This window comes from Vibrio sp. 1-1(7), assembly GCF_013048485.1.
Classification (GTDB): Bacteria; Pseudomonadota; Gammaproteobacteria; order Enterobacterales; family Vibrionaceae; genus Vibrio; species Vibrio fujianensis.
The window spans coordinates 57,672-114,185 of sequence record NZ_VHSP01000002.1 but is presented as its reverse complement, the minus strand read 5'-3'; the positions used below and the strand labels follow the sequence as shown (position 1 = coordinate 114,185).

The window sequence follows — 56,514 nt, the reverse complement described above, 5'->3', positions numbered from 1 at the left end:
CCCGATCAGACTCTTTCTTGTTCGATTCCTTTAACCACTTCCCGTAAACTTTTGCCACCATTGTAATGTCGGCATGTCCCATCTGTTGAGCCAAGTAACTTATGTTCACATTGGCGTGGGTGATCATCCAGCTAGCGTAAGTATGGCGTAGCTGATATTGGTTACGATGAGGAATGTCAGCCTTTTTGCACAGTTCTGTCCAGACTCTTCCAAGGGCTCGCTTACCATAGTAGTCATAGTCACTGTTTTTCTGTTCTCTTACGGCTTTGGGGTTGAATACAAAGCGCAGTTTTTCAGTTCTAAATGTTTTGCCCGGTAGTTCTACACTGTGTTCTTTGGCTGGATATAAATAAGTTAGGTGACGCTGAGCTTTTAGTGCTTCAACGGCTGGTGGCAGTAAATCGACAAATCTTTCTTTATCTGTTTTTGTCGTTTTCAGCCCACGATGATCGTAGGTCGAGCGGCGAATTTGAATGGTCTTGTTTTCAAAGTCAACATCTTCCCAAGCTAGTGCGCAAAGCTCACCACTGCGTATTCCAGAGTAAACGAGCAAGGTAATCATATTACGATGTTGCAGTTGGCGGCATACAGAAAGAGCTTTGGTGATTTCTTCCATTGAGAAAGGCTGAATATCCGATTCCCCTTGTTTCACTCGCTTTAGAGCATTCGAAAGATCTCTACTGACATACTCCATTTTGTGTAACCAGGATAAAAAGGCGTTGATCGTCACTAGGTTATTATTCACTGTTCTGCTACTTCGCCCCTTTACCAGTTCTTGCCGAAACTGAGTAAGCGAACGAGGGGATAATGTGTCACAACTTCGGTTTGCACCGTAAGTTTCAGCAAAGTCTTTCAGCACCCACTTGTATCGGTTGTAAGTAGAAGTTCGAATATCGTGCTCTTTTGATGCAAGAAATAGTTCCGAAAGATGCTTAATATCTAATGCCTTGGGTTTTCCTGAGGCATGTTTGGAGTTTGGAAAGTGAAAAGCATAATTGAATGTACCGATCTTGATCTCGTACTGGATAGCTTCACGCTTTTGCCTCGCAAAGTTGATGTTCTGTTTGGTAGGGGGGAGCCCTAAAGATTCGCGGTGGCGTTTGCCATTGTAGTAGAACGAAATACGTAGGGAGTTACCACGTACTTCAATACCGGATGGGAGGTTATCTACTATTGCATTCTGTGCCATCTATTCCACTCTTCAATATCAACCATCCAAGTGCCGTGAATTTTTCTCATGACAGTGGATGGGTATTGACCGTCAAGAGCCTTTTCTCTCAATGTCTTTGTGCTTAGGCCAATTTCTTCCGCAGCCTTTTTAAGCGTGACAATAGCAATTTGAGATCTACTCATTGTTCAGACCTATATAGCTTGTTATGTCTTTGGGCGTAACCACCAAAAAGATTTGATTTTGGTGGTTGATAGCGTCATTTCTTCCCTTGACCAACGTAGGGATTGAAATTTATATTTTTGCGCCCGCCTTTACTGGCATCACTGTTATTGAAGAAATAAACCGAGGTCGCACACTCTTCATCGCGCATAATGGCGGCGAGTTCTTGCTGGAACTGCATATCACTCATGCGTTTTAGTTGATTAGGCCGTTTAGGTTCGGTGGTTCGTGGTTTAGTGCCAACTGGTCGCAGAGCCATAATACCTTCCACGGCTTTTTGGATTTGTTCTTGGCTCATCATGTCAACTCCTTATATGACAGCACAGCATCTGCATCACGAGCAAACATAGTGAGAAACTCAGGAGATAAGGAGATGTTGGCTGGGCATTCACGACTTACCCCCCAGCCATGCTGTATATTTTCTGCTTTCACCAGAGTGAGATTGCGCACCAAGCATTTCAGCTGGTGGCTGTAATAGGGTTCCGAAGTGGTGACCTTTCCGTACTGGGTATCAATGGTTGCCGCCATGGATAATTTCCTCGCAAGATGCGCCCCCCGAAGAGAGGGCGCTGATGGTTAATTAAGAAGAGAACGAGCCGATAAACGTTGCGATAGCTATGCTTTCATCAACAAAATGCTTACAGAGTTTCTCTTTAAACTCTTCACTCATTTCTTCTTCGTGCTGTTCTAGCTTTTTGATACGTAGAACTAAGGTTTCATTGCCGATGGTGCTCATTCGTAGTTCGAACGTGCGATCATCTAAGCCCACATAAGGTTCACAAGTGAATTTAAAGACAGCAGGCATTGGAAACTCGTCTTTAGTGCGAACAGCAATAGATTCATATTCTGATTGGTGGTGACTAAAATCATCTACGTTTGACTCTCGCCCTGCTTTCGCTTCAAATTTCATATTACGTACTGCTGCGGAAGCCACAGGATTACTAATAAGCTCGCCGTCAGTTGCAAACACTTGAATAAAATCGCTATAATCTTCGATCCATTCTGCGAGTTTTTTCTGAGGTAAGCGGTCACCGTTAATTTCTAGTAACGCTCGGTAAGCGGCTGTTTTACGTAGTGTTAGTTTTGCTTGGTGTTTGCAATGCCCGGGTAACGCCATAGTTCCCACATCAAAAATGGTTACTGCTGCCATACGATCTGCATTAATGAAGCATTGATTGCCTTCGATTTGGTACTCCTCATGGTAACGAACAAATTCATCAATATTGCTGGTTTCCATCACACCACGAAACTGATTGCGGGTAGGCATATATTTTTCTAAGTCGTGTACGTTGAACGACTCGGGCAGCGCAGCAATAGGAAACGAAGCCTTGAGTAATTGGCCCAAAAACTCTTTTGCGTTTCCGGATTCTTGGATCTGTTGAATGGCTGATTTATCCATAGTCATAGCTATCTCTCTTGAGTTTGTTTGATAAATGAATTAACGAATTTCGCGCAGTTTGGAATCTTCTATGATCAACTGACCGCGTATATCTTCTTTAGGGCGGTCGTAGGTAAGTTTGCCGCCTTTGCCTACGTACGCGATTGAGGTGTATTGAAAGTCTTCAGATTTGGTACCAAAGCCAGTTTTGGGTTCTTTCACTGACATATTGACGGTAATTTCAACCATCTCATTGTTAGTTCCCATTGGCTTGAGCTTTAGATCCATCTTAACGTTGCCTTGTTTGTCGCTGTAAGAAACAGCACGAGCTACGTTCGATAGGGCTAAACCAACCACGTTGGAGATCACTCCGCCGTCAAGGTCTTGCATCAGTTTGGGGAAGTTGGTGGTACGGTCCTCAAGGCTGAGGTTTCCCGCTTCTGGTTTGGACATGTGTTTTCCTCGCTGGTGGGTAAGTTCTGATGAACCAAATGTACCACAAGTTCATTTGTTGTAAAGAACTAAAAGTACATTTTGTTGCGAGGGGTATAAAAAAACCGCTATTAAAGCGGCTAAGACATAGTCGTGAATTTTTATTAGTTTGCCTTGCTTGAAAGCATTTCTTTAAGGCTATCAATATTTTTATTGTGTTTGTAGGTGCAGTGATCACCAATAGCGATTGCGAGAATCCAGCATACAACGGGACCAATGAAAGTTGGCGCACTTACCAGTGCTATCAGGGTTAAAACAATACCTCCCGCGATAGTGGAGTAGAACGCGCCTAACGGACCAAAAAGTATCGTTAGTACTAAGGATGTAATTCTTGATTTTGGTGTGATATTCATGCGTAAATCCCTTTAATAACCGAGCCTAAGTGAAGTGTTATAACATGATGATTTTAACCCTGAGTACATGAGCTTTTTCATTTAAAACTGCCAGAAAGTCGATTTTGGAAGTGATAACTTAATTTAACTTAAACTCGTCACGTAGTAATTCCGTATCAAACTTAGCAAAATCAATTAGTTGGTTTTTATCATTAAATTGATGGACATGAACGCCGAGATTTCTCATTGCGTTTTCTACTCCCTCATAGGCCTTGCGGTATACCGTTTTGTTGCTAGTAGGAGCTTCAACAGCGAACATAAAGTTATTTGGCAGTAAGGAGTTAGCATTTATGATATAACGAACTCTTGCTACCCACTTCTCACCGTGGTCTACAAGCTGCAATGGAGTTGATTGGTTAAATGCAATCGGCTTAATTCCTTTGACCGTAGAACCCACAGACGCCACAAGAGGAAGCTTCACTGCTCCAAAATTAGTATCGAGTGCTTTCTCTTTATATTTTAATTTGAAAGGTAAAGCATCGAGCCTTGCTTTAAGCTCGTGAACCATTGCTCGTTCGCGTTGTTCTTTGCTTGGAACCGCGTCTCTACCAATGAAGGTTTGATAAAGCTGGTTTAAGGTATCTTTAGGGTGTTCCGTTAAAATAGCTCCGTGAGCACCAAAAATCATCACACCTTCTCTGGGGCGAGTGACTTCAGTAACTATGTTGTCAAGTTGTCTTGGGTTGCTTCTAACAAATTCAGCAACCCTAGCAAGCTCTTCATTGATGTAGCGATGAGCATGCTTAAATAGAGATCCATCTAAATCATCAAAGAAATGATTGATACGAGGAAATGCATCAGGAACAAGTTTATAGCTAAACCAATTTGAATTAGGTGTCCAAGTTACTACGCCTATGTTGGCAAACTCTTCGGTTTCTGCGAACGGCATAAAGCGAACGATTGCATATTTCATCAACGTTTTCATATTATGTCCTCCCAGAATTTATCTTGTTTATATCTTTGAAGTATAGTTAGTAGACTATCCTTCAACTCTTCTCTTGTTGTCATAATCAGCCAGTCATCAGGAATTTCTTCCATAATTGAATCGAATAGAGACAAAGCTTTTTCAAACCTTACAGTGTAAGTTTGTTGATCAACTGCAATAAGTGATGTCCATTCTTGTCGACAATGACAAACGTGTAAAGCTTTATGTTGTTCCACACAGAATGTTTCATCAAATGCGAGATTATGATCTAACACGTAAACTGCACCATTGCGTTGATCTACAAAAAGATTAGGGTTGCCGCCGCACTCAGTTAGATTTCTGTCTGCATTTTGAATCCAATAATCGAAAATGTAGAGGTCATTTACAATATTTTGAGGAACCTGCTTCAAGGTTACTAGTGTGATATCTTGAATTCCTGAAATAAATTTTGAGGCAAAATTGTATTCGTATAATCCATAGCCTGATTCTAAAAATGGGGAGTCTACCCAAGCTATGGTATATGGTGGGATAGGTAAACCAAACGCCTCGCCCAAGCGAGCGCACACCCATTCTTTGGCCAGCCCTAATCCGGTAGTTCTTGAGCCTTTAACAATATAGGTTTCACTATTGTCATCCTTACAGAGATAGGGTGATGTTTGACCTTGATTGGTTTCTCTTATTATTTGTTCTATATAGATTTCTTTAGGCTGTCCATTTTTTTTCATAATAACACCGAATACCAGAACACACGGCCAACAATCGTGATTTGCTGTTCTAATACTTGTGCTTCAGTATATTCCCTTGGTGGATATTCTAGCTCGTTGAAGCTGTAAATTCTGAGGCCACCGCCAGGTAACCGGTACAGTTTCTTGATAAAAAGCTCACCATTGTGGTTGATAGCAAAAAGCTTTCCGTCCACCAGCGTTTTATTACCGCAGTCAATACCCACAGTTGAATTATCTGGTAGTACGGGCTCCATGCTGTCGCCTTTTACCGAAACACATTTAGCATTTGCGGGGTCTACGTTATATCGGCGCAGCGTCGATTTAGCAAAACGTAGGCGGTAACCCTTGTCTTGCTCGGTATCACAAATAAATCCATTACCTGCTGACAGCCGCACATCTGATAAAAACGGAATGGCGACCTCATCATCGCCCAGCGGCGTTTTGCTGTCCCAAACTTGCATATTTCCAATTAGTTCAGCGTTTCCTTTTGCTTCGAGTTTTTCTTCTCCAAGTTGGAGCCATGATAAGCTCACACCAAGGGTATGAGCTAGCTCTGTCATTTTATCAGGGCGAGGCATCGACTCAGCATTTAGCCACTTGCTAACAGCTTTAGGTGTAATGCCAAGCTTTCTAGCGAGTATGACGCCTCTTCCGTGTTCTTCTATCCCAGCGTTTGAACAGGCCTGTGCAAGCCGACGGGAGAATTCTAATCGCACATTATCAATATGAACCATAGGTTCAATCATAATACCTCTTGCCTGTACTTTCAGTTCTGTTGTAACATGTACTTAAAGTTCATTTTTGAGTTGAGACATATGTTGAGAGAAGCCATTACATCTATTGGTGTACAGAAAATTTCCGAAGAGTGTCACGTCAGCGTTCGTGCTGTTTATAAATGGTGCGAGAAAGGCGTTCTGCCTCGCACCGAGTACACAGGTGAAACCAATTATGCAGAGACAATCGAAGCTCTATCAAACGGTGACTACAAAAAGGAACAACTTCTGGGCATCCCTAGATAAGTTGATTGTTGCAAAACCTAGAGCTTTAAGTAACTACCAACATAAGGAGTAAATGGTGAATAAGAAAGAAATGGTTAACCGAACCATTGCAGGCATCACCGGAGGAAAAGAAGCAGTTGCAGCGATGCTGGGTATGTCCGTCGATAGTTTCAATAACCACCTGTACGAAAAGAAAGGCTCACGTTTCTTCAGTGTTGATGAGCTGGTGGAAATGGCGGATTTAACTAATACCCCATACGTTGCTGAGTATTTTGCTCGCCGTGTCCATTGCCTTGTTGTCGAGTGCCCTAGCGCTGCTGAGCTAGATAGCGTGGATATGTTTGATTGTCATTTACACCTCAATGCGGTGAAAGGTTTGTTAGACCAAACCATTGAAGAAGCAAAAGCAGATGGAGTATTTGATGCTAAGGAACGTAAAGCGATAGCGAAGCTAAAAGGGGAATACCAAGCGGCTTTTGAAGCTTTTATGTTGAAGATGGATGCCTTGTATTCAAAAGGTAACGGTAATTGATGGAAGTGATGCTCAATTAAAAATGCATGGGTATTTGCGCGGTATAACACTGAGGAAACTTACATGAGAACAGGGACATTTTGGGAAACGGTAAAACAGATGGCAATGATGACGACAAATACTTGTCGAGTTGCAGCGCATCAAGGGCAAAACACAACGATGTTTGAGCGTGAACAGATTCAATTATTAAAAGAGAAATGTGAGCGCCATTTGCGTGTTTTAGATGATGAAAGAGAGTTGGCTTTAAACCGCGGCAACGGTCTAAAGCCGAGTGAAAAACCTTGCGAGGAAATTTCACATACCACTTCGGAGAAGCAGTAATGATAAGCATAGCACTAAGAGCACGGATAGAGAACCACCAGTACCGCTGGTTTAAGGTGGAGAATGGGCTATTTATCGAAATCACTCATGATGAGCTGGCTGATCTGTATGAAGCGAAGCGTCTTTATGTCAAAGCGGTTTATGAGGGCGGAGCGATCTAATGTCGAATAGTGAATTGATTTTAGATAAACCCCTTACGGCTGATCAGTTAGTTAACCAAAGCTCTGGCTGTACTGAGTGGTACACCCCGTCGTGGCTAACATCGCTTTGCTCTGAATTGATGGGCGGAATTGATTTAGATCCTGCCTCTTGTGAAGTTGCTAATAAAACGGTTGGTGCAACGCGTTATTACACAAAAGCAGATGACGGGCTTAGTCGTGATTGGTTTGGCAATGTGTTTATGAATCATCCTTTCGGTAAGCCGGAACAGGCTTGCGTGAGAAGCAAAACCGATCGTTCACGTTTTCTTTGCAACAAAAAAAGATGCAAAGAAAGAGGCTACCACACGGAGCATTATGTTCCTGGCAATTCAGACTGGATCAACCGGTTTATTGAGCAGTATGAGGCGGATAAATTTCGTCGTGGCGTCGCACTCACTTTTGCAAGTACTTCGGAAGATTGGTTTAAGCCCTTGTATCAATTCCCAAGATGCTGGCTGTACAAGCGAGTTCATTTCCTTGATGCCAACGGTAATGAGGTGAAGGGAGCAACCAAAGGCTGCGTTCTAACTTTTGCGGGCATGGAGTTCGGAAAGATTGAGCGGATATTTTCTAAGTACGGCAAAGTTGATCGGGGGTAGATGATGGCTAAAGACAGAGAACTTATTGAAAAGTTAGAAGAAGCTGAAAATTTTATCAAAGCAATAAAACACGGTCTTGAGCGTAAAGTGAGAGACGAAACTCAGCTTGAAGTTATCAACATGGATGCAAAGGCGCTTGTTGATGTGAGCCAAGAGATTGAAATGATCACTCAGTATCTAGAGTCGATTGGGGTGGTGGCATGAGCGAACTGGAGAAAAATTTCAAAGCATCAGCAGTAATGGAATTTGTTGACATGATACGCGGTGCTTATGATTCAGGCTTTATCGACAATCATCCCACCATTTACGACATCTACCGCTCAGCTCAAATGCACGTCAAGGATCGCTACGGTGTTGACACTGATAATTGGGATGACGAGTTAGCTAAAGAAAGCCGCACTGATAATTTTGAAAATGCACTTAAGGCAATGAAGGGGGGGGGCAGAGTGATGTCTTTAGTTCATAACTATCAAGGTATTAAAGGGCTTCGTGCTATTGCTGAAAAGTTTGGTATTAATCCTTCCACGCTTCGTCATCGCGTTAACAAAAGAGGAATGGATATTGAACAGGCGTTGGGAATAAAACCCTACGTTAAACCGAAAAATACCATGGGTTTCCGTAAGCCGGACTTGTTATCCGATTTGTGGTGTTTGGCATTGAGTATTAACAGGGGAGCGAATCATGACTAGGTTATTTGAGGTGGTGCGTGAGCTTTCAGGCCACTCATCATCAATCAGCATTCCCCGACCATATATTAAGTTTTGCGAGGGTAATCATACCCACGCCGCTGTACTTTCTCAGCTTGTTTTCTGGTCTGGTACTAAATCAGATGGGGAATGGTTTTATAAATCTAATGACGAGTTAGGTGAGGAGCTTTGTCTTTCTTGTGATCAAGTTCGCTATGCTATTCGTCAGCTTAAAAAGCGTTTAGACGGCGTGATCATCAGTCGAGTCAAAAAAGCAAATGGAGTTCCGACTACTCATTATCAAATAGATGGCAATAAGCTGGTAGAACTTATGTTCCCCAGAAATGAGCAAGATTCCCAAATGGATTTGGGAAAATTACCAGAACCGAATCCAGTGGAAGAAAGTGAACACAATTCCCAAATGGAAACGGTAATTTTACCAGATGGAAGTGGAAATATTACCGAATCCAAACGGGAAAATTACCAGAACCTTGGAAGTGGTAATTTTACCGATTCCATTAACAGATCCAAACCAGATACTAACAAACAGATCATCCCCCTAAGCCCCCCTGAAGGGGAAGGCCAACAAGATATTAATTCTGTGGTTATGGATTCTTACAATGAAATCCTTGGGCAGCGGTTTGTATTTTGTAAAACACTCAACGACAAACGAAAGCGTTCGATTAAGAAGTTTGTATCTGAGTTGGAGTCGCTAGGTGTTGACTCTGTTGCTGATTACTTTCAAGCCTTTAACGCTTCTGCTGGTGATTTTTATGCTGGTGTGAACGATCGTGGTTGGCGAGCCAGTTTTGATTATGTTTTGCGTTCGGATGTGGTGGTTCGCGTGGTGGAGGGATCGCTGGGTGGCCAAGTTACCAGAAGCCTTTCTGATATCAACGATAGCACCGATTGGATTTATGACATGGACATGCCAGAGGGGTCACTATGAAAAGTGTTAGTCAACTTGCGACGGTTACCAATCTTCAGCGCTCAATGAATCAGCCTAAGAATCCTAATGTGGGCGTGAAATCTGATGAGACCGCTCGTCATGTGAATTTTATTTTTCGTGAATTATTGAGCGCATGTCCTGCGTGGAATGCTCGTTTTGAACGTAATCCCGCTGAGTTGAATGCCCTTAAACAATCGTATTTGAAAGGGCTGGTGGAGAATGGCTTATCTAGCATGGATGCTATTCAGAAAGGGATCCGCAACGCTCGTATGAGTGAAAGTGATTTTTTCCCTAGTGTGGGTAAGTTCATTAACTGGTGTCGTAATGATGATTTTATCCAGTGTTTTGAACGATTCATGCAAAACAACAAACCACAAAATCAATTTGAAAAACTGGTTTTTACTGATGCGGTGCATGCCAATGTGAAACGTAAAGCGATTGGCGATGACGAAAAAACCTTTAAGCGAATTTTTGATAAGTGGATTAAACGGTTTTCTGCTGGAGACATTCCACAGGATGTGCCCGCTCTTCCTCCACGTTCAGTTGTCATGCCTACGGACATAGCAAGAGAGCGTTGTGGTGTACCTAAACCAGAGCAGTTTCGTAAGGGGTCAGTGTTTGCTCGTATTGCTGAGCGGGCCCAAGGGGGAGTGCATGGTGAGTGAAAAAGATCTTATTGTGTTGATGAAAGCTCGCCGTAAGTTGTGGAGCCCTAGTGAACTTTGCGACGCGCTAGGAATGCATGTTTGTGAGCTTATTAGTTTGATAAAGAGAGCTCAGGTTAAAGGAGCGCCGCTTAAACATGTAAACAGTGCAGAAACAGCATATACCAGTAAATTTTGGTTGATAGAGGGATGAGTATGTTAGCGCAGTTTGAGTATCTTAAAGCGGTGGCGTCATGATCAGTCATTTAGAACAATTACTTTTAACCCATATTAAAGCGGTAAAACTCCAATTGCCCGAGGCTGAGTATCGGTTTCACCACAAGCGTAAATGGCGTTTTGACTTTGCTTATCCTGATTATCAATTAGCGATTGAAGTTGAAGGCGGTACGTGGACAACGGGGCGACATAACCGCGCAAAAGGCTATGAGTCGGATTGTGAAAAGTACAATACAGCAGCATTGATGGGATGGCGAGTTTTACGATTTACGGGAGACATGATAAAGCGAGGGGAGGCAATCAAAATGATAGAGGAGGCATTGGGTTGAAGAAAATTTATATTGCAGGGCCAATGACTGGGTTGCCTGAATTTAATAAACCTCAATTTTTTAAAGCAGAGTTTAAGTTGAAGTGCGAGAACTATACCGTCCTTAATCCCGCCATTCTCCCTGATGGGTTGGAGCATCATGAATATATGGAGATTTGCCTTCCGATGGTACGTGTTTCTGATGCTGTTTATATGCTGAAAGGATGGGAGAGATCGAGAGGGGCAAATATGGAACATGATTACGCAATGGATATAGGGCTAGAGGTCATTTACGAATGTTAGTGCTACAGCCTTTTTTGCAAGCCGATCTTGGTATTGTGATGTTTAAGCCCGGTAAAACGTTACTTTCTGAGTTAGTAAAAATGAGCCAAGGTAACCGGCTGGTAGTTATGCCATTACCGGACGAGCTTGTTAACGTACCAAGCGGAAAACTCAATAAGCCATTGTTATCATCTGGTGATAAGTCATTAGTAAAAGATCACCGACTTGCCGAATTTTTCATACATCAAGAAGTGCAAAAGCGACTAGGGGGATTCAATTACTGGCTTGAGCGTATCCCTCACTGTCAGCTTTCGGATGATGGTTATTGTGATAAGAACCTGACCACGCTTAATCTTGACGTTGGAGGCGTTCGTCTCTGCTGGCACCACGACAATCATGAGAGAGCTATACCAACAGAACGATGCCAAGAAATAGCAAAGAGAAACGTAATGCTATGGGCAATGGAGAGGATTTGCTATCAACTTAAATTAGAGCAAGGGCATATCCTGACGCTAGCAGAAGTTTGCTGGTGGAGTGTTGTTAATGCTGTGTATGAGTATTTACCACAGTCCATAGTTGATGAAATCTTTGGTGTTAAACCAAAAAAGACAACTGGTGAGTTAATTCGACGAGAAAGTGATGATCGCTACTATGTTGATAGCAAAGATCTACTGCGTGACAGAGTAAAGAAAGTCGAGCTAATCGTTGATGACGAACCACCAGCTCTGTATATGGCTAGACCAAAGGAATTGACTTGGCACTGTGAAAAATACCTTAAGTTTGTTCGATCACTACCTTGCGTTATCACAGGCAAAACAGTGGATGTTGTCGCTCATCATCTAATAGGACATGGCGAGGGAAAGGCAGGAGCGAAGGCTCATGATTTATTCACTATACCCCTGCATATTGATGAACACCGCCGCTTTCATGATGATCCTAAAAAATGGGAAGCTCAACATGGATCACAGTTGTTCTATGTAAAGCAGACGATAAAGAAAGCGTTGGATTTGGGGGCGCTATTGTGAGAGATAATTCCACAGTTTAGTGATGAGGATCGTGCTATATAAAAGCACATAGAATTAGCTTATACTGTTTTTTTATACAGCTTTGTAGTTAAGGTGGGTAAAACAATGGGGTTGGTTATTAATGTTGAGCGATGGGATATGGCTGCGGCTATCAGCATAGCTACCGAGGGTATTAGAGCTAAATACAATGCTGGTTCCGGTGGGGGTGGCTTTGGTGCTGCAGATAGAGAAATCGGTGCTAAGTTAGATGGAGCTAAAATTCTTGCTGTAATCGATCAGATGGAAATAACCGCGCAGCATTTAGCAGATTGGTGCTTGTTTGCTTATGCATCGCCCCTGTGGAATTCAACTGATAATAAAATCCGATTTCTGAAAACACTAATGAATGATTGGGCTGTACTCTCTTTGGAACAAGGCACAGTTATTCAGAAAAAAACTTTTGAGAGAATGGCTTGTCTTGCCTCTGTTGTTGCTGGTGCATTTGCTTTAGAGCAGATACAAGGAGTTTCAGTTATAAATACCGATAGGGGGCTAAGTTACCAGCCTAAGCTTACTCGTTCTTACCTGATACATTTGCTTGTTGAGCATGACCTCAAAAACGCTTCCGAGAGTGTTAGAAACTCGGAATTTGAAAGTAAGCGTAGACGATATTACCAGACGCATTGGGATGTTTGGCATTCAAATATTGAGGAGATGAGAAGTCTCTTGATGAATTATGATAAGTCCGCCCGTTTTCTTTTTAAGAAAACACTTGAAAAACAAAATGGGTCATATTAGTGTATGTATATCTAGTATGGATAAGTATACAGTTAACTAAGTAACCGCTTTAAAGGCGGTTTTTTTGTGCCTACTATTTCTCGTTTAGCTCAGCATTTTTGCTGGGCTTTTTTATTGTCAAAACAAAATCCAAGGGCACTCCGGCAGGGGGTGAATATGCGTATGAATGAAAAAATCTCCAGTTCTCTGTCGTATGCGTGGGCGTGGTTCTGCGGTTTATTCGCATGGGTTCCTGGTATTTCGCCGGACTGGTGGACGGTAATTATTGGTGCTATTGGCATGGTGATAACCGCTGCGATTAACTGGTATTGGCAAGAAAAGCGGTTCAAAGAGGATTATAGCGACGAGCAAGCTAAATAATATAACGGATCCACTAATCGCGGAGGAGTCATGATCGATGCAAAGCACTTAACCACCTTAGTTGTGCGACCGACGTTGAAACAGTTGGGATTGCACAGCCGCGCAGCTGAACAGCTTATCGTTGGTACGATCTACCAAGAAAGCCACGCCAAATACTTAAAGCAGCTGGGCAATGGTCCGGCACTGGGTGTTATCCAAATGGAGCCGGCAACATACAAAGATATCTGGGACAACTACCTGACATATAAACGCAAGCTGGCGAATCAAATCACTGAACTGTCCAGTATGGCAAGCTTAGATGAAGATATGCGCCCGGATGTTACCCAATTGATCACCAACTTAGCGTTTGCGGTGGCCATGTGTCGTGTTCACTATCTTCGAAAAAAGCCCGCGTTACCGAAAGCCGGTGATATTGATGGCTTGGCCCAGTACTGGAAAGACCACTACAACACCCATTTGGGTGCGGGTACCGTTGACGAGTTCAAGAAGAATTTCCCGCTTGAGGTACTGAATTGTTAAGCAGGAACAGCAGCGCACCCGAACGGTGCATTAACAGGGCGGTCATGATGGCTGCCTTTTCTATATATAGAGGAGTAAAGCCGACATGAAATATCTGTTTATGGTGGCGTTCTTTCTGATCGCCCCCACAGTCCTAGCTAATGGAGTTTCTCCGGAAGTTCCGCCGATTGATTGGGTAACGTTGCTTGCTGTTCTGTTTGGTGAGCATGGTAAAACGATAGCGGCCTGGGTGTCTGTTGCCCTTGTTGTCTGGTCCCAAGTCCGCCAGCTTATCCCGCCACAGTGGATGGCTAAGTTACCAAACTGGTTGATCGATGTTCTTGAGTTCTTAGCCGCGAACAAAGGTAAGGCGGGCAATGAAGCATGGAACGACCCCAAACATATTAAGCGGGCAAAAACGACATGAATTTACCTGGCTGGTTAACCGTAATTCCCGCCCTGGTTAAACGGTTCATTAACGAGCTAGACCGCCGCCGCGTGGAAGCAAAACGAATACGCCGAGAGGATCGACTTAATGAGATTAAAGAGGACCCAACGGCTAGTCATGCTGATCGGTTCGGCCCTAGTGCTGGCCGCGTGTCAATCAACCCCGATGATAGCAACACCTGATTATGTGGATTGTAAGCCAACGCCCCCACAGCTTGAGTGGTACGAAGTGGACGGTGGCGGTATCTACTATCCGCAAAGGTCAGTAATCAATATGCAGTTGTATATCGAGGACTTAAATAGCTGCATTGACTATCACCAAGCTAATCCTGGCTAGGTTTCAACTATCCGGTAATTCCAGATAGTTGCCGAGTGTTGTTACTGGCTGCACTTGTTATCAGTTAAGTCAGCATGTGATCGCAACGAATCCCGCATGTGTCCAATAGGAAGGGATAAGGATCGGTTAGCGCCCGATAGTGCATAAGTTAGCTACAAGAAAAGTGACCCAAGGCTACTGGCTGCCTTAAAGCCAGTTCTAACACCGCCAAAGACAAAGAATGCTAGTGACTTGCGACGTCGTCGAGCGTTGCCAGGCTTCGGCCATTAAACAGCAGTGCCTACGGCGGTGACCCTTTTTAAATATCCTTTGTGTATTTAGTGAGTATTCAAAGGATATTTTGTTATGCCTCCACGAACCCCTAAGCCTTGTCGCCATCCCCATTGTGGTGGCCTGACTAATGACAAGAGTGGTTACTGTGACAAGCATCGTCACACCGGTTGGGAAATGCACCAAGCAGGACGCAGCCGCCATCAGCGTGGCTATGGCAGTGATTGGGATAAGCTCCGAACCAGAATACTGAGACGAGATAAGTACCTATGCCAATGCTGCTTACGTGGTGGTCGCGCTGTTCCGGCTTGTGATGTGGACCATATCATAGCCAAGGAACATGGCGGAACGGATGAAGATAGCAACTTGGAGGCGTTATGTCGGCCATGCCACAAAGCGAAAACTGCACGAGAAAGAACGAAAACACCCATTCGAAACAGCAAATAATGATCGTTTTGCAGATCAAATGGGCGTTTTGGGTACCAATTTACTTAAAAACTTTGGTGTTGTTTTGCCGAACCTTTGGCACACAACCAGACCCTCTCAAGGTCGCACAGACAGCACGAAAAGGTATCAAGGTGATGCTACCTCAATCCTATAATCAAAAAGGCTTCAAGGCGGTTTTAGTTCGCTTGTTGTTCCCGTTCTCAGACCATGGGGGGTGGGGTAAATCTCTACGACCTTTTCGATAGGTACCGCAGCCCCAAGTAAATTTTTATGTGCAATAAATAAGGATCTTTTTTTTACAGCTAGATCCTTGTTGTGACACGTCACTAAAGATGAGGTTTTAAAATGACGAGAGCAGCAGGCGGTGGCCGAAAAAGCGGCAAATCTACGCTGCCATCAGCCCCCGCTCACGAAGCTATGACTAAAGCACCGCCTCCCGATGAGTTACGAGATGATAACGCGGTGGCTATCTGGAAAACGCAAGCCAAAGTCTTAATCGAGCGACGCATTTTAACTGTCGACCATCTGCCGCTTCTCATGGCGTATTGCAATAGTTTTTCTTTATATCTTGAAGCTGAGAAAGCCATTAGTGAAGCCGGTATGACCGTTAACAGTGCCCTAGGTGGTCCTAAAAAAAATCCCGTGGTCAATGTTCGTCAAGATGCGCTTTCTGCTCTCGTGCGCATTGGTAGCTTGCTTGGTTTAGATCCGCTGTCCATGCGTCGAATGGCCGGAGGGGGTGGTGGAGATAAGAGCGACGAAAACGAATTCGCTGAATTCTTACCATCGAGGTGATTTATGTCGAGATGATTTATGGCTAAGTATCCGAACGTAAGTGCCGCAGCGAAGTACGCACGGGACATTGTTAGCGGTCGGATCATTGCTTGTAAATACGCTATCCAAGCGTGTCAACGCCATTTGGACGACCTCGAAAAGAGCAAAGACAAAGCGTATCCGTATCGCTTCAACAAAGACAAAGCTGAGGGCGTTTGTAGATTTATACAGCTCTTACCGCACACCAAAGGTAAATGGGCAAAAAAGCCATTAAAAGACCGGCGCATTAAGTTAGAGCCCTGGCAATTGTTCATTCATGCCGTTCTCTATGGTTGGGAACGAAAGAGGGATAAGCGTCGCCGCTTCAGAGTGGCTTACGTCGAAGTGCCACGAAAGAACGGAAAAAGCATCATCGCCGCGGGCAATGGTCTCTGGATGTTTGCGGCAGATAACGAATACGGCGCAGAGGTTTACTGTGGCGCAACCACAGAGAAACAGGCTTGGGAGGTATTTAAACCAGCGAAGAAGATGGCCGAAGCACTGCCAAACCTTCGTCGTTCGTTCATGATTGACGTCATGGCCAAGAAAATGGAACGGCCAGACGGCAGCATTTTCGAACCGGTGATCGGTGACCCTGGCGACGGTTCAAGCCCACATTGCGCAATCGTCGATGAGTATCACGAGCATGATGGTCCCGAACTGTATGACACCATGTCAACAGGTATGGGGGCACGTGAACAACCGCTCATCTTTGTGATCACCACTTCGGGCTACAACATAGCTGGCCCTTGTAAAGACTTGCACGACGATGTCGTAAAAATCTTAGAAGGCACGACCGATGACGACGAGATCTTTGGCATCATCTACACCATTGATGAAGACGACGATTGGACAGACCCCGCCGTTCTGGCCAAAGCTAACCCTAACCTGGGCGTATCCGTGGATGAAGATTGGCTGCGCAGTCAACAAATGCGCGCTATTCGTAACCCGCGCTATGCCAATACGTTCAAAACAAAACACCTTAATCGATGGGTGTCCGCATCACTTGCTTTCTTCAATATGGAAGATTGGAAAGCTGCCGAAGATACCAGCCTATTGATAGAGGATTTCAAAGACAGCTCATGTTGGTTGTCGCTAGACTTGGCATCAAAGATTGATATATGTAGCCAGATCATGCTGTTTACTCGGAAGGATGACAAAGGACAGCTTCATTTTTACATCTTCTCCAAGCATTATCTGCCGGAAGATACGGTATTCGACCCCGACACTAAGAATCGCAAGGTTTACCAAAAGTGGGTAAGTACGCCTTGGCCAAACAGTGGCGGCAGTGCGCTGATCTCCACTGACGGGGCCGAGGTGGATTTCAACGAGATTGGGGAAGATATTCAGAACTTTTCTGATGAGTTTGAAGTGCGCGAAGTACCCCACGATCCGTGGGGTTCCACCCAGCTTGCGCAAGAGCTTACGGCGGCGGGAATTACCGCCGTCAAAGTACCGCAAACCACGGCACACCTATCACCGGGCATGATTGAACTTGAAGCCGCCTTAAAAGCAGGGCGTGTTCACCATGACGGAAATCCAGTGCTCACCTGGATGATGAGCAACGTTGTCAGCAAGCCAGATGCCAATGAAAACCACTTTCCACGCAAAGACAAACCAGACCAGAAAATTGATGGTGCGGTGGCGTTGATTATGGCGGTTTATCGCGCGCACTTGGCAACGGAAACCTTTGACCCATACGACGATCTAGATGATGAGGATTTATACCTGTGACATACATACTCAACCTGATCGGCCTCGCAGGTTTTGCCGCGTTGCTGAGTGGGGTTTATCTCAAATTCGGGTTGTCGGCTACCTTAATGTTTGGCGGATCCATGCTGTTGATTTTTGCCTTATTGGCATTAAGAAAACTAGGGAGTCGCCATGCTTGATTTGTTGTTTGAAAGCCGCTCAAATCCAGAAGACCCATCCGTCCCGTTGTCTGAGCTCGATCCAGCTGATTGGGGAGTGGGCTCAGGTGTTAGTGTGGAATCCGCGATGGGCTTGTCTGCGGTCTATTCCTGTATTGGTGTTCTTGGTCGCTCTATGGGCCAGTTGCCATTGCATGTGATGCGCCGTAATGAAAATGGCTTCGTTTCTCGTGCCACGGATCACCCTGTTTACTATCTGCTACATGATGAGCCAAATCCCTTTCAAACTAGTTATGACTGGCGAGAATCAGGTATGGTTCATGTGAGCGGCTGGGGTAATCATTACACCGAAATCGTGCGTCATCCTCGTTCGGGGGAAGTGCGCGAACTTGGTTTGATTAGACCTTGGGAATCCAACTTAGTCAAAACCCATTCAGGACGTTACACCTATGCCGTTACTGGTGACGACGCACGTGGGCGAGCAGTCAGTCCTGAAGATATGATCCACATAAAAGCGATTGGTTCAGATGGCAAAGTAGGGAAAAGTCCAATCACCCAGTGTCGGGAATCCTTTGCGCTAGGCCTAGAAACCCAAGGTTATGGCAACCAATTCTTTCGAAGCGGGGGCAAGCCAACGGGTATTGTCTCTGTCAAATCGCAACTAGAGAAATCGAGCTGGGATCGATTGCTCGACCGCTGGCGAAAGTCGAAAGCAGAGATGCAAAGTAACGACAATAAAACGTTGTTCTTACCATCTGAGCTCGCATATCAGTCGATCACCATTCCGCCAGAAGATGCACAGTTCTTAGAAACTCGCAAATTCAGTCGTTCTGAAGTAGCGGGTATTTACAACGTGCCGGCACACATGATTAACGACCTGGAAAAAGCCACCTTTTCCAACATTTCAGAGCAAGCCATTCAGTTCGTTCGTCACACTATGATCCCGTGGGTCGTGAAGTGGGAGCAGGAGCTCAACCGGAAACTATTCACTGAGCAAGAACGACGGGCTGGGTATTACGTCAAGTTCAACCTAAACGGTCTATTACGCGGTACCGCCCAAGAACGCGCTGAATTCTATTCGAAAGCCATTCGTGATGGCTGGATGACCCGCAACCAAGTACGAGAACTGGAAGATATGAACCAAGCCGATGGTTTGGATACTTATCTGCTCAGCGCCGATCTTCAAACAAAAGAGGCCAAACCTAATGAGTAAAAACCTCAATGAGATTTTTATCCGCAGTGATGAAATCAAAGTTGAAAAACGGGAGGACGGAGAGGGGCCACGTATCGTCGGGTACGCGGCCAAGTTCAACACTCGCAGTAACAACCTCGGCGGTTTTGTCGAAGTGATCGCCCCTGGTGCGTTTGATGACGTTTTGGACGATGACGTTCGCGCCCTGTTTAACCATGACCGAAATTTTGTCCTAGGCCGAACCAAAGCGGGTACGCTCACACTGACCGTTGATGAGGTTGGTTTGCGTTACGAGATCACCCCGCCAGACACCCAAACGGTGCGAGACATGGTGATCGAACCAATGGACCGTGGCGACGTCAGCCAAAGCTCGTTTGCGTTTCGTTTACCTTCAGACGGATATCGATGGGATGAGGATGATGATGGGGTATATGTCCGCACCATCACTCGCGTTTCAAAACTGTTGGATGTCAGCCCAGTGACCTATCCAGCTTACAACGACACCGAAGCCAGTACCCGAGCCCTTGAAGAAGCGCGCGCGGCTTGTACTGACGACAGTGAAGAACAGCGCCAATTGGCGCAGCATCAAGAGCAGCAGTACCGCGATCGGTTGTTGCAAACCCTGTAAAACCTTTCATTACTCAAACCGGAGAAAGTTGAATGAAATACCATGAAATGAAGAAAAAACGTGACACGATCGCGCGTCAAATGCGTGAGTTAAACGATAAGGCGAAAGATGAAAAACGCGCGTTCACGGATGATGAAACCACTCAATGGCGAGACATGACGTCAGAGCTGGAAAGCTTAGATTCACAAATTGAACGTGAAGACCAGCTTCGAGAACAAGATGAGCGATTTGTTCGTGATGATAACAATAATACGCCAAACAACCCTGAAGAATCACCAACCGAGCTGCGCCAAGCCGAAGCTTTTACCAATTATTTGCGCCATGGTTTTGCTGAGCTATCGCAAGAAGACAAGGCCCAGCTTCGTGCTCTAGGTACGACAGCTGGTACGACTGGCGGCTTTACCGTACCAAAAACCTTTGTAAATAGAGTGGTTGAAAGTATGGCGGTGTACGGTGGCATTGCTAACGTTTGTCAGGTCATTACAACTCAAGATGGTCGTTCTATGCCTTGGGCTGTGTCCGATGGTCGAACTGAAATTGGTGAAATGCTGGCAGAAAACCAAGAAGCAGGAAAAGGGGATCCGACATTCAGTCAAGTTGAGATTGGCGCAAAGAAAGGCAGCTCTAAAATCGTATTGGTATCGAATGAGCTATTGCAAGACAGCATGATTGATGTCGATGCGTTTGTGGCGCGTCGTATCGGTCAGCGCTTAGGTCGTCTGGAAGCGAGCCAAATCATTACTGGGGATGGTCTTGGCAATAACTTAAATGGCTTGAACAAACAGGTGCAATTAAAACATGAAGCGGCGGCACTCTCTGGCGTATCCTACGCTGATTTGATTAACCTCAAGCACAAAGTGGATCCAGCTTATCGTAACGGCCCAAATACGCGTTGGGCATTCAACGACGACACATTCAAAGGCTTCAAGCTGATGAATGATTCCAATGGCCGTCCGCTATGGTTGCCAGCGATTGCCGGTGTTGCACCAGCCACCATTGATGGCGATCAATACGTGATCGACCAAGGCATCGCTAAAGCGGGCGCAAGCAATAAGTCCGTGTTCTATGGTGATTGGTTATCGGTCGTGCTACGCCGTGTGGCGTACATGAACCTGCGCCGCTTGACCGAGCGTTACGCTGAATTCGATCAGATGGGCTTCATTGGCTTCCACCGCTTTGATGTACTGTTGGAAGACGTTGCAGCTATTGCCGCGCTAGAACACGCTGCGGCTTAATTATCACCCTCAGAATGAGCCCACCAAACGGTGGGCTTTTTCATGCAAGAAGGAATAGCCCATGACAACCACCAAAGCCAAAACGCCCGCTGCAAAAGCGAAAGAGAACACCAAAGATTCAGCAACAATCTCAGAAGTGAAAGCTCCAAGTGACGCCACCGCGCAAGAGGGAGCGACGTCAGAACCTTCTGTTCAACAAACTCAAACGCAAGGTGACGCTAAATCACCGAAAGATCCGGAACCAGAGTCTCAAGTTCAGCAGAGCCAAGAATCACCAACGCCGCCTGAAGCATCAACCGACGAAGTTCAAGTAAAGCTGAAAATGCCACTTTGGGATTCTCTAAAACAGCGTTCTTTCACGATTAACGATCTGTATCCGTGCTCAGAGAAAGAGGCGCAGCGCCTTATTGAGAATGGTACGGCGGTAAAAGCCGATGCTTGATCTGGTTAAGGTAAAAAACCAGTGCAGTATCGATGACGACATCACCGAGCATGATCAGCAGCTTACTCTCTACTTGTCGGCGGCTAAGCGAGCCGTTGAGAACTACCTCAATCGTCCCGTCTACTGGACCCAAGAGGAAGTGCCGCAAGACCCAGAGTTAGTGCCAGAAAATGCTTTTGTGGCCAGAGAGGACACAGAACTGGCGGTGTTATTGTTAATTGGCCACTGGTTTGCGCATCGAGAAGCAGTGACAGAAAACAGCGTTAAAACCCTTCCTCTCGGCGTTAGTTTTCTGTTGGATTTTGATCGAGATATTAATCTGTGAGGGTGTATGCAAGCAGGCAAACTCAATCAACGAATCACCCTGTATCGCACTGCAACCGGCAAAAGCCCAAGCGGTGCACCCACGGTTGAACTCGTTAAGTCAGCCTCTCCTTGGGCAGAACTCATCGCAAACGCCAGCGGCCAAAACGCTGGCAACGACCGAGAGCGGCCCGAGAACACTTATCAATGGCGGTTGCGCTGGCGTGAAAATATCGAGCAAGACCACTGGCTGCACTGGCGTGGTCGCTGGATGAAAATCACTGGCGTCAACGATTCCGATCCTCGCCGCCAAGAGCTTATCCTTGACGCCGTTGCCAATCCAAAATCAAAACCGCCACCGATAAAGGGGGAGGAATAACGATGATAGAGAGTTGGGATGTATCTGGTTTGCAAGAGCTTGAAAAAGCCCTGACTGACATCGGCGAAAAGGCTGGCTTGCGCACCTTACGCAAGGCTAGTCGTGAAGCCATGGGCGGGGTGCAGTTCGCTATGGCCATGGGTGCTGGTTACGATAATGAATCGATGGAAGGTGAACACATGCGCGACAGCATCAAGATCACCACCAAAAAACTAGACAGCAAGTATGGCGGCAAAGATAACGCTCTGACTACTCGTGTCGGCCCGTCGAAAAAACATAGCCAAAAAGCCATCGCACAAGAATACGGAACAGCAAAACAAACCGCTGTGCCGTTTATGCGCCCAGCGCTATTTGAAAACCGTCACCGTGTAGTCAGTACATTCCGCACCGTACTGGCTATCGAAATTCAAAAAGCCATTAAGAAACAAGTAAAATGAATCTAGAGCAAGCCTTAAATGCCTGGTTAAGTGAATTAACTGGGCTGAAATGCTATTGGTTAAAGCGGCCAGATCACGCAGATAACGCCGTCGTCTATCGATGCATTTCGCCCGGCATCGTTGAAGCCAATCTAGCGAGCACGGGCATTCGTGAAGATAGCTATAGCATCACGATTTATCACCGCGATCCAGAAAAAGGAAAAGCACTCGCTGATGCTGTTTTTAAGCGTCTAGACAACTTCAATGGCGCGTTAAACCCCTTGACCGAAAATGAATATTACATCCAACTCATTACTTTTAGCGGCGGCTTTGATCAGTGGCTAAGCGGCGATGAGTACCAATTTAACCGAGACTTTGTCCTTTACCATTAAGGAATCGACATGACTGATATTAAAGACCCCGTTAAGTACGCCAGACTTCCTGCAGGAACCAAGGTTTATTGTGCCGAAATTGACACTCCTGAATCACGAAAGCTGCTTAAAGACATGAACGCTATTGGCACAACAGGCAAGAAATCCGGCTTTGTTGAACTTGATCGGCTTATTGATGTCGAACCAAAGTTCATGGCGGACACTCCCGAAGCACCTGATAAAGAGTGGGTTCTGATTGACGATCCAACCGATGAGAATACAGCTTGGTTGCTTGAAAAAGCAGATCGAAACGAAGCGGTAATTATTTATGTTGAATTTCCAAATCGGCGCTGGGCTGAAATGGTCATTGCGCTTGGCGGATGGGAACTCAAAGAGTTGGAGAAAGGTAAGCCGATGATGCTGTCAGTTGCAGGCAAACAGAACAGCATTAAGCGCGGAATCATTGCAGAAAGTGGAGAATAACGACCCATGTCAATCAAACAAAAATTACTTACCCCAGCGCCAAAGCCTCCTGTTGAGCTTCAACTGTTACGCGAAACATTTCTTGCCCGCCGTCTGAGTGCTCATTTACTTGCGCATTACAATCAAGCGTTTGTTAAAGCGCGAACCTCAGACGATTCCGATGCCGCTGTGCAAGCGTCAGCATCATTAGTGCTTGATTCCATCATCGATGAAGATGGCCGACCACTCAGTGATTCGGTTTCACCGGACGAAATTATCAAGGTTTACGATCACGAAGATTTGAAAGATGCGGTCGACAAACTCATGAGCTTTAACTTCATGGGTGTTACGTCGGAAGCTGACGCAAAAAAAGATTAAAAGATGACCCTCTCCTGTTATTTTGCTTTGAGCTCGCCGAGCATATCGGCGGTGTCATTGACCCTTTTGTTATCTACAAAACGTTAGATAGCGAAACCTTGGCGCTTTGGCGCGCTTATTTGCAAATCAAATACGGACAAGACGATGATAGTTCACTGCTTGAACTGTCAGATCTTGACGCCCAAATAGCCGAGTGTGAAAGGATGATGATGTAATGTCCGATATAGCAAAACTAACCGTTGCGCTTTACGCAAACTCTGCGCAATTTGTCAGCGAATTAGAGAAATCGAAAAAGAAATCAAAAGACTGGTCTAGTTATGTTAGCAACTCTTTTGCTAGTGCTGCCAAAGCATCCGCCGGAGCAGCCACGGCAACCGTTGCGGCGCTAGGGCTCATCTATAAACAACAATCATCACTTATCGATCAAACCGCTAAGTTTGCTGACCGCATCGGTATTAGTACGGAAGCGCTCACGCAGTATCGTTATGCTAGCGAACTGACTGGCGTCGGCCAGCAGAAATTTGATACCGCGATGCAACGTATGACGCGCCGTATGTCTGAAGCTGCCCAAGGAACGGGGGCTGCTGCGGGGGCTATCAAAGAGCTAAATCTAACGGCTGCGGAGTTAAATCAGCTTACACCGGACCAGCAGCTCAAGCGCGTGGCTGATGCGATGCAAAACGTTGAGAGTCAGTCAGATCGTTTGCGACTCTCTGTTCAGCTTTTTGATACCGAAGGTGCAGCGATGGTTAACATGCTGGCGAACGGTTCCCAAGGCTTAAATGACATGGCCGCCGAAGCTGATCGGCTCGGCGTTACGCTGTCGCGTATCGATGCGGCAAAAATCGAGATGGCGAACGACTCGTTATTTAGAGTCAACTCTCTTACTAAAGCGCTAAAGCAAAATATTGCGATTGAGCTAGCGCCAGTAATGGCAGGGCTTGCTGATGAGTTCTTGGCAATGTCGACTCGATACGGCGGCATGAACAAGATGATCACCGATGGTCTTGGTATTATGGTAACGGGCGTTGGCTATCTTGCCGATGGCTGGCGAGGCGTAGAGCTTATCGTTAAGTCGCTCGAAGTTGCTGTGACTGGTTTTAAAATTGGTGCAATGATCAGTCTGCAAGCTGTTACTGATGGCGTTATCTCTCTTGGCGAGATGATCGTCAAAACTGTGATTTGGCCGCTGCAAGAGTCGCTCAACATAGCCGCAAGATTTAGCGATACAGCGGCAGAGATGGCGACCAGTTTGTATCAAATGACCAGCTTTCAAGCGCCGGAACTCTTCGACGCTGCCAGTGCAAACCAAGCCAAGTTAGATTTAAACCAAGCCATTTGGGAGCTGAAAACCCTTGCGAGCCAGCCATTGCCGTCGGAGGGTATCGAGGCCTGGTACCAAAACGCAAAACTCAAATTTGATCAGCTTGCGAAAGGCTACGCGGCAAGTGTTAACCAAAACTCGGGCATGCAATTACCAAGCATTGACGGAGAAGAGAAAGAAGATCGAGCTGTCCTCGCCTTTAAAAAAGCCAATGAGGAATTTGCACAGGACTGGCAACGTCGCATCGCAATTAATGCCGCTGGCGAGCAAGCTGACACTTTGCGCGAAGAGTTTGCTTATGAAGACAGAATGGCCAAGCTCGCCGATCACTTTACTGACGCTTACGCTGCGGCGAAAAACAATCATGTGCTGCAACAAGAGCTTGAAGAGCAATATTTCATGGGTCGTGAGGTGCTCTGGCAAGACCATCAAGATCGACTAAGTGAAATCGAAAAAGAATCAGCAAAAAAGCGCGCAGAGCATCAACAGCGTGTCGGCATGGAGCTGCTTGGTTTCACTCAGCAGCAAATGTCAATGACAACAGATATGCTAAAGAATGGTGGCCAAGAGTCAAGCAAGCTCTATAAAACTCTCTTTTTTGCACAAAAGGCAGCGGCTATCCCATCGATGATCGTTGCAACTAACGAGGCTTACACTAAAGCGCTAGCTGCTTTCCCCCTTACTCCTTACTACGCTGAATCGGTGCGCGCAATGGGGTACGCCAGTGTGGGCATTGCAGCAGGAACCGCGCTTGCTGGCATGTCTCACGACGGTTCGAGCGGCTTTGCCAATGGTCGAATCCCCAAAGAGGGAACGTGGTTGCTTGATCAAGGCCAGCGCGTACAAACCAGACCTGAAGCCGATAGAACGGATGCGCTTCACGCTGCAGTCATTCAGTTGGCGCAAAAAATCCAAGGTTCAGGAAGTTCGTCGGCGTCTAATTCTGGCGATATCCATCAACACTTTCAATTTAGCGCGTTGGATGCGCGGGGCATGGATGAGTTGATCCTCAACCACCGTTCAACCATCTATAACGCTGTGAAAATGGTGAAAAACGACATGGGAGAAAAATTCTAATGGGCTGGACTGATTACTGCAAAGAAGCCACGCTCGCGACGCACTATCCAACTCACAGCAATCAGTCCCCAAACCTGCATGTCAACATTGTTGATATGCAGAGCCATCGGTTTGAGCTGACTTATCGCTCAGTGAAGCTGGACCGCAACACAGAGCTAAACGATTTTTGGCTGCTGGTTGAAGAGTTGCGCGGCGGCGCGGTACCGTTTAAGTGGAAGCCGCCGATTATCAGCAAAATCGCTGGCGTTGGCGGCGTTGCAAACTGCACAGAAACGGCTGCTGGAAGCTATGAAGTGGTTATCTACAGCGCGCCGGCTAATGCGCTTTTTTTGCAGCGGGGCGATCTTATTACGTTTGCGAATCACACAAAAGTGTATCGCGTGATGAACAACGTCAACACCAACAACGCTGGCATGGCCACTGTTAAACTTAATTGCCCGTTGAAAAGGGCGGTTAATAACACAGTATTAAACGGGCAGGGTGCTGAGTTCACTTTGATCTTAAAGCCCGGCTCAAGACCGCAAGAGTTTGGCTTGAAGGCCGGCACTCGCTTTGTTGAATCTATTGAACTGTCATTTATCGAGCTGCTATGAAAACTTATCCCAAAGCTGTATTGGATATGCTCGAATCGGGCATTATCCGCCGCGCTCACTTGCTCAGTTTTGAGCTAGATACCCCGTTTTATTTCACTGATGTCGGCTTTGATATCGAGAATCAGGGGAAAAACTATCGCTCATCGGGCGAGTTCATCGGGTTAGATTCATTAAGCCGGCACGCAGAAATGCGCGTCGGCGAGGTGACGTTCTCGTTTGCTATGTCCAACGCTGCGATCACAGCAACCATCCTCGGCACTGACGTGTATAAGCGCCGCGTGAGCATTCATCGCGCTTACTTGTCGGAAAGCAATGAAATATTGCATTTAGAGTCAGTATGGCGCGGCTCAGTCACGGGCCGCTCAGATAACGACAAAGACGCAACAATCCAGCTCAAAGCCGCATCGCGCTGGGCTGAATTTGAGCGGGCCAACGCGTGGCGCACAACGCCAAAATCCCATCATCGCCGCTATCCAGATGATGATGCATTCAAACATGCGGCCAAGGCCGCAGAGACTATCTATTGGGCTGGTAAAGCAGGGGCTAATTGATGTTCGGTATTATTGTCGGTGTTATTTCTCTAATCGGTACTGCATATTCTTATCGAATGGCCAAAAAAGCGGCCAAGCAGCAGAACCAATCTCGCGCAGGCATCGGCGTTAATCGTTTTGGTACCGATGAGCCACTTGATATCATCTACGGTACGCGCCGTGTCGCGCCATGCATCGTGTACCAAAGTGTTAAAGATGTCGTTGAAAAAGACATCCCCAACGAAACGTTTTACGCAATTTTAGTATGGGGCGTTGGCCCTGTCGATTCGATAAGCAATCTTCATTTTGACGATCTGCCTTACACGCAGTTTGGTTCTTTTGGCGGCAGCGGCAATGGCCAGCGCATCGAACACTGCCTTGGTCATAAAGACCAAACCATGCCAGCGTGGTTTCGCGCTGAAGCGCCAGACGATATGAAAGACATGCGCTTTTGTGGCGTTGCCGTGACTTACGTCAAGCTCGTCATGGATAAAGAGTTCAAACGCTATCCGCAGGGCCGTCCTGAGTTTAAAGCAACAATCACTGCGCGCAGCGCGAACCCGATCGAAGCGCTCAAGGATTATTTCTGCAACGCTGATTACGGGTGCAGCTTTAGCGAGCAAGACTGGGACGATGGCTTTAACGCGACGATGCGCAATCTTTGCAACACTGTCGTTGATGAACAACGCTTGTTTGAATGCAACATCGTGCTAAGCACAGATGCGCCATTAATGGACAACGTCCGCGACCTACTTCAAACTTGTCGAGGCTACTTAATCGAAGGTCAAAACGGCCTGCGCGTTGAAATCGACAGACAAAAAGACGCGGTGATGCACATTGCAGAGAGCATGCTAACCTCTGGCATGAGCACTAGCTCAGTTAATATCAATGAGCGTTACAACTCAGTCACAATCCGCTATCCCGATAAAGAAAATAACTATCAAATCAACGAGATCACCTTCCCTGCCCAGGGAGGCGAATTACATGACAAGTGGCTAGCAGAAGACAACTACGTCCCACTGACCAAAGAGGAAACGGTCGAAGGCATCGACAACTACAAATCAGCGCATCAATACGCTGAGGTGCTCGCCCGTCAAAGCCGAAATGGCATGACGCTCAATGTGTCAGTAAACTTTTTCGTCGGCGAACAACTTGAAGAGATGGACGTTGTCACGTTCGAGTCAAAGCTGCGCGGATGGGAAGCAAAGCCTTTCTCTGTGCGCGAAATTGAGTACACAGAGCGCGACGTAAAGCTAAAGCTTGTCGAGTACCAAGACAGCAATTATTTGTGGCACCCTAAGCCGCCGAAGCCAGATTACCCAAACACTCAACTGCCGAACCCAAACCAAGTGGCCGCTCCTAGCGGCCTTTCTTTTGCGCGCTCGGAAAGCACGCAAAGCGTCGGTCGCTTGAGCTGGTCTTCGCCAGCGGGATTCATTGAGTCCTACGATGTACGAATCACGGGCAATGATGAAGTGATTTGGCAGCAAAACACCAAATTGAACTTCATTGATGTACCAGTTCTGCTCAGCGGTCGCTACACGTTTGCGGTCCGCGCGATTGGGGCCGTGGCCGCATCGGGCTGGTCTGTGCTTGACGCTGACATTACTGCGCCGAGCGCGGAATTCACTTTCGAAGTGGATACAGGTAACACTTACGTTATTTTGCGGCCACGGTCGCAAAGCCTCGCGTGGGGTACTGAGTATGAGTTTTGGTTTGATGGCGAACTTCGAGGCCGTGGCGTTGCATGGCAACTTGAAGGGCTTTCACCAGACACGGAGTACCAGTTTCTTGTGCGCGCAGTCAACGCCGTTGGCCAAAGCCGCTTTAAGACCGTCACCGCTACAACAACCAATGATGCCAGTGTGATTTTGGACATCATTGGCGACTCGCTTGACGAAAAGCTCAATCAGTCGTTTGAAAGCGCGGTTAATCAGATAACTGAGCGTGCCGATGCTTTAAATGATCGTCAAGACGAAGGCTTTGAGGCGCTACTTAGCGAACTCGAACAAACTCGGCAAAAAGTGGAGATTGAAAAAGAGAGCATTGCTAGCGCCTACGCAAAAAAAACGCTCAAACAGCATACTGATGAGCTTCACGCTCATGCCGAGAGTTTGCTTACGCTATACGCGGGGTTTGAAGGTAACGAAGCATATATCAAGTCGATTGAACGAGCGCTGTCTGATACTGATAAAGCGCTAGCAGAAGCGAAGCGAGAGCTGTACTCGGCAGTGGGAGAGAATGAATCGTATATTAAAGCAGTTGAAAAATCACTATCTGAGAGTGATCTCGCATTTGCTGAGATAGCGGAAGACTTGCTTGCAAAAACGGAAGAAAACAGCGGTCATATTTCAGAACTCAGTCGTGCTATTTCTGACACTGAAAACGCGTTAGCGGAAACGGCAACTTTGCTTCGCGCAGAAATAAAAAAAGGAGATGAGCAAACCCTTTCTCGCGCTAATGAATACACTAGAGCAGCCGTGGGCTACTGCATTGATAAAGACGGCAACATCACATCGCACACCAATGCTGTCGCTTGTGTCGCCGCCGGGCACTCTTGGCTAGACGGCCCACTTGCTGAGTTTATTAGAAATCTGCAAGTGAGCACAGGCTCAGGTACAGCAAGCGTGTCACAGATGGGTCAAGCCTTTGTTGATGCCGACGGCAATCTCGTTGCAAAGGGCTCAATCCTTACCGACGTTAACGGAAAAGTCTCTGGTTTTGTTAATACAAACAACGGAGAGCAATCGTCGCTCGATATTATCGCCGATCATCACCGCATAGGCATCATGGATGATGGGCAATTTACACCGCTGCTATCGCTTGATAGTCAGCTAAGAGAGCTTATCTTACGCGGACGGATGATACTTAGCGACGGTTATGAGCTGGACTCAAAAGAAGCAATTCAATCTCAAGCTGGCGCAGGTTTTTATACGCTAACGCTGCGCAACGGTGTGTTTCCGAGTGACGCAGTCGCTACTCAAGATTTCATCACCACGTATAAGCGCAAGCCGGTGCTTGATGATCACTTAACATATCGCAACACGGACGGCAGCGCGTCGTCAATGAAGCGTTTTACAGGCTCCGGCTGGACAGCGCCAACGATGATCATTCACGGCGATCAAGTGACACTTGGCACTATGCACGGTAACCGGCTGGTCGCTGGAACGGAAGTTGTTGCTCCGCACTTGCGCGGTGGAACTGGTGATTTCACGGGCGAGGTGACAGCTAAAGATGGCTCGTTTATTGATAAAGTCGAAATAGGCTCTGTCGGCGGTTATCGAGCGTTTATCAAGAGTGTTGCTAATGCTGGTCACAATATGATTGTGATTGAAAATCCCAGCGGTGACGTTGTTTTCTCTATCCAAGGCAATGGTAATTTGTACTCAATCGGCGGTGGGTATTTAAATAATCTGACAATCGGTGAGAACTGCAATGTGCTCGGGCGTTTTCAAGCAAGTCAAATTGTTGGAGAAATCGTTGTCACTAAGATGAAAGTGAATACTCCCGTGTCTAGAGATCACGCCGGAACTTCCGGTGGATACACGCCGGTTTTTGGTAGCGTGACAGTTGAAAGATCGGCACCATTCGATCGTACTTTAGTTGTAACCCTATCACTAAAATTATCAACAGGAAGCCCCGCATGGCTAACTGGTCATTTAAACACATATGGATCGTTTGGTACAAAAAGTTCTCTTACATATCGGGTAGAAGCTAATGAGGAAAAAATAGTCAATCAAACTTTGGCGTTATTAGTACCTGCCAATACAGTTGGAACTCAGCACTTTCGAGGTTATTCAAAGGGAGGAGGATCTGGCAATAAAATACTGACTATTTCAGGAGTGACAACGTCAAACGAGTGGTTTCCACAGCTCTTTGCTAACAACAGCGACTTGTCTTAGTTAATTCTAAACATTTACTTCATTCACGATGCCAGCATTTTTGCTGGTTTTTTTATGGTTGCTATATATGTGGTCAAAACTTGGTATAAAACTGAAAAACAATAGCAATATTGCTGATGTCATGTCTGGCTCAACATTAACTGTCAAAGCCGGTGACGCTCTACTCGTGTCTAACAGTTTGTTAGAGATTGTAGAAGTACACGCTAACCAGTTAATTTTACGAACAAAGTGGGAGCAAGCAGATGATGAGTTAACGTGTTCTGTCATCCCAACATACGGCGATTTCAATCAAGCAGTGCGCGAGATTCGGCTGTTACGCGAAAATACCGCGAATAATATCAGTGCGCTAGAAGCATGGGGCACCCAAACTGGCACTGTCACGTTTAAAGGTGAAGACGGCGAAGAGCATACAGCAAGAACATTGCAGCAAATGGATGCGGATGTAGTAGAAATTGAAGAGCGGGCCAATCAACTATTTACTGATATTTCTGCATTTGGCTATGCAAGATCTCAAGCTGACATGGAAGCAGAGCGAGCAGCAAATAAAGCGCTATATGCGGCAGCTGGTTTTGTGCATATGGGTAAGCACGCTACGGTTTCCCCTGCTGCGCCAGTTAATGAAGGGATGTTTAGCGTTGTAGGTTCAGGGTGGCAAAATAAATTTGGATTGGGTAGAAACAGTGGGGAAATAGTTGGTACATCTGAAACGAATCATGCAGTTTTTCATACGGCAGGAATTACGTTTGATTTAGTTGGTGTGTCAGATATTGCATCTACTCCGTTCGTTGTGAAACTACCTGAAGCTCCCAAAGGCACTGAAGTATACGACTCGGCTACAGGTACACTGGTTAACTATGAAACCGCAGCAGAGGCATTTGATGCTGCTGATAATGAGGTTACTAAAGAAGTCGTCACACATCCAGTTGACTTAGTTGGGTTTGAAGTGTTTCTGCGGGAAATCAACGAATCAGACCCAATTATATATCCTTACGGAATGCAGCAATCCAAGCTTACTACTGTAGATGGTATTCCTACTGTAGAAAATACATTTAGACCAATCACTCATTTCGAAGTTTTTAAAGGAGATGAGACTAGTCGTGGTCGAGGTTGGAATGTATTAGATAATAGTTTGACTGATGCTCAATTAACCAAAATATTTCAAACCCTTAAGCATAATATATTCAGACTGAGTGATGGTCGTTTAGCACAATGGACGTTATCACAACGTACTATTCGTGGTGTGGGTAATGGGGATTTTAGGTATAACCCTGCTACTCCTGCCTCAACGATTCCATTATGGTTTGATACGGCAGGTAATCGCTGTGTATCAGTGCGCGGAGCGTTAGATTCGGTAGAACCTTTCGTTGCATCAAACGAAAACTGGTATCAAGGATGGAATGCGGCTGATAGTGTAAAAAGTATTCCTGCATTATCTCACTTGGGTGCTTTTATCCCGCGCCGAAGCACTACAAACGTAGCTGTAAACGGAGAGTCTTACTTCTACGTAGTAGCGACAATACCACGACTAAACCAAGGCGCGTATCACCCAAGTTTTAATCCATTTGGAACTGGTCGTATTCGCAATCTAGCTAATAATGCTTGGATTAGTTGGCATGAAGATTCAACGTTACTACTAAATAAACACTCATGTTTTGATTTTAAGACAGGTATAGGAGGTAAACCAAATTCTAAATTGTCAGGTAAATTAGGTACTAATTCAGGTCGCCCAGATGGTAGGTACTATGATGCAATTTACGATGGCGGGTTAAACGGTATCATTGATTGGCGTACTAGTGCTTGGGATGTCGGAAGCAAAGAAGAAGCTGCTAAAGTAACCCAAAAAGTTGTAAGTGGTGAGTACCGTGGGTTAGAGAAATTGATGTGGACTGTAGTTGATGTAGTTGATACGTCTACTGCTATTAGCTCTTCTCAGGTTCCTGACAATATAGCTCTTACTGATGCTTCGCCCAGATTTAAATACGATAAAACCGCGCTATTAGGTGTTCCCTACTTTGTAGTAAATGCGAGCACAGGAGAAGTTTACAAGCAAGAGCACCCTAATGCTTTAGACAGTAATCGCGCACCGAGCACTTATTTCCCGTCATCTTGGGGTACGTCAGGTAACATATATGTAATATCCCCAATGATTGAAAACATATCAGTCTCAGGTAATTTCGCTCAAACAGATGTGATTGGCTCTCCCGAAGTGATTCTCAAAGTAGAAGCTTTGAAGAATGGTTGGATGGGTAGTTGGCTCCCTGATTTTGTAAATGCAAATCCAAAAGTATCACGTAAAGCTGTAGTAATTAATCTTTTGGGCCCGCGCTTGTCTACTACTAACTTGGGTGAGACATGGACAGTAACGTTAGGTATTTCAGTGTCAGAAACACCCAATACTGTTTATCGTGGGTTTTCTGCGGGTGCGGGTAATGGCGTAGCTGTCATAAATTACCAAGCCTTCGCTAAACAAACCAAATCAAGTGTTAATAAATCAATATTGAATGATTCTGATGGTTTGGGTGATGTGTGGGCTTCGTGTGATTTTTGGGTGGACTCAAGTGGGGCTAATGGAGTTCTGTTGGGTGAGAGTCTTATCGGTAAAGTATTTACTTCAAATTCAGGTAAACGTGTAAGTAACTACACCCTTACCGATTTCAATTTGCAAAGAAAAAAGATAGATAATAGTCTGTGGGCTGGTGGGTTTTACCCTGCACATACACCTATCACTTTAGCTGCTCCATCGAACAATTCACCCGCAGTAAAAGTATTAACCTATCAAATCTCTAATAACCAGCAATGTAGCCTTGCCTTTGCATTTAATGAGCTGGCACACAATGGCACAGATTGGGGTGATGACTCTACACTCAAAATTGCAGACGGTACTACTACGTACACAAACTTAAACGGTGATGTGCTGCTATGTGGCACAGCAGAGCTAGCAATTCCATACGGCTATACCAAAAACAAGGCAAGGGTTGGTAAGCAGACGGCAGGAGTAGATTTATAATGTTTAATGATACAAGAGGAGTGCTGGCAGATTTGCCAGCTCCTATCCAAACCTTTTACAAAGAAGAAGTGAGACAGGAGCCGACAGGCAATAAAATACCTGAATCCTACACTTACTTTGACGAAGAGGGTGTTGAACGGACAGGAGAGCGCTTAGTTAATGAATACGAAAGTATTATTTATCTGGTAGAAAAGTCACGTCATGACTTAAAAACTTGGGGTTTTGTTGAACAAGTTAAGCTACGCAACAACTACGATTTCACTCGGTATTGCATTGAAAAAGCCTGTGAAGCAGAGGAGTGGTTGTTTCATGATGACTATCTCGAATGGCTAAACAAAGAACCAAAAAAAGAAGATGAAAAATATCTAGTTGAAGATAAAGAAGGGGAGCTTGTATATAACTACGAAGATGATTTAGCAACATGGAAATCATTAGAGCCAGTTAATAATGCCACTAAGGTTAATGATGTGTTAGTCAATTGGCATCAAGAGCTAGCTAAAATCACAAGAGAGCAGCTCACTGAAAGTCCTATTGTCGTTAATGGGTTTACATGGCAAGTAGACAAAATTGCTAGAGATAATATCAACGAGTGTATCGCTTACGCTGATCGAAACAACTTAGACAATTACAGTGTTAGTTGGATTCTTGCAGACAACTCAGTTAAAGAAACGAACTTGGCAGAACTTAAAGCTGTGATTGATGCGTATACAGAAAGATTAGGTTATGTAGTTAATAAGTATGCCGAATGGCGGGAGGGGGATAAGTTAGAGAGGTTTAATTAAAGTTTAACTGCACGTCTTAACACCGCCCCAAAAAAGCCCCACAACAAAAACAAAAAAACTTAATTCTTTGATTTATAGTCGTTAAATAATATTTATTCCTGAAATGTTCGAAACTTGGTACAAGATGGCAAGCCTCATTCAATCAGGCTTAGATTTAACCCCAATTATCACCCATCACTTCAAGGTCGATGATTTTCAAAAAGGCTTTGATGCTATGCGTAGCGGGGCTTCCGGCAAAGTCATCCTTGATTGGGAATAACCAACATAAACAAGAAAAGCGCTCCGAAAGGAGCGCTTTGGGAAAAATGGGTCACCTTTCTACTTATCAAATTAGGATTGGGACAGTTCGCTATTCGAAAACTGGTAAAAATTAGCGCTCCTTACTTTAACCAAGTTAAAATAAGCTCCGGTGTAGGGACTCCTCCTGCGTGAACCACTTCTTCATCCATGACGACACCTGGCGTAGACATCACGCCATAATTCATGATCGTTTCAAGGTCGGTCACTTTTTCAACCGAAACATCAATGCCTTGCTCTGCCGCAACTTTCTCAATCAGTTTCGCGGTATTGACGCAGTTGGCACAACCTGAACCGAGTACTTTAAATGCTTTCATGTTTATCTCCTAAAATTGCCAGAACGGTAAGTTAAATATCCACCCCATAACAGTAAACGCTGTTAGCAGTAGACCAAAAAGAAGCCCCAATAAGCGCCATTGCATCACTTGTTTTAGCATGACAAATTCAGGCACACTTGCGGCGACGGTACTCATACAAAACGCTAATGTCGTACCAATGGGAAGACCATTTCTCAGTAAACTCTCCATGATGGGAATCACCCCCGTCGCATTAGAATACAAAGGGATACCAATTAATACTGAAGCTGGAACAGACCACCATTGACCCGCGCCTAAGTGGGTTTCTATCCAGCCATCGGGTACAAAACCATGTAAGCCTGCGCCTATACCCACGCCAATAAACACCCATTTCCAAACCCGCCCGATGATCTCAACCATCTCCTGTTTGGCAAACTGATGCCGATATGAAAGCGAGATTGCGGCCTCTTCGTTGCTAACGCCTAGATTTCCCTGTGTATGTTGCCGGGCTTGGGCTTTCTGCATCGCTTTTGCGGCAAAAGGTTGCAACCAACGCTCTGCTCTTATGGTGTCTAAAAACCAGCCACTCAGTATCCCGATCAGCATTCCAATCAGCACATACAGGATGGTGAATTTCCAGCCAAGCAGGCTAAACAGAAGCAATACTGCGATTTCATTGATCAATGGCGAGGTAATCAAAAAAGCCATGGTGATCCCAAGCGGGATACCTGCGGAGGTAAAGCCAAGAAAAACGGGAATACTGGAACATGAGCAAAATGGGGTGATCGCCCCGAAAACACTCCCCGTCACATAGCCAAAAAGACGCCGTTTGCCTGCAAGGTAGTGGCGCACTTTTTCAACCTTTAAAGAGGCGCGAAGTAAAGCAATGAGGTAAATCATGACAACCAGCAACACCATTATTTTGCTGGTATCTTCAATAAAAAAGTGGGCTGCATCTGCCAACTTAGTACCTTGCTGCATAGCAAACAGCTGATAGGTCATCCAATCAGCAAGATGGGTAAAGACTTCAAACATACCGGCTCCTTCAACCTCATAATTTGTCTTTATGTCACTAAGACGAAGTCAGTGCCGAAAGGATGCAGAATTTTTACTATGGTTAATGGCAAGATAACCCAGTAAGGTTCGCTTTACTCAGAAGAGGCAATGAATGCAGATTATGATGCGCCTGCCGTCGCCTATTCAGCTGTGACAATATTATCGGCTGTCGCTATCTTTGAAAAAGCAGCAAACACGCTGTTGTTCGTCGAAACGTATATGACATTGCGTTTGCAAAATGTGTTTAAGTTTTTGTCTGGCGCGTTGAATGCGCGACTTGGTTGCCACTAACGTAAGTCCATTTTGCTCGGCAAACGCCTGCTGAGTAAGACCTTGTAGATCACACTGTTTGATAATTTCTCTCTCAGATTCAGTCAGGTTTGAAAGTGCTTTTGGTAGGCATTGCGCAAGGCTATCGACGGCGGAGAGTTCATGCTCTTGCCATATCGACTCATTATCACTCAGCTCCTGAAATTGTTCTTGATTCGTCTTACGTTGCTTATCAATGAGCATATTCCGCGCCACCCGATATAACCACGCTCTTTGGTTTTGAATATCGCAAAACGCTTGCTTCTGCTGTAATGCTTTTAAGAAGGTATCTTGTAGTAAATCAAAACTCAGATCAGAATCGCCGGTTTGTTTCAGAAGCCAGCGGTAGAGTTCGGATTCGGAAAAATGCCATGTCTCCATAAGACATGGCACGACGGATGTTTGTTTCGATAGACTGGGCTTAAGCATAATATTTACGCTTCATTCTTAAAGCGACGTTAACCAAAGCGATTAAAATAGGTACTTCAACTAAAGGTCCAATCACACCAGCAAACGCTTGATCAGAGTTGAGCCCGAATACCGCAATAGAGACGGCAATAGCTAGCTCGAAATTATTGCCTGATGAAGTAAAGGCGATAGAGGCGTTTTGGTCGTAAGGGATCCCCATACGTTTTCCGATGTAGAAACTGGCAAAAAACATCACCATAAAATAGATGATAAGTGGCACTGCAATACGCAATACATCCATCGGTAATTCAATGATCATTTCACCTTTCAGGCTAAACATTAAAACGATGGTTGCCAAAAGCGCAATCAAGGTGATCGGTGATATACGTGGAATAAAAATCTCGTTGTACCACTGTTCCCCTTTTGCTGAGACCAATACTTTTCGGCTTAAGAAACCCGCTAAGAAGGGGATGCCTAAATAAATTAACACGCTTTGTGCAATATCCCAGATCGTGATGTCAACCACGAAACTTTCCAGACCAAAATAAGGCGGTAAAACGGTAATAAATAGCCATGCCATAAAACTGTAGGTGACAATTTGAAACGCGCTATTTAACGCAACCAAAGTGGCACCGTACTCTTTGTTTCCGCCACTGATGTCATTCCAAACCAACACCATAGCGATGCAGCGAGCAAGGCCGATCAGAATCAGCCCTACCATATAACCAGGTTGATCGCGTAAGAAAATGATGGCTAATGTGAACATCAAGATAGGGCCCACGATCCAGTTCATCACTAGAGAAAGTGTTATCGCGCGTTTATCACGAGTCACCTCACCTAAAAGGCTATAGTTCACTTTCGCCAATGGCGGGTACATCATTAAGATTAAGCCAATGGCAAGTGGGATATTGGTTGAACCAACCGATAGGCTTTCGTTCCACTGAGCCGCCTGAGGGAACCACACGCCAACTCCGACACCAATGGCCATGGCAAGGAAAATCCATACCGTTAAGTATCGATCAAGAAAGCTCATTTTTTCAGCAGCGCTGGTTTCGACACAGCTTGAGATATGACTCATAAAACCTCTTTTATTTGAAAATGATAAACCAACGGAATATAAACACTATTTGTTCACCTCATTCGAACATGACTTGCCTTTGATGATTTGCAATTCATGTTCAACGAGTGACCAATTATGATCAAAAGTGATCTCGAGCACTTGTTTGACCCAAGCGGGTAGGGCGGGATTGATTCGGTAGTAAACCCATTTGCCACGGCGTTCATCCAGAACAAGCCCGTGCTTGCGTAATTCGGCAAGATGCCGAGAAACTTTGGGCTGACTGAGATTCAGCGCCTCCATGAGGTCGCAGACACAAAGCTCTCCTTGTTTCTGCATTAAAAGCAGAGACTTAAGCCTCGTTTGTTCGGAAAGCGCTTTGTAAAGAAGAATTGGATCGAACATAGGAATAATTCGCTAATTACATTACATATGAAATATCATATATCTTATATTCCATATGTGTCAATGGTTAACTTAACGACTTTTTTCTTTAGTCATTCGCTCAAATTAACGGCGGTAAAGTAGAATTTCCTCGTACCATAGACTCTAATCATCAAGAAAGGATCGAATTGGAATGGCGTAACCGTATGTTATCGGTAATTTTCCAGCACCGTATCTATGTTACCTTGCTCTCGAAATAGCGCCATTTGTTGATTAAATTCTGCTAGCAAGTGGTGAAAAGACGAAGTGTTACTAATACATAATGAAAATTTGACTTCGGTTAATTGAATAGGGAGTTGGAGGATTTTCTCCTGCAAATTTAATTGAGCCATTAAATAATCAGCAACAATCTTATCGGTTACAACCACGTCGCCTCTGCCATGAGCCAACATGATGAGTGCATTGGATAAGTTTGACGTCAAAAAACGCTGAAACTTCTCCTCAGGGAAATGCTGATTACCCCAATGATTACCTTGATAATCGAGGATCAAAAAAGGGCTGAGGTCATCCATAGTCTGGGCGTTTTTTATTTGTGCGAGTTTCCCATTATTGGGGCTGACAAATAGATTCATCGGGCCGACAATGACAGCTTCTGTAGAGGCATCGGTATAAAGCAATCTATTCGCGGTCGCGATAGTAATAAAGGCGTCGGCTTGCCCTTGTTGCACCATTCTTTGTGCTCTTTCCCATGGATAGCCTCGATGAATAAGTTCAACTCCCATTCTGGTTTGTAGTACCTGATCAGCAATATCGATCAAAATGCCCGTCATATTGCCTTGTTGATCGCGAAAAGAGTAAGGGGGAAAATCCTCATAATAAACTAAGGTCATCAATGATTTCGCAACGGCGGATAGACTAAAAAAGCATAGAATCAGTAGAAAAAACAGCCTAGTTATAAACATAACCAACCTTCCTTAGGTGAAAAAGAACCTTTTGCTACTCATGGATTACCTAACTCGCTTAAGTGCATGTTGTCGATTTAAGCTATCCCTTTCCTACTTGAAGCTGCAGGGGTGTGTTCACCCCAATCACATCGCCTGTCTATGTCCATGGCGATGATGGGAGCCATCCGTGGCTCTCACCAAAGGCCAGCCTACGGCTGTTCAAATTTGTTCCAGACAAATTTGTCACCTACCTTTGGATATAAATATAGTTAGAAAATATAAAACATGCGTGGTTGATTTGCTGACAAGACAATTATAGCCTTTCACTTACTGCCTACCTGCAACTCCGCATGGTTTGCGGATACTGGTAGACAGTGATGCAATCTGCGTTGCAATATGAAACGGTTGCATATCGCCTAGTTGATTAACTCAGTACTTCGAACTGACTTTTATCCCATTCGGTAAGGTTATCGGTGACTTTGCCAATCAATGGCAGTAGTCGCCCCGCATCTCTTTCTTTAAAAGGATGATTGGTGATCACGGCAAAGCCGGCAATGCAGCATTTCCCCCCTTTGGCTTGAATGAACTGAGCAAGTGAACGGACGGCTTCTTCGCTGTAAGATTCAATTTTATAGAGATGGCCCATGATGCTTTCCTCTAAACCAAGTATTTAGCGTGATGACTTTATCACCGAGGTATTTTTATTAAGCATATTTGGTGCCAGTTTATAGAGACGGTAAACAGTATTCTCACTTATCGATGATCTGGCAACGCCAAGTCGTTGGGGGTATCATTCAGCTCTTTTGCTCAGAAGGCTCAACAATCGCACTTTCATCGATATCGTATTTGCGGATCTTTCGCCATAACGTTGTTCGGCCAACGCCCAATGCTTTAGCGGTTTGTTGCAAATGCCCCTGATGATGTTTTAAGGCATGAATAATGGCATTTTTTTCCATTAATTCGAGGCTTTGAATGGGTTGTTCGCTATGGCATTGACGGCGAATTTTATCGGGTAGGTCGTGAAGATGGATCTCCTGATTGGTTGAGCTGCTGAGTAAGATTTTATCCATCACACTCAGGAGTTCACTGCGATTACCTGGCCAGCTATAAGTAAATAGTGTTTGCAGCGCATCAGACGTTATTGTTCGATTTGCGCCATGCAGAATATGTGAGATCAGAGCGCGAGTATAATCAACCGCCTCCCTTTGAGCGGGTATACACACCTCGATGCCTTGCATGGCATAGCATAATTGACGGCTAAATAAACCCGATTCCACTAATTTGTCTAAATTAGCGCTACTTGTGCTAATTAATCGTACATTGACAGGAATAATTTGCTGACTATGCAATCGAGTCAAAAAACCGGTTTTTAAAATCGCCAATACACTGGCTTGTAAGTTAGGGGGTAAATATTCCACATGTTCTAAAATCAGTGTGCCATTATAAGCCAATTCAAATTTTGATGGCTGGCTGTGTTGGTCATCTCCCAATAGTGCTTGGGCTAATTGCTCGGGTTGTAAAGCCGCACAATCAATGATCATCAATGGGGCGAGACGTTGCTGACTTTTATGATGAATAGCTAAGGCAAGCGAAAGCTTACCCACCCCATCTTCGCCTTGTAACAAGACCGGTACTGAGACTTTGGCCGCTTTTTCAACTCTATGTTGGCAAGGATGGCCTTCCAATAGCCAAAGATTCTCTTCAGGTTGCCAATAGTCGCCGCCAATAAAGTGACGCTCATGATATTGAGTCTGTGGTTCACTGGGGTGAAATAATGCCATCACTTCACCGCTGCTCAATGGTTTGAGAGAAAGAGTGATTTTGAGCAGTTTATGTTGGCAATCGACCATCACTTCGACCTTTTCCAGTTTCGTTCGGTTCACTAAGGCCTGTTCAACCACAGGTGGAAAATGGAATAGTGCTTCAATATGTAGGCCAATGTGGCTTTCATCTAACCCCAGCCATTGTCGAGCACAGTGATTGATGTATTGCACATGCCCAGAAGACTGCCAAGTAATCACCCCTTGCTCTATGCCTTCTAATAACACATCACGTTGGGTGAGCAGGGTATTGGCTTGTGTGAGGCGTTGTTCGGAGCTGAGTAAGGTTTCAATTTCGCGCGCGGCACTTTCAATGAGTGCGTCGATCATCTCGTTATGTTGCTCGGTTTCACCTACCAAGGTCAAACTCGCTAATAGCTCACCCATCGGGTCGAAAATAGGCACCGCCGAGAAAAACCAAGGATGTAGTGCTTTACTCAGGTGATCGGCTCCGCTAGAAAACTGGGCTTGATGAGTGATTAGACAACGTTCGATGGCCTGATTACCGATTCGTTGATCTGTCCAGTCAGCCCCTAGATGTAAACCAAGATTGGCCAAGGTTTGGCGAATAAACGTTGCGCCTTGCATATGCAAGGTGATTCCCTGCGCATTGGTGATACAAAATAACCAAGGCTGTTCGCGTAGCTTTTCAATCATGGCATCCAAGACTCGGTTAGTAAAACAGAGTAGGTTTTGCTGTGACTGAAGAATTTCGTCAAAAGTTGAACCTTTTACAGTCTTTGGATTTTGCCAATGTTTGGCTTGGCAAAACTGGCTAGCTTGTTGCCATTGTTGGTAGAGCTCGGCATGCTTACCTTTAGCGGGTAACCAGCCAGTATCGACAAAAATTTTCCACTGCTTATAGGTATCTGAAACCATAAATACATCTGCGGGTAGGGAGGCTGAGGATATCGTAACAAGAAGATGGCTAAAAAACGAATCCCCCAATCAGATTGGGGGATAAATAATACGATTACGCGGTAGTTAAAGCATGAGTGGTGAGTATCGCCGCATAGACTTGATCGGCACTTACTGGGAATGGCATGTTATGGATGGTTTCGCCTTCAGCGCAGGCCATTTCAGATACGGCCATTATTTGCTGTAGGTCGATGGTCGTCACGCCCATCTCGTGTAAATTGGTTGGCAAACCTACCTGGCGACAGAAATCTAGAACTTCAGCGAACTCTTCTTTAGGTGCATTTTCTAGTACCAATTGCACCAAAGTACTGAAGGCGACTTTTTCACCGTGATAGAGGTGATGACACTCTTCTAGTACCGTCAAACCATTGTGAATCGCGTGTGCAGCAGCTAATCCGCAGCTTTCAAAACCAATGCCACTTAAATACGTATTCGCTTCAATGATATTTTCTAATGCGGGGGTAACAAGGCCTTGTTTGCCGGCCATCATTGCGCTGTAACCATCTTCCATGAGCGTTTGATAACAGGCTTGAGCAATCGCAAAAGCGGCTTTGGTGGCGAGGCCCCCTGCCATTGTTGCTTTACCGGAGGCAATGGTTGCCCGCGCTTCAAAGTATGTGGCGAGTGCATCCCCCATGCCTGCAACCAGTAAACGCACTGGGGCTTTGGCAACGATTTCGCTATCGACTAACACCATATTAGGATTTGCAGGGAAGAATAAATACTCGCTAAACTCGCCTTGTTCGGTGTAGATCACCGCCAGTGAGCTGGTTGGCGCATCGGTTGAGGCGATAGTTGGGATAATCACCACCGGTAAGTCTAAGTAGTAAGCGACACTTTTCGCAGTATCCAGTGCCTTGCCGCCACCGATGCCCATAATCACTTGCGCCTGATCCTCTTTGGCGACCTGAACTAAGCGCTCAATTTCATTACGGCTACATTGACCATGGAAAGGCGATAAGTTGAGATGCATGTCTAAGCCAGCAAACTGAGTTACTAGACTATCTTCAACCATCGGTAACACCATAGGATCGGTGATAGCGAAAGCTCGCTGTCCAAAGCCTGTGACATGGCGAGCCACCTGATGAATAGCGCCTTTACCTTGAATGTATTTGCTGGGTGAGATTAAAATTTTTTCCACGTTATTGATCCTTAGTATTGTTTATTGCATGAATATGGTGAACATATCGTTTGAAGCAGATTAATCCTGTGCTGTTTTCAGTAGTAAGGTGTTCATTGTGCTTTGGCAATTAGTTTTGCCAACCGGATGTTCAATAAAAACCTTGTTTCACATTTCATCATGCTTTGAGTGACATTAAGCCAGCAAAAAAGAGATAGCTCACAATTTAGCTAATGACCGTTTCATGATGAAACTTTTATTGGCTACGAGCTGTTTCATTATGAAACTTGTGAATGTTCAATTGCTTAATTTACCGCTCGTGATAAAGTTTTTGGCTAAAACTAAAAATAGTGTGGAGTGATACTCGTGTATAATGTATTTGATGACCACTTTTTGAGTTACTCTCCTTCGCCTGTTGCGCTCATCAGCGGTGGTGGGCAAGGTCACGAGCCATTACACAGTGAGTTTGTTGGCCGAGGTATGCTAGCGGCTGCGTGCATTGGTGAGCATTTTACTGCGCCATCTGCATTACAAATCACGGAGCATGTCAAAACACATTTCCCATCTTCTACGCCGATCTTATTTTTAGTGAAAAACCACACCGGTGATGTGCTGAATTTTCAAATGGCAACCGAATGGTTAGCCGAACAAGGGTATTTGGTTGATTTTTGTCTAGTGGATGATGATTGTGCGCCTTTGCCAGCTCACTGCTCGATGGGTGGCAAAGGGCTTGCAGGGATTGTTATGTTGCAAAAATTGCTTGGCGCTTACAGCCTACAGCTCGCTGATTCGAGTTGGTCTGGTCAGCAGCAACTGAGTGAGTTAACTGAACAAGCGCGGCAATGGACGGCACAATGTCATACCATCAGTGTCGGTTTTGAGGGCCAGCCATCCCCCAAGCCAGATCAACGGATTGACCAGATCAAAATTGGCGTCGGCCTGCACAATGAACAAGGTATTATGCAGCTAACCTCAGGAACATTTTCTGAGGTGTTGCAACAGATGGTGCATGTGTTACTGAATGCGTGTATACGACCTCGATTACAAATTCATTGGTCGCATGTGACTTATCAATGGCAGCAGCAATTTGTTACTGCTGCGACGATTAATCAGCCACGTTATTTACTCTTACTCAATGGGTTGAGTGAACAAAGTGAACCGCAATTAAGCGAGATTTGCCAGCGAGTGATGCAACAATTTAGCCAGAGTGAGGTGACGATTGTCGATTGTGTCGCTCAGACTGTATGCCGTGGTGCGCATCCCAATGCTTTTTCTGTGACTTTATTCGCCCTTGATGATCTCGCTTTATCTTGTTGGCAAGCGCCGGTGGATACTTCCTACTGGCAATGGGGGAAATAAACCATGCTCACCCAAGCGATGGTGTATCACTGGTTACAATTACTGAGTCAAAATTTATTACAGCATAGCGAGTATCTGAATCAATTGGATGCAGAAATTGGTGATGCCGATCATGGGGTGAATATTCAGCGTGGTTGTACTTTATTAATCAGTAAGCTACCAAGTTTATCTGATATGAGTATCGCGCATTTATTGCAAAATTTGGGCTTTGTATTTCTTTCTGGTGTGGGGGGAGCGAGTGGACCTTTGTACTATACGCTGTTCCAACGTGCAGCCTGTAGTGTCGAGGGGAAAATGACCCTGAGCGTTGAGGATCTCAACCGAGCCTTAATAACGGGGCAGCAAGGGATTAAAATCCGAGGCTATGTACAATACCAAGATAAAACACTGTATGACATCTGGTATGTCGCCGCAGAAACGTTACAGCGGAGCGTGGCTCGCCAGCATACCATGGCACAGAGCTTAGCAGCACTGAACCATGCCTGTCAGCAAGTGGCTCATGATTCTATTCCCTGGCCAGCTAAACGAGGCAGGGCGGCGTATTTAGGCGAACAGAGTTGTGGTTATTTAGATCCTGGGATTGAATCAAGCCGAGTGATCATCGCCAGTTTATATCAAGCGTTTGAGCATCTTTCTGCCGCTTAATTCTTTTTTTTCTTAATCACACGACTTTTCTTGATCTTCTATTTGAATAAAGCAGCGCAGCTATTGGCTGCTTTGTCTTTCTATTCATACGCTCCACAGTACCCCAGCACTTGGGGTATTTTTTCATTTATCGTGTATGTTCTATTTGTCGTGAACGTGACTAAGCTAAGTCGTTCGTGGGGTTCATCAACTTTTGGCGATAGAAAGAAGTTGAGGGTCACGTGATATCGTTTCAACTCACAATCTAAAGAGAGGTGTCGTCAATCGTGTTTCATTATGAACCAATCTGTAAATCAAAACCGTTCCATTATGCAACGTGAGATTTTTTTTGCTGATCGGAAGTGTCATCCGCACAATCAAAGCTGTTGATTAACTTGTAATCCAAGGAATAACGTGATGACTCAATTTTTGATGAATAACAAAGAGCAATTAGTAAATGAAGCGATTGAAGGGGCCGTGTTAACCAGCCCTTGGCAAAACCTAGAACAACTCGATATCGATCCGCACATTCGCATCGTGGTTCGTCGTGATTGGGATAAAAGTCAGGTGGCGATTATTTCTGGTGGTGGTTCTGGTCATGAGCCCGCTCACGTTGGTTTTGTTGGGAAAAACATGCTCACTGCCGCGGTATGTGGCGATGTGTTTGCCTCACCCAGTGTTGATGCAGTGTTTAATGCGATAGTGCAAGTGACCGGTGAAGCGGGTTGTCTGTTGATTGTTAAAAATTACACTGGCGACCGGTTAAACTTTGGTTTAGCGGCGGAAAAAGCCAAGCGTCTCGGTTATCAAGTTGAGATGGTAATGGTTAGTGATGACATTGCTCTACCCGACAATAAGCAGCCTCGTGGTGTGGCTGGCACTTTATTTGTGCACAAAGTTGCCGGTTATATGGCGGAGCAAGGTCAATCACTTTCTGCCGTCACTGAAGCTGCGCAAATGGCGATTCAGCGCACCGCTAGTATTGGCGTGGCCTTATCCAGCTGTCATTTGCCGGGTGAAACGCATAGTGAGCGAGTCGCTCCCGGTCATGCTGAGCTAGGGTTGGGTATCCACGGTGAACCTGGAGTCTCAGTTTTAGCAACGCAAAATAGCCGCGATATTCTGGCGATGATGATTGAAAAGCTGCTTGCCGCTTATCCGTTAACGGGTGATGATAAAGTCGCGGTGCTACTCAATAACTTGGGTGGTGTATCCAATCTTGAAATGAGCCTGTTAACGCGTGATTTGTGCCATTCTTCATTAGCGACCACAATCGAGTACTTAGTCGGCCCTGCACCTCTTATGACGGCGTTAGATATGAAAGGCTTTTCCCTCTCACTACTGCATTTAAATCCGCCGCTGGAAGCGGCATTATTGGCTCCAACTGAGGTCAGCAGTTGGCCAACCCCGTTAGCGGTTAACGAAGTTGCGCGCCGCGTAGTCGAAAAGCAAGCCGATCAACTGCACTATCAAGCCTCCGAGCATGCTGAGCATCAAATGATCGTTAACTGTATTTGCCGTACCTTGATCGATAATGAAGGTGAGCTAAATCGGTTAGATAGCTTAGTCGGCGATGGCGATACCGGTTCCACGTTTGCTGCTGGAGCCCGACAAATCTATCGTGAAAGCCAAGCTAATCAATTGCCTTTCGCGCAAGTCGATAAGTTATTAGGTGTGGTGGGTGAGCGTCTTGCCACCGTGATGGGCGGTTCAAGCGGCGTGTTATTGTCGATTTTCTTTACCGCGGCAGGGCAACAGATGAGCGAAGGGCAACCCCTGGCGAGTGCATTCGTGGCGGGATTAAATAAAATGAAACAATACGGCGGTGCTGAGCTGGGTGATAGAACCATGATCGATGCACTACAACCTGCCCTGGAAGCGTTAGTGGCAGGACAAAGCTTAACAGAAGCGGCGCACGCTGCAGAGCAAGGCTGTGCTTCCACCGCGTTAATGGACAAAGCCAATGCTGGTCGCTCGTCTTATTTAGCCAGCGACAGTTTAAGCGGCGTTAAAGACCCAGGCGCGGTTGCGGTCGAAAGCGTTTTTGCAGCGCTTGCCCGATTGAATCGTTAATTATGTTAAGTCGCAACGCTGCTTAATATAAACCACCGGCCAAGCCGGTGGTTTTGGTTGTGAAGCAAAGAAAATTTCTTTTGCTTCCATGATGTCTTTGATGATGAATGATATCTATGGGGAGTTTTAGTCTTGTTTGATTTTTTCCAGATAGTCACTTTGTAGGATATACATCCGTTTGACATCGCGGTAACTGCCGTTAATGAAAAACTCTTGCACTAAATGACCTTCTTCAATAAAACCGCATTTTCTATATAAGTGAATGGCTTTATCGTTTTCAATAGAGACGTGCAGATAAATTTTGTGCAAATTGAGAATGGTAAAAGAGTAATCCAGCGCCCGATGAATTAAGGTTTGCGCGTAGCCTTTTCCTTGGTGTTCTGGGGTGATGATAATTTGAAACTCGGCACTGCGGTGAATGTAGTTAATTTCGATTAATTCAACTAAACCGATCAACGCTTTCTCTGCATTCTCAACCACAAAGCGTCGTTCAGCGTTGTCATGAATATGTTTATTATACAATTCCTCTAGTTCATCAAAAGATTCGTACGGTTCTTCAAACCAGTAGGACATGATATTGCGGTTATTATTAAGGTTATGGATAAAGCGTAAATCGCCGCGCTCTAAAGCTCTAAGCGCTAATTGATGTTTCATAAAGCCTCATATTATTCTTGTTTTGGAGAGATTACTTTACTGCGGATGGTGTCGTTTGGCGAGTGGTGTCTCAGATTTTGTTTGTTGTATTGATGATCCGTGAATGAAATATCCCCCTGACTATGTTCGTCGAGGGGGAGGCAGTATGCGGGTGCTAATAATATGTTTAGCGAGAAATGACCACGCCTTTCTCTTGATGTAGACGTTGGCAACCACGGCCATCACTATGGAATAAGTGGCAGCGATGCGCAGGTAAACCAATGGTTAAGCTATCCCCGACTTCGATATCTAAGGTATCGGGTTGGCGGTAGATAATATCTGAATCTGAACCTTTTACATTCATATACACTTGGGTTTCATTACCCAGCTTTTCGACAATCATCACCTTACCTTCAATCTGTGCATCGCCATCTTCAGCTTTTAATAAATGCTCAGGTCGAACGCCCAATGACATCCGAGAGCCTTTTTCGACCGTGGTGCCATCGACAGGAATCCAGAAGGTAAATCCATTAGACAGTTTGACTTTAACTTGATCTTTTTCAGCTTCTTCAATCGTTACACTCATAAAGTTCATTTTGGGGGAACCGATGAAACCTGCAACAAAACGATTTTGTGGGTAATGGTATAATTCCAGTGGTTTGCCTATTTGTGAAACAAACCCAGCATCGAGCACGACGATTTTATCTGCCATGGTCATGGCTTCAACTTGGTCATGGGTGACGTAGATCATCGTACAACCCAGTTTGCGTTGTAGTTTGGTAATTTCAGAACGCATCTGAACGCGTAGAGCGGCGTCGAGGTTGGATAACGGTTCGTCAAGTAGAAAAACATTCGGTTGTGAGACTAAGGTCCGGCCAATAGCGACACGCTGACGCTGCCCACCAGACAATGCCTTAGGTTGACGATCTAGTAGGTGGCTAAGTTGTAAAATATCTGCCGCGTGTTTGACACGTTTACTGATCTCTTCTTTGTTGGCCTTGGCCAATTTTAATCCAAAAGACATGTTGTCATGTAAGTTAAGGTGTGGATAAAGTGCATAAGATTGGAATACCATACCAACACCACGTTTAGACGGTTCAACATCATTCATTCGTTGCTCTCCGATATATAGATCACCGGAGGTAATGTCTTCCAGACCAGCAATACAACGTAGCAATGTTGATTTACCGCAGCCTGATGGGCCGACGAATACGACGAATTCGCCTTCTTTAATTTCTAAATCAACATTTTTAGAAACTAATACATCGCCATAAGCTTTACATACATTTTTTAACGTGACATTCGCCATCTAGCTCGTCCTCGATCAAGATTTTTTTATTGATTACTGCCTATCATTATATGAATTATGTCACAGGCAATAACAGTAGGAATTTTTGTTAAGGTGAATCATTTCTCATGGTAATGCACGCGATTCAGCGGCTACGCTGAGTTACCTTTAACGTGTGAGTAAGAAAAGAAAGGGTGATGTCCATAAACAAAAGGTTTATAGAAAGCATCACCCATCAAAGCCAAGAATTAGCTTGCCTCCCCCGACATGAATGAGCGTCTCCCCCGTACAATAATTACCACGAACACTCAATTTATGACAGCAAACCAATTTGGCAATGCAAGCCAGTACCATTTTGAATACTGGAAAGGGTTCTTACCATCCACTCTTGGATGTGCTTAGTTTCTCTAAAGCCAAGGGGAATCACATCCTCCTAAGCATTTTTTTTGCAGGGGGAGTAGTAAAGGAGGAGGGGTGGCGGCTTGAAAAACACTAAGTTAGATCCAGTTCAAATTATTTAATCAGGTAAAGTTGAACTTGATCACAGTCGGTATTTTTTTTGTGATCTACATCGCCAACTGTAGAGGATGTAGATCACGAAAATAGGTCATAATAGCGAGGGCGTAGAAAGGAGGAGGATGAGGTCACACCATTTTTTACCGATGATATATGGCGAAATATGGCATAACCTCGATTCGGTGAGCCCTACAACACAAATAAAAGGATATGAATATGAAAAATGCCCTAAGCACTGTCGCGCTAAGTACTTTGGTTGCGCTTGGCTCATTTGGTGCAAACGCTGCTATTCAAGAAGGACAACTGACAATCTGGATCAATGGTGACAAAGGTTATAATGGTCTTGCTGAAGTAGGTAAAAAATTTGAAGCGGATACAGGCATTAAGGTGACGGTTGCTCACCCTGATGGTCTGCAAGATCGTTTCCCACAAACAGCAGCAACAGGCGATGGTCCAGATATCGTGTTTTGGGCTCATGACCGTTTTGGTGGTTACGCAGAAGCCGGTTTGCTAGCAGAAATTAAACCTTCACAACGTATTCAAGAAGGTATCGTCGATTTTGCATGGGATGCAGTGAAATATAATGGCAAAGTTATTGGTTACCCTGTTGCTGTTGAATCGCTTTCTCTTATTTACAATAAAGATCTTGTACCTAACCCACCAAAAAGTTGGGAAGAAGTGGCTGAACTTGATGCTAAGCTGAAAAAACAGGGTAAATCAGCCATCATGTGGAATCTAAAAGAACCGTACTTCACTTGGCCAATCATGGCTGCTGATGGGGGTTATGCCTTTAAATATACAGGTGGCGGCTATGACATTAAAGATGCCGGAATCGCTAAAAAAGGTGTAAAAGATGCCATGAACTTTGTGAAAGGTTTAGTCGATAAAGGCGTGATTTCAGCTGATATGGACTATTCTGTTTCTGAAGCGGAGTTCAACAAAGGTAACACCGCGATGACGATCAATGGCCCTTGGTCTTGGAATAACATTGAACGTTCAGGCATTAACTATGGTGTGACTACATTGCCTAAATTTAACGGTAAGTCATCTAAACCGTTTGTTGGCGTACTAACGGCTGGTATCAGTACCGCTTCACCAAACCGCGACTTAGCCGTTGAATTCTTAGAGAATTACTTATTGACCAATGAAGGTCTACGCATGGTGGATAATGATAAACCATTAGGCGCTGTAGCTCTAAATTCTTTCCAACGTGAACTCGATTCTGATGCGCGCATTGCTGCGACGATGGATAACGCAATGAACGGCGAAATCATGCCAAATATCCCACAAATGAACGCATTCTGGGGTGCGGCGAAGAGCGCAATCATCAATGTTGTGGATGGCCGTCAAACAGTAGACGCAGCGCTTGCTGATGCTGAAAAACAAATGACTCGCTAAACCTTAAGCGTCATTCATATCGTGTTAATTTTTGAGGAGGGGGTAACCTCTCCTTACTTTCCCAGTTTTTAATTCGCTAGCAGGTTGTCATATGCAGTCAATTCAAGATACAAAGGCGATGCCAGTTTCAGCCAAGACACGACCAGTCAGCAAGGGTGCCTTTATTAAATGGGCCGTTTTAGGCGCAGTAGGTATCGTGAATGGCTACGCAACGATTTTAATGTATTCTCGCGGTGAGCTTGCGTTTGCATTGCTTACCATGCTTCTTACGGTATTAGCTTTATATATTTTTGGCAGTAAGAGAACTTACGCACATCGTTATATTTATCCAGGTGTGGCAGGGATGATTCTATTTATCCTGTTTCCACTCGCTTACACAGTAAACTTAGCGTTTACTAACTACAGCGCCAAAAATCAGCTTTCTTTTGAAAGAGCGCAAACGGTGCTACTGAGCCAAGCTTATCAAAGTGGTGAAAGTTATCCTTTCACATTACATCACACGGATGATGGATATCAGATTGTCATTAAAGATGGTGACACCTTATATACCACAGAGAGTTTTACCTTATCAGGCAATGTTCCTTCAGAGCTCGATCTTGAGCCTGTCGATAAGGTGATAGGTGAGCCTGAGCCGATTAAAACCATCGTTGGATATCGTAGTTTATTATCGACGATTGATCTTCACTTTCCGTCCGGTGCAGATATTCGAATGAGTGGATTACGGCAGTTTGCTGCAGTGGTTCCGTTGTATACCTTACAAGACGATGGAGAAACACTGCTTAATAATAGAACGGGTGAATTGCTTCGTCCTAATATGGATGTCGGCTTTTACCAAGCTATTGATGAGCAAGGCCAATTTGTTGGAAATAATGTTTCTCCAGGGTTTATTGTCTCCATTGGTTCGCACAACTTTGAGCGTGTCTGGAAAGATGATGGTATTAAAGAGCCGTTTATTAGTATTTTCATCTGGACCGTGGTGTTTTCTGTATTATCTGTTGCTTTTACCTTGATCATCGGTTTAATTCTGGCCAGTGTCGTGCAGTGGGAAGCTTTAAAAGGTCGTGCTATTTACCGAGTGCTGCTGATCCTTCCTTATGCGGTTCCAGCCTTTATTTCGATATTGATCTTTAAGGGCTTGTTTAACCAAAGCTTTGGTGAAATCAATATGGTATTACAAGGCTTGTTTGGCCTGAGCCCAGCTTGGTTTTCTGATCCTTTCCTAGCGAAATGTATGGTGCTTATCGTCAATACTTGGCTTGGTTTCCCTTATATGATGATTTTATGTATGGGGTTACTGAAAGCGATTCCTGACGATCTTTATGAAGCGTCAGCCATTGATGGAGCCAACTTTGTACAGAACTTTACCCGTATCACTCTACCGTTAATGATTAAACCATTAACGCCATTATTGATTGCCAGTTTTGCTTTTAACTTTAATAACTTTGTCATGATTCAATTGTTAACTGGTGGTGGTCCAAACATGATTGGTACTTCAGAGCCTGCCGGTTATACCGACTTGTTAGTTAGCTATACATACCGTATTGCGTTTGAAGGTGCAGGTGGTCAGGACTTTGGCTTAGCCAGTGCGATTGCAACGCTCATTTTCTTACTGGTGGGAGCATTAGCATTACTCAACTTACGTTTTACCAAAGTATCTCAGAACTAAATAGGAGCGACGAATATGGCTATGGTTCAAGGAAAATCGCTCAAATATCGCGTTTGGGCTTCACATCTCGCGTTATGGGCATTCTTAGCATTGATTATTTTCCCATTGTTAATGGTCATTGCTATCTCTTTTCGTGAAGGTAACTTTGCGACAGGCAGCCTGATTCCAGAAAGACCATCACTGGAGCATTGGAAACTGGCGTTGGGCATTGCGGTGACGAATGCTGATGGCACCGTCACACCACCGCCATTTCCTGTCTTGACTTGGCTGTGGAACTCAGTAAAAGTGGCTTCGATTTCATCCATTTTTATCGTCTGTTTATCCACGACATCCGCATATGCCTTTGCTCGTATGCGTTTTAAAGGTAAAGACACTATCTTAAAAGCGATGATGATTTTCCAAATGTTCCCAGCAGTACTGGCTTTAGTGGCCATCTATGCACTGTTTGATAAGCTTGGGCAATACATTCCATTTTTAGGGCTAAATACTCACGGTGGTTTGATCTTTGCTTATCTTGGCGGTATTGCTCTGCACGTATGGACAATCAAAGGTTATTTCGAAACGATTGATAATTCGTTAGAAGAAGCCGCAGCACTGGATGGTGCGACACCTTGGCAAGCCTTTAGATTAGTTTTGTTGCCTCTATCAGTGCCTATTTTGGCTGTGGTCTTTATTCTGTCATTTATTATGGTGGTGGGTGAAGTTCCGGTAGCATCATTACTGCTTTCTGATGTAGAATCATACACACTTGCCGTTGGTATGCAGCAATATCTTTACCCGCAAAACTATCTGTGGGGAGACTTTGCCGCCGCAGCCGTGCTGTCAGCATTACCAATCACGGCCGTATTTTTACTTGCACAACGTTGGCTTGTCGGAGGACTTACCGCTGGCGGCGTGAAAGGATAATAAAAATAGGGCGGCCATAAGGTCGCCCATTTGTTCTCTCTTAACACTTTTGGTTTGGCCGCCGATCAGTTAAGAGTGCACAAGCTTCTGGCGTTACGCATAGCTGGCTGTTAGCTCTATTCCTTACTAGTTAAATGACTAACAGTTTTTGTAACCGGAACCTGAGCCATGCTCAGGTTTTTTTATGCTCGTTTGGTCTCTAAGTGTGATGATCGCTTAAGAAATTGAAAACACAGGGAGTAGGATAAAGCTTACGCGCCAAGAGGAAAGTGACGGGTTAGGATAATGCGAGTCAGATCTAATTGATTATGATCAGCGAGCGAAGCTAAAATTCACGATTTGAAGGTGCACATCCGACGTACTGGAGTAAAACATATAAACTCTCTTGCTGTAGTGCAACTCGACGGAAGAGGTCGGCAAACGTATCATCGCCGCCAAAACACGTTTTTATGTAATGATTAATATCATCAGGGTGATAGCCTTCGACATAGAGAGAACGAACCCATTGATATTCCACCGCTTTCGCATTCGTAAGTGTTGATTCACTTAATGTGATTTGTTTGAGCGTTAAGGTCATGCATGTTTTCTCTGACTGATGATGTAGATATTACAGCAAAGAAAAATGAACCTTCCATGACAATAAAAATATGCCGTTTCACTGAGCGGTAGCGGATTATTATTGACCACTCCACCCAGCGTAGCATTGGCCGTCAAACCACTCTATTGCATTACAGTGCCACTTGTATGGTGACCTCATGTTCTTGGGCGAAAGACTCGATCTCTTTTGGTGGCGGTTGATCGGTAATCACCAAATCGATATCAGCGAGAGTGCCGAGTTTAACCATCGCATTGCGACCAAATTTACTATGATCAACACCGAGATAAACACAACGGCTATTCTCAATAATGGCGCGTTTCACTCGGACTTCATGGTAATCAAAGTCAAGCAGAGAGCCATCGTAATCGATACCACTGATCCCCAAAATACCGAAATCGAGACGAAACTGAGAAATAAAATCTAAAGTCGCTTCACCGGTAACGCCACCATCTTTATTGCGCACTTCGCCACCGGCAAGAATAATACTAAAATCAGGCTTATTCATGAGGATGGTTGCAACATTGATATTATTGGTCACAATGCGTAAATGATGGTGTTCTATCATTAATGCTCTCGCGATCGCCTCTGGGGTGGTGCCAATGTCAATAAAGAGGGTGGCACCGTCTGGAATATGTTTGGCTAAAGCGGCGGCGATGGTTTCTTTTTCTGTTTGCAAGGTGACTTGGCGTGTATGATACGACGAATTTTCAGAACTGGTCGCGATCGTAGCGCCACCATGATTACGCCGTAATTTATTGGCATCAGCTAATTCATTAAGATCGCGGCGGATGGTTTGTGGGCTGACATCAAACCGTTCAACCAATTCTTCTGTACTCACAAAACCTTGAGTTTGAACAAGTTCAATAATTTCTTGATGGCGTTGAACCGCTTTCACTAGCATATCCTTATACGTTGAGGTGCTATACCTAAGAAATTTCAATTTTCATCTAAATATATCCTTCCTACTTGAAGCTGTAGGGGTGTTGGCTATGTTCGTTCATCCCAATCACATAGCCTGTCTATGCTGATGGGGATTTACTTACTTGCCGCCTAGCTACAACTCTAAGTTGTTTGGGTATAAATGTTTGAAGTCATTTGAGCGTATAAGTGTACGGTTTACTCAATAAAATTCAATGAATTCATTCGCTCAATGCTCGTTTTATGAAAAACGAACATTGAGCGGTCAGTGAATATCAGAGCGATGGCGCTTTTTCTATCGGTTTTAATGCCATTGTTCGGCGAGTTTTTAATTGCGATAAAATCACCCCACTAATGACCATTAAGCCACCGAACAAGTGGTAATGATGGATTTGTTCTCCAAGCAAGGTGGCGGCTAGTGTAAGAGCGACGACGGGTAATAAATTCATGAACATTGCTGAAGAGTCGGCCCCAATGGCATTGATTGCTTTTATCCACATCCAAGGCGCAAGCAATGAGGCGGCAATGCCGGCATACGCCATGAGAAATAGAGAGCCTTCGGTTGGAAGTAAACGCTCACTGGTTAACCAGAGTGGCGTTAGCATAATCACGGCACATACCCCTTGTAAGTAGATCAGGATCCAACTGTTAAAAGGCATTTTCCAGCGTTTGAGTAATACGCAGTAAAATGCGTAAACGATTGCGGCAAGTACCATTAAGCCATCGCCTTGAGTGATGGGTTGATGAAGGAAAAATAGCATATCGCCTTGTCCAAGCATTAAAGCTAAACCAATAAATGAAATGATACCGCCCGCAATGCTTAATCCAGAAATTGATTTATGCAACAAAGGGACACTAATAAAGACACTCAGCAGCGGAACGAGAGAGGTGATTAACGACATATTAGAGGCCGTCGTTGTTAATCCCGCGTAGTAGCCTAGTGATTGATTGAGTACCATCCCTAGTAGCGCTAAACCGGCAAGTTTGGGTAAATAAGGTTTGA

65 protein-coding genes and 2 pseudogenes (2 of these 67 running past the window's edge) are annotated in these 56,514 nt (G+C 45.0%); 43 read left to right on the top strand and 24 right to left on the bottom strand.

Annotation, left to right across the window (positions count from 1 at the left end; genetic code table 11):
* From FKN05_RS08680 to FKN05_RS08635, 10 genes are all read right to left on the bottom strand, one after another.
* Positions 1-1,189 carry the 5' portion of a site-specific integrase gene (locus tag FKN05_RS08680; RefSeq protein WP_170887327.1) on the bottom strand. 38 nt of this gene lie to the left of the window's left edge, so only the first 1,189 of its 1,227 coding nucleotides appear in the window; the start codon lies at positions 1,187-1,189; the stop codon falls past the left edge of the window.
* Positions 1,171-1,353 (bottom strand): hypothetical protein, encoded by a 183-nt coding sequence (locus FKN05_RS08675; protein ID WP_170887326.1) that lies wholly within the window; start codon positions 1,351-1,353, stop codon positions 1,171-1,173. Before FKN05_RS08675 ends, FKN05_RS08680 begins: the two co-directional genes overlap by 19 nt.
* 74 nt (positions 1,354-1,427) lie before the next feature.
* Positions 1,428-1,691: a hypothetical protein gene (locus FKN05_RS08670; protein ID WP_170887325.1), complete on the bottom strand. Its 264-nt coding sequence runs from the start codon at positions 1,689-1,691 to the stop codon at positions 1,428-1,430.
* Positions 1,688-1,918: a hypothetical protein gene (locus FKN05_RS08665; RefSeq protein WP_170887324.1), complete on the bottom strand. Its 231-nt coding sequence runs from the start codon at positions 1,916-1,918 to the stop codon at positions 1,688-1,690. Before FKN05_RS08665 ends, FKN05_RS08670 begins: the two co-directional genes overlap by 4 nt.
* Before the next feature lie 52 nt (positions 1,919-1,970).
* Positions 1,971-2,795 (bottom strand): DUF2303 family protein, encoded by an 825-nt coding sequence (locus FKN05_RS08660; protein WP_249339300.1) that lies wholly within the window; start codon positions 2,793-2,795, stop codon positions 1,971-1,973.
* Positions 2,796-2,828: 33 nt separating this feature from the next.
* A complete protein-coding gene (locus tag FKN05_RS08655; protein WP_170887323.1) occupies positions 2,829-3,221 on the bottom strand; it encodes a YfdP family phage-associated protein in 393 nt (130 codons plus the stop codon).
* Between the two features lie 143 nt (positions 3,222-3,364).
* Complete coding sequence (locus FKN05_RS08650; RefSeq protein ID WP_170887322.1) at positions 3,365-3,613, bottom strand: hypothetical protein; 249 nt, start codon at positions 3,611-3,613, stop codon at positions 3,365-3,367.
* Between the two features lie 118 nt (positions 3,614-3,731).
* Positions 3,732-4,577 (bottom strand): DUF3037 domain-containing protein, encoded by an 846-nt coding sequence (locus FKN05_RS08645; RefSeq protein ID WP_170887321.1) that lies wholly within the window; start codon positions 4,575-4,577, stop codon positions 3,732-3,734.
* Positions 4,574-5,302, bottom strand: coding sequence for a HipA family kinase (locus tag FKN05_RS08640; protein ID WP_170887320.1), 729 nt, complete (start codon positions 5,300-5,302; stop codon positions 4,574-4,576). The genes FKN05_RS08645 and FKN05_RS08640 overlap by 4 nt, the downstream gene beginning before the upstream one ends.
* Positions 5,299-6,048: a S24 family peptidase gene (locus FKN05_RS08635; RefSeq protein WP_170887319.1), complete on the bottom strand. Its 750-nt coding sequence runs from the start codon at positions 6,046-6,048 to the stop codon at positions 5,299-5,301. Before FKN05_RS08635 ends, FKN05_RS08640 begins: the two co-directional genes overlap by 4 nt.
* Before the next feature lie 325 nt (positions 6,049-6,373).
* Between FKN05_RS08635 and FKN05_RS08630 the strand changes: the two genes are divergently transcribed.
* From FKN05_RS08630 to tdh, 37 genes and pseudogenes are all read left to right on the top strand, one after another.
* Positions 6,374-6,832: a YmfL family putative regulatory protein gene (locus FKN05_RS08630; RefSeq protein ID WP_170887318.1), complete on the top strand. Its 459-nt coding sequence runs from the start codon at positions 6,374-6,376 to the stop codon at positions 6,830-6,832.
* A 63-nt stretch (positions 6,833-6,895) separates the two neighbouring features.
* The gene (locus FKN05_RS08625; protein ID WP_170887317.1) at positions 6,896-7,153 is read left to right on the top strand and encodes a hypothetical protein; all 258 of its coding nucleotides are present in this window, start codon (positions 6,896-6,898) and stop codon (positions 7,151-7,153) included.
* Positions 7,153-7,314 (top strand): hypothetical protein, encoded by a 162-nt coding sequence (locus tag FKN05_RS08620; RefSeq protein ID WP_170887316.1) that lies wholly within the window; start codon positions 7,153-7,155, stop codon positions 7,312-7,314. Before FKN05_RS08625 ends, FKN05_RS08620 begins: the two co-directional genes overlap by 1 nt.
* Positions 7,314-7,952 (top strand): DNA N-6-adenine-methyltransferase, encoded by a 639-nt coding sequence (locus tag FKN05_RS08615; protein WP_170887315.1) that lies wholly within the window; start codon positions 7,314-7,316, stop codon positions 7,950-7,952. The genes FKN05_RS08620 and FKN05_RS08615 overlap by 1 nt, the downstream gene beginning before the upstream one ends.
* A complete protein-coding gene (locus tag FKN05_RS08610) occupies positions 7,953-8,156 on the top strand; it encodes a hypothetical protein (RefSeq protein WP_170887314.1) in 204 nt (67 codons plus the stop codon).
* The gene (locus FKN05_RS16625) at positions 8,153-8,641 is read left to right on the top strand and encodes a hypothetical protein (protein ID WP_249339299.1); all 489 of its coding nucleotides are present in this window, start codon (positions 8,153-8,155) and stop codon (positions 8,639-8,641) included. Before FKN05_RS08610 ends, FKN05_RS16625 begins: the two co-directional genes overlap by 4 nt.
* The gene (locus FKN05_RS16620) at positions 8,634-9,587 is read left to right on the top strand and encodes a hypothetical protein (RefSeq protein WP_249339298.1); all 954 of its coding nucleotides are present in this window, start codon (positions 8,634-8,636) and stop codon (positions 9,585-9,587) included. Before FKN05_RS16625 ends, FKN05_RS16620 begins: the two co-directional genes overlap by 8 nt.
* Positions 9,584-10,252: a replication protein P gene (locus FKN05_RS08595; protein WP_170887313.1), complete on the top strand. Its 669-nt coding sequence runs from the start codon at positions 9,584-9,586 to the stop codon at positions 10,250-10,252. Before FKN05_RS16620 ends, FKN05_RS08595 begins: the two co-directional genes overlap by 4 nt.
* A 233-nt stretch (positions 10,253-10,485) precedes the next feature.
* The gene (locus tag FKN05_RS08590) at positions 10,486-10,797 is read left to right on the top strand and encodes a putative endonuclease domain-containing protein (protein WP_212752266.1); all 312 of its coding nucleotides are present in this window, start codon (positions 10,486-10,488) and stop codon (positions 10,795-10,797) included.
* Positions 10,794-11,078 (top strand): DUF4406 domain-containing protein, encoded by a 285-nt coding sequence (locus FKN05_RS08585; RefSeq protein ID WP_249339297.1) that lies wholly within the window; start codon positions 10,794-10,796, stop codon positions 11,076-11,078. Before FKN05_RS08590 ends, FKN05_RS08585 begins: the two co-directional genes overlap by 4 nt.
* A gap of 38 nt (positions 11,079-11,116) precedes the next feature.
* Positions 11,117-12,082, top strand: coding sequence for a DUF968 domain-containing protein (locus FKN05_RS08580; RefSeq protein WP_249339296.1), 966 nt, complete (start codon positions 11,117-11,119; stop codon positions 12,080-12,082).
* 105 nt (positions 12,083-12,187) lie between these two features.
* Positions 12,188-12,859: a hypothetical protein gene (locus tag FKN05_RS08575; protein WP_170887310.1), complete on the top strand. Its 672-nt coding sequence runs from the start codon at positions 12,188-12,190 to the stop codon at positions 12,857-12,859.
* A gap of 66 nt (positions 12,860-12,925) precedes the next feature.
* On the top strand, positions 12,926-13,219 hold the full coding sequence (locus tag FKN05_RS08570; RefSeq protein ID WP_238105100.1) for an HP1 family phage holin: 294 nt from the start codon (positions 12,926-12,928) through the stop codon (positions 13,217-13,219).
* 30 nt (positions 13,220-13,249) lie between these two features.
* Entirely contained in the window at positions 13,250-13,738 is a 489-nt protein-coding gene (locus FKN05_RS08565; RefSeq protein ID WP_212752265.1) for a hypothetical protein, read from the top strand.
* An 85-nt stretch (positions 13,739-13,823) separates the two neighbouring features.
* Positions 13,824-14,144, top strand: a complete 321-nt coding sequence (locus FKN05_RS08560; protein WP_170887309.1) for a hypothetical protein — start codon at positions 13,824-13,826, stop codon at positions 14,142-14,144.
* 108 nt (positions 14,145-14,252) lie between these two features.
* The gene (locus FKN05_RS08555) at positions 14,253-14,501 is read left to right on the top strand and encodes a hypothetical protein (protein ID WP_170887308.1); all 249 of its coding nucleotides are present in this window, start codon (positions 14,253-14,255) and stop codon (positions 14,499-14,501) included.
* Positions 14,502-14,891: 390 nt separating this feature from the next.
* Positions 14,892-15,218, top strand: a pseudogene (locus FKN05_RS08550) (HNH endonuclease); the annotation flags it as partial.
* Positions 15,219-15,563: 345 nt separating this feature from the next.
* Positions 15,564-16,013 carry a phage terminase small subunit P27 family gene (locus FKN05_RS08545; protein WP_170887306.1) on the top strand — a complete coding sequence of 150 codons (450 nt, stop codon included), beginning with the start codon at positions 15,564-15,566 and terminating at the stop codon, positions 16,011-16,013.
* A gap of 18 nt (positions 16,014-16,031) precedes the next feature.
* Positions 16,032-17,765, top strand: a complete 1,734-nt coding sequence (locus FKN05_RS08540) for a terminase large subunit (protein WP_170887305.1) — start codon at positions 16,032-16,034, stop codon at positions 17,763-17,765.
* Positions 17,762-17,923: a hypothetical protein gene (locus FKN05_RS08535; RefSeq protein WP_170887304.1), complete on the top strand. Its 162-nt coding sequence runs from the start codon at positions 17,762-17,764 to the stop codon at positions 17,921-17,923. Before FKN05_RS08540 ends, FKN05_RS08535 begins: the two co-directional genes overlap by 4 nt.
* On the top strand, positions 17,916-19,115 hold the full coding sequence (locus FKN05_RS08530; RefSeq protein WP_170887303.1) for a phage portal protein: 1,200 nt from the start codon (positions 17,916-17,918) through the stop codon (positions 19,113-19,115). The genes FKN05_RS08535 and FKN05_RS08530 overlap by 8 nt, the downstream gene beginning before the upstream one ends.
* The gene (locus tag FKN05_RS08525) at positions 19,108-19,722 is read left to right on the top strand and encodes an HK97 family phage prohead protease (RefSeq protein ID WP_140154865.1); all 615 of its coding nucleotides are present in this window, start codon (positions 19,108-19,110) and stop codon (positions 19,720-19,722) included. Before FKN05_RS08530 ends, FKN05_RS08525 begins: the two co-directional genes overlap by 8 nt.
* 32 nt (positions 19,723-19,754) lie before the next feature.
* A complete protein-coding gene (locus tag FKN05_RS08520; protein ID WP_170887302.1) occupies positions 19,755-20,957 on the top strand; it encodes a phage major capsid protein in 1,203 nt (400 codons plus the stop codon).
* Positions 20,958-21,018: 61 nt separating this feature from the next.
* Complete coding sequence (locus FKN05_RS08515) at positions 21,019-21,399, top strand: hypothetical protein (RefSeq protein WP_170887301.1); 381 nt, start codon at positions 21,019-21,021, stop codon at positions 21,397-21,399.
* The gene (locus FKN05_RS08510) at positions 21,392-21,724 is read left to right on the top strand and encodes a head-tail connector protein (protein WP_170887300.1); all 333 of its coding nucleotides are present in this window, start codon (positions 21,392-21,394) and stop codon (positions 21,722-21,724) included. Before FKN05_RS08515 ends, FKN05_RS08510 begins: the two co-directional genes overlap by 8 nt.
* Positions 21,725-21,730: 6 nt before the next feature.
* Positions 21,731-22,081: a phage head closure protein gene (locus FKN05_RS08505; RefSeq protein WP_170887299.1), complete on the top strand. Its 351-nt coding sequence runs from the start codon at positions 21,731-21,733 to the stop codon at positions 22,079-22,081.
* Positions 22,082-22,083: 2 nt separating this feature from the next.
* Positions 22,084-22,518 carry an HK97-gp10 family putative phage morphogenesis protein gene (locus FKN05_RS08500; RefSeq protein WP_212752263.1) on the top strand — a complete coding sequence of 145 codons (435 nt, stop codon included), beginning with the start codon at positions 22,084-22,086 and terminating at the stop codon, positions 22,516-22,518.
* Positions 22,515-22,889, top strand: coding sequence for a hypothetical protein (locus FKN05_RS08495; protein WP_170887298.1), 375 nt, complete (start codon positions 22,515-22,517; stop codon positions 22,887-22,889). Before FKN05_RS08500 ends, FKN05_RS08495 begins: the two co-directional genes overlap by 4 nt.
* 9 nt (positions 22,890-22,898) lie before the next feature.
* Positions 22,899-23,351, top strand: a complete 453-nt coding sequence (locus tag FKN05_RS08490; protein WP_170887297.1) for a phage tail protein — start codon at positions 22,899-22,901, stop codon at positions 23,349-23,351.
* 6 nt (positions 23,352-23,357) lie between these two features.
* Positions 23,358-23,708, top strand: coding sequence for a hypothetical protein (locus FKN05_RS08485; RefSeq protein WP_170887296.1), 351 nt, complete (start codon positions 23,358-23,360; stop codon positions 23,706-23,708).
* 214 nt (positions 23,709-23,922) lie between these two features.
* The gene (locus tag FKN05_RS08480; protein WP_170887295.1) at positions 23,923-26,109 is read left to right on the top strand and encodes a hypothetical protein; all 2,187 of its coding nucleotides are present in this window, start codon (positions 23,923-23,925) and stop codon (positions 26,107-26,109) included.
* On the top strand, positions 26,109-26,702 hold the full coding sequence (locus FKN05_RS08475) for a hypothetical protein (protein WP_170887294.1): 594 nt from the start codon (positions 26,109-26,111) through the stop codon (positions 26,700-26,702). The genes FKN05_RS08480 and FKN05_RS08475 overlap by 1 nt, the downstream gene beginning before the upstream one ends.
* A complete protein-coding gene (locus FKN05_RS08470) occupies positions 26,699-27,253 on the top strand; it encodes a DUF2163 domain-containing protein (protein ID WP_170887293.1) in 555 nt (184 codons plus the stop codon). Before FKN05_RS08475 ends, FKN05_RS08470 begins: the two co-directional genes overlap by 4 nt.
* A complete protein-coding gene (locus FKN05_RS08465) occupies positions 27,253-31,134 on the top strand; it encodes a phage tail tip protein J-related protein (protein WP_170887292.1) in 3,882 nt (1,293 codons plus the stop codon). Before FKN05_RS08470 ends, FKN05_RS08465 begins: the two co-directional genes overlap by 1 nt.
* Positions 31,135-31,201: 67 nt before the next feature.
* A complete protein-coding gene (locus FKN05_RS08460; protein ID WP_170887291.1) occupies positions 31,202-34,141 on the top strand; it encodes a hypothetical protein in 2,940 nt (979 codons plus the stop codon).
* On the top strand, positions 34,141-34,923 hold the full coding sequence (locus tag FKN05_RS08455) for a DUF4376 domain-containing protein (protein WP_170887290.1): 783 nt from the start codon (positions 34,141-34,143) through the stop codon (positions 34,921-34,923). The genes FKN05_RS08460 and FKN05_RS08455 overlap by 1 nt, the downstream gene beginning before the upstream one ends.
* An 88-nt stretch (positions 34,924-35,011) precedes the next feature.
* A pseudogene (tdh, locus tag FKN05_RS08450) lies at positions 35,012-35,182 on the top strand (L-threonine 3-dehydrogenase); the annotation flags it as partial.
* A gap of 121 nt (positions 35,183-35,303) precedes the next feature.
* On the opposite strand, the gene FKN05_RS08445 reads toward tdh, so the two are convergent.
* The 9 genes from FKN05_RS08445 to FKN05_RS08405 form a co-directional block, all read right to left on the bottom strand.
* The gene (locus FKN05_RS08445; protein ID WP_099610906.1) at positions 35,304-35,537 is read right to left on the bottom strand and encodes a thioredoxin family protein; all 234 of its coding nucleotides are present in this window, start codon (positions 35,535-35,537) and stop codon (positions 35,304-35,306) included.
* 9 nt (positions 35,538-35,546) lie between these two features.
* Positions 35,547-36,551 carry a permease gene (locus FKN05_RS08440; protein ID WP_170887289.1) on the bottom strand — a complete coding sequence of 335 codons (1,005 nt, stop codon included), beginning with the start codon at positions 36,549-36,551 and terminating at the stop codon, positions 35,547-35,549.
* 180 nt (positions 36,552-36,731) lie between these two features.
* Complete coding sequence (locus FKN05_RS08435) at positions 36,732-37,262, bottom strand: sigma-70 family RNA polymerase sigma factor (protein ID WP_212752262.1); 531 nt, start codon at positions 37,260-37,262, stop codon at positions 36,732-36,734.
* A 40-nt stretch (positions 37,263-37,302) separates the two neighbouring features.
* Positions 37,303-38,367 carry an ACR3 family arsenite efflux transporter gene (gene arsB, locus FKN05_RS08430; protein WP_170887287.1) on the bottom strand — a complete coding sequence of 355 codons (1,065 nt, stop codon included), beginning with the start codon at positions 38,365-38,367 and terminating at the stop codon, positions 37,303-37,305.
* Positions 38,368-38,412: 45 nt separating this feature from the next.
* Positions 38,413-38,751 carry a metalloregulator ArsR/SmtB family transcription factor gene (locus tag FKN05_RS08425; RefSeq protein WP_170887286.1) on the bottom strand — a complete coding sequence of 113 codons (339 nt, stop codon included), beginning with the start codon at positions 38,749-38,751 and terminating at the stop codon, positions 38,413-38,415.
* A 188-nt stretch (positions 38,752-38,939) separates the two neighbouring features.
* Complete coding sequence (locus tag FKN05_RS08420) at positions 38,940-39,692, bottom strand: substrate-binding periplasmic protein (RefSeq protein ID WP_099610902.1); 753 nt, start codon at positions 39,690-39,692, stop codon at positions 38,940-38,942.
* 406 nt (positions 39,693-40,098) lie between these two features.
* Positions 40,099-40,320 carry a hypothetical protein gene (locus FKN05_RS08415; RefSeq protein ID WP_099610901.1) on the bottom strand — a complete coding sequence of 74 codons (222 nt, stop codon included), beginning with the start codon at positions 40,318-40,320 and terminating at the stop codon, positions 40,099-40,101.
* A gap of 148 nt (positions 40,321-40,468) precedes the next feature.
* The gene (locus FKN05_RS08410) at positions 40,469-42,373 is read right to left on the bottom strand and encodes a sigma 54-interacting transcriptional regulator (protein ID WP_170887285.1); all 1,905 of its coding nucleotides are present in this window, start codon (positions 42,371-42,373) and stop codon (positions 40,469-40,471) included.
* Between the two features lie 94 nt (positions 42,374-42,467).
* Complete coding sequence (locus tag FKN05_RS08405; protein ID WP_170887284.1) at positions 42,468-43,553, bottom strand: glycerol dehydrogenase; 1,086 nt, start codon at positions 43,551-43,553, stop codon at positions 42,468-42,470.
* A gap of 345 nt (positions 43,554-43,898) precedes the next feature.
* Here FKN05_RS08405 and FKN05_RS08400 point away from each other — a divergent pair, with 345 nt between their 5' ends.
* The 3 genes from FKN05_RS08400 (at position 43,899) to FKN05_RS08390 (ending at position 47,588) form a co-directional block, all read left to right on the top strand.
* Positions 43,899-44,891 carry a dihydroxyacetone kinase subunit DhaK gene (locus tag FKN05_RS08400; RefSeq protein ID WP_170887283.1) on the top strand — a complete coding sequence of 331 codons (993 nt, stop codon included), beginning with the start codon at positions 43,899-43,901 and terminating at the stop codon, positions 44,889-44,891.
* A 3-nt stretch (positions 44,892-44,894) separates the two neighbouring features.
* On the top strand, positions 44,895-45,536 hold the full coding sequence (dhaL, locus tag FKN05_RS08395; RefSeq protein ID WP_099610897.1) for a dihydroxyacetone kinase subunit DhaL: 642 nt from the start codon (positions 44,895-44,897) through the stop codon (positions 45,534-45,536).
* A 396-nt stretch (positions 45,537-45,932) separates the two neighbouring features.
* Positions 45,933-47,588 (top strand): dihydroxyacetone kinase subunit DhaK, encoded by a 1,656-nt coding sequence (locus FKN05_RS08390; RefSeq protein ID WP_170887282.1) that lies wholly within the window; start codon positions 45,933-45,935, stop codon positions 47,586-47,588.
* Between the two features lie 126 nt (positions 47,589-47,714).
* On the opposite strand, the gene speG is transcribed toward FKN05_RS08390, so the two are convergent.
* Both speG and malK read right to left on the bottom strand, forming a co-directional pair.
* Positions 47,715-48,242, bottom strand: coding sequence for a spermidine N1-acetyltransferase (gene speG / locus FKN05_RS08385; RefSeq protein WP_099610895.1), 528 nt, complete (start codon positions 48,240-48,242; stop codon positions 47,715-47,717).
* A gap of 166 nt (positions 48,243-48,408) precedes the next feature.
* The gene (gene malK / locus FKN05_RS08380; protein ID WP_099610894.1) at positions 48,409-49,530 is read right to left on the bottom strand and encodes a maltose/maltodextrin ABC transporter ATP-binding protein MalK; all 1,122 of its coding nucleotides are present in this window, start codon (positions 49,528-49,530) and stop codon (positions 48,409-48,411) included.
* A gap of 711 nt (positions 49,531-50,241) precedes the next feature.
* Between malK and malE the strand changes: the two genes are divergently transcribed.
* The 3 genes from malE to malG all read left to right on the top strand — a co-directional run bounded on the left by malE (position 50,242) and on the right by malG (position 53,995).
* Entirely contained in the window at positions 50,242-51,423 is a 1,182-nt protein-coding gene (gene malE, locus FKN05_RS08375) for a maltose/maltodextrin ABC transporter substrate-binding protein MalE (protein WP_099610892.1), read from the top strand.
* Positions 51,424-51,514: 91 nt separating this feature from the next.
* Positions 51,515-53,089: a maltose ABC transporter permease MalF gene (gene malF / locus FKN05_RS08370; RefSeq protein WP_170887281.1), complete on the top strand. Its 1,575-nt coding sequence runs from the start codon at positions 51,515-51,517 to the stop codon at positions 53,087-53,089.
* Positions 53,090-53,104: 15 nt separating this feature from the next.
* Positions 53,105-53,995: a maltose ABC transporter permease MalG gene (gene malG / locus FKN05_RS08365; RefSeq protein ID WP_161428242.1), complete on the top strand. Its 891-nt coding sequence runs from the start codon at positions 53,105-53,107 to the stop codon at positions 53,993-53,995.
* Between the two features lie 325 nt (positions 53,996-54,320).
* Here the strand turns inward: malG and FKN05_RS08360 are convergent, their stop codons facing one another.
* The 3 genes from FKN05_RS08360 to FKN05_RS08350 all read right to left on the bottom strand — a co-directional run.
* Complete coding sequence (locus FKN05_RS08360; RefSeq protein WP_170887280.1) at positions 54,321-54,572, bottom strand: hypothetical protein; 252 nt, start codon at positions 54,570-54,572, stop codon at positions 54,321-54,323.
* A gap of 151 nt (positions 54,573-54,723) precedes the next feature.
* Positions 54,724-55,488, bottom strand: a complete 765-nt coding sequence (locus FKN05_RS08355; protein WP_099610888.1) for a DeoR/GlpR family transcriptional regulator — start codon at positions 55,486-55,488, stop codon at positions 54,724-54,726.
* 298 nt (positions 55,489-55,786) lie between these two features.
* Positions 55,787-56,514 carry the 3' portion of a DMT family transporter gene (locus tag FKN05_RS08350; protein ID WP_161428240.1) on the bottom strand. It continues 175 nt past the right edge of the window, so the window shows 728 of its 903 coding nt (coding positions 176-903); the start codon falls outside the window, past its right edge — the gene reads right to left on this strand; its stop codon occupies positions 55,787-55,789.

Coding starts and splice junctions, on each gene's coding strand:
- FKN05_RS08595 (WP_170887313.1), top strand. CDS start 9,584: ATGAAAAGTGTTAGTCAACTTGCGACGGTTACCAATCTTCAGCGCTCA.
- FKN05_RS08490 (WP_170887297.1), top strand. CDS start 22,899: ATGACTGATATTAAAGACCCCGTTAAGTACGCCAGACTTCCTGCAGGA.
- FKN05_RS08650 (WP_170887322.1), bottom strand. CDS start 3,613: ATGAATATCACACCAAAATCAAGAATTACATCCTTAGTACTAACGATA.
- FKN05_RS08505 (WP_170887299.1), top strand. CDS start 21,731: ATGCAAGCAGGCAAACTCAATCAACGAATCACCCTGTATCGCACTGCA.
- FKN05_RS16625 (WP_249339299.1), top strand. CDS start 8,153: ATGAGCGAACTGGAGAAAAATTTCAAAGCATCAGCAGTAATGGAATTT.
- FKN05_RS08665 (WP_170887324.1), bottom strand. CDS start 1,918: ATGGCGGCAACCATTGATACCCAGTACGGAAAGGTCACCACTTCGGAA.
- malE (WP_099610892.1), top strand. CDS start 50,242: ATGAAAAATGCCCTAAGCACTGTCGCGCTAAGTACTTTGGTTGCGCTT.
- FKN05_RS08520 (WP_170887302.1), top strand. CDS start 19,755: ATGAAATACCATGAAATGAAGAAAAAACGTGACACGATCGCGCGTCAA.
- FKN05_RS08525 (WP_140154865.1), top strand. CDS start 19,108: ATGAGTAAAAACCTCAATGAGATTTTTATCCGCAGTGATGAAATCAAA.
- FKN05_RS08625 (WP_170887317.1), top strand. CDS start 6,896: ATGAGAACAGGGACATTTTGGGAAACGGTAAAACAGATGGCAATGATG.
- FKN05_RS08640 (WP_170887320.1), bottom strand. CDS start 5,302: ATGAAAAAAAATGGACAGCCTAAAGAAATCTATATAGAACAAATAATA.
- FKN05_RS08540 (WP_170887305.1), top strand. CDS start 16,032: ATGGCTAAGTATCCGAACGTAAGTGCCGCAGCGAAGTACGCACGGGAC.
- FKN05_RS08645 (WP_170887321.1), bottom strand. CDS start 4,577: ATGAAAACGTTGATGAAATATGCAATCGTTCGCTTTATGCCGTTCGCA.
- FKN05_RS08670 (WP_170887325.1), bottom strand. CDS start 1,691: ATGATGAGCCAAGAACAAATCCAAAAAGCCGTGGAAGGTATTATGGCT.
- FKN05_RS08620 (WP_170887316.1), top strand. CDS start 7,153: ATGATAAGCATAGCACTAAGAGCACGGATAGAGAACCACCAGTACCGC.
- FKN05_RS08675 (WP_170887326.1), bottom strand. CDS start 1,353: ATGAGTAGATCTCAAATTGCTATTGTCACGCTTAAAAAGGCTGCGGAA.
- FKN05_RS08475 (WP_170887294.1), top strand. CDS start 26,109: ATGGGCTGGACTGATTACTGCAAAGAAGCCACGCTCGCGACGCACTAT.
- FKN05_RS08630 (WP_170887318.1), top strand. CDS start 6,374: ATGGTGAATAAGAAAGAAATGGTTAACCGAACCATTGCAGGCATCACC.
- FKN05_RS08470 (WP_170887293.1), top strand. CDS start 26,699: ATGAAAACTTATCCCAAAGCTGTATTGGATATGCTCGAATCGGGCATT.
- malG (WP_161428242.1), top strand. CDS start 53,105: ATGGCTATGGTTCAAGGAAAATCGCTCAAATATCGCGTTTGGGCTTCA.
- FKN05_RS08360 (WP_170887280.1), bottom strand. CDS start 54,572: ATGACCTTAACGCTCAAACAAATCACATTAAGTGAATCAACACTTACG.
- FKN05_RS08445 (WP_099610906.1), bottom strand. CDS start 35,537: ATGAAAGCATTTAAAGTACTCGGTTCAGGTTGTGCCAACTGCGTCAAT.
- FKN05_RS08420 (WP_099610902.1), bottom strand. CDS start 39,692: ATGTTTATAACTAGGCTGTTTTTTCTACTGATTCTATGCTTTTTTAGT.
- FKN05_RS08390 (WP_170887282.1), top strand. CDS start 45,933: ATGACTCAATTTTTGATGAATAACAAAGAGCAATTAGTAAATGAAGCG.
- FKN05_RS08495 (WP_170887298.1), top strand. CDS start 22,515: ATGAATCTAGAGCAAGCCTTAAATGCCTGGTTAAGTGAATTAACTGGG.
- FKN05_RS16620 (WP_249339298.1), top strand. CDS start 8,634: ATGACTAGGTTATTTGAGGTGGTGCGTGAGCTTTCAGGCCACTCATCA.
- FKN05_RS08515 (WP_170887301.1), top strand. CDS start 21,019: ATGACAACCACCAAAGCCAAAACGCCCGCTGCAAAAGCGAAAGAGAAC.
- FKN05_RS08500 (WP_212752263.1), top strand. CDS start 22,084: ATGATAGAGAGTTGGGATGTATCTGGTTTGCAAGAGCTTGAAAAAGCC.
- FKN05_RS08610 (WP_170887314.1), top strand. CDS start 7,953: ATGATGGCTAAAGACAGAGAACTTATTGAAAAGTTAGAAGAAGCTGAA.
- FKN05_RS08660 (WP_249339300.1), bottom strand. CDS start 2,795: ATGACTATGGATAAATCAGCCATTCAACAGATCCAAGAATCCGGAAAC.
- FKN05_RS08655 (WP_170887323.1), bottom strand. CDS start 3,221: ATGTCCAAACCAGAAGCGGGAAACCTCAGCCTTGAGGACCGTACCACC.
- FKN05_RS08455 (WP_170887290.1), top strand. CDS start 34,141: ATGTTTAATGATACAAGAGGAGTGCTGGCAGATTTGCCAGCTCCTATC.
- FKN05_RS08415 (WP_099610901.1), bottom strand. CDS start 40,320: ATGGGCCATCTCTATAAAATTGAATCTTACAGCGAAGAAGCCGTCCGT.
- FKN05_RS08590 (WP_212752266.1), top strand. CDS start 10,486: ATGATCAGTCATTTAGAACAATTACTTTTAACCCATATTAAAGCGGTA.
- FKN05_RS08460 (WP_170887291.1), top strand. CDS start 31,202: ATGTGGTCAAAACTTGGTATAAAACTGAAAAACAATAGCAATATTGCT.
- FKN05_RS08530 (WP_170887303.1), top strand. CDS start 17,916: ATGCTTGATTTGTTGTTTGAAAGCCGCTCAAATCCAGAAGACCCATCC.
- FKN05_RS08510 (WP_170887300.1), top strand. CDS start 21,392: ATGCTTGATCTGGTTAAGGTAAAAAACCAGTGCAGTATCGATGACGAC.
- FKN05_RS08480 (WP_170887295.1), top strand. CDS start 23,923: ATGTCCGATATAGCAAAACTAACCGTTGCGCTTTACGCAAACTCTGCG.
- FKN05_RS08435 (WP_212752262.1), bottom strand. CDS start 37,262: ATGGAGACATGGCATTTTTCCGAATCCGAACTCTACCGCTGGCTTCTG.
- FKN05_RS08575 (WP_170887310.1), top strand. CDS start 12,188: ATGGGGTTGGTTATTAATGTTGAGCGATGGGATATGGCTGCGGCTATC.
- malF (WP_170887281.1), top strand. CDS start 51,515: ATGCAGTCAATTCAAGATACAAAGGCGATGCCAGTTTCAGCCAAGACA.
- FKN05_RS08465 (WP_170887292.1), top strand. CDS start 27,253: ATGTTCGGTATTATTGTCGGTGTTATTTCTCTAATCGGTACTGCATAT.
- FKN05_RS08440 (WP_170887289.1), bottom strand. CDS start 36,551: ATGTTTGAAGTCTTTACCCATCTTGCTGATTGGATGACCTATCAGCTG.
- FKN05_RS08485 (WP_170887296.1), top strand. CDS start 23,358: ATGTCAATCAAACAAAAATTACTTACCCCAGCGCCAAAGCCTCCTGTT.
- arsB (WP_170887287.1), bottom strand. CDS start 38,367: ATGAGTCATATCTCAAGCTGTGTCGAAACCAGCGCTGCTGAAAAAATG.
- FKN05_RS08560 (WP_170887309.1), top strand. CDS start 13,824: ATGAAATATCTGTTTATGGTGGCGTTCTTTCTGATCGCCCCCACAGTC.
- FKN05_RS08410 (WP_170887285.1), bottom strand. CDS start 42,373: ATGGTTTCAGATACCTATAAGCAGTGGAAAATTTTTGTCGATACTGGC.
- FKN05_RS08635 (WP_170887319.1), bottom strand. CDS start 6,048: ATGATTGAACCTATGGTTCATATTGATAATGTGCGATTAGAATTCTCC.
- FKN05_RS08555 (WP_170887308.1), top strand. CDS start 14,253: ATGAGATTAAAGAGGACCCAACGGCTAGTCATGCTGATCGGTTCGGCC.
- dhaL (WP_099610897.1), top strand. CDS start 44,895: ATGCTCACCCAAGCGATGGTGTATCACTGGTTACAATTACTGAGTCAA.
- FKN05_RS08580 (WP_249339296.1), top strand. CDS start 11,117: ATGTTTAAGCCCGGTAAAACGTTACTTTCTGAGTTAGTAAAAATGAGC.
- FKN05_RS08545 (WP_170887306.1), top strand. CDS start 15,564: ATGACGAGAGCAGCAGGCGGTGGCCGAAAAAGCGGCAAATCTACGCTG.
- speG (WP_099610895.1), bottom strand. CDS start 48,242: ATGAAACATCAATTAGCGCTTAGAGCTTTAGAGCGCGGCGATTTACGC.
- FKN05_RS08615 (WP_170887315.1), top strand. CDS start 7,314: ATGTCGAATAGTGAATTGATTTTAGATAAACCCCTTACGGCTGATCAG.
- malK (WP_099610894.1), bottom strand. CDS start 49,530: ATGGCGAATGTCACGTTAAAAAATGTATGTAAAGCTTATGGCGATGTA.
- FKN05_RS08565 (WP_212752265.1), top strand. CDS start 13,250: ATGATCGATGCAAAGCACTTAACCACCTTAGTTGTGCGACCGACGTTG.
- FKN05_RS08425 (WP_170887286.1), bottom strand. CDS start 38,751: ATGTTCGATCCAATTCTTCTTTACAAAGCGCTTTCCGAACAAACGAGG.